Origin of the sequence: Eubacterium sp. An3, from assembly GCF_002159465.1 — a bacterium.
Lineage (GTDB): Bacteria > Bacillota > Clostridia > Lachnospirales > Lachnospiraceae > Anaerobutyricum > Anaerobutyricum stercoris.
Window position 1 is genome coordinate 57,332 of sequence record NZ_NFIR01000004.1, and the last position, 57,671, is coordinate 115,002.

The following is a 57,671-nucleotide window of genomic DNA, read 5'->3' on the forward strand; positions in this document are numbered from 1 at the left end:
TGAGCGAGTGTAATCTGTCTTCCAGGTACAGTCTCCTGAATAATTCGAAGTCTTCCTTCCGCGTCTTTTGGCAATAAATCTTTAATATCCATCTTTTCCGCTCCTTCACTCTATACTTGTAATGTCAAATTCGCACACCTGCCTCACTAAGACAGGGCAGCGCACTACTTTCAAAATTATAATAAGATTATAACACAATCTATTTCTTTATTCTATAAAAAAATTGGACATTTCCTGCCTTTCCTTGGTTCTTTCTTGATATATTTTACAAAAAAGAGTACACTATTAACAAGAAAAAACAGCAACCTGCAATATTAGAACAGGAGACAGACATCATGAAACTTTCCTCTATTTTTAAATCTGATTCCCGCATATCCTTTGAGGTTTTTCCTCCGAAGAAATGGGAAGGATTCCCGAATCTTTATGAAACGCTGAACGCACTGAAAGAGCTGAATCCATCTTTCATAAGCTGTACATATGGCGCCGGCGGCAGCAACAGCAAAAAAACAGCAGAGATTGTATCCTACATTCAAAACAAGCTGGGAATCGAGGGCATCGCTCATCTTACATGCGCGGCACTGACCGAAGACAGCTTTTTATCCACCATACGTACATTTCAGCAGATGGGTATCCACAATGTACTGGCTCTCCGTGGGGATAAACCGGCAGATATGACAGAAGATTCTTTTCGTTCACGGACTTACAAGCACCCATCCGATCTGATACCGGCTTTGAAAGACGCCGGATTTACCGTGGCGGCAGCTTGTTATCCGGAGAAACATTTCGAAGCGGCGACCATGGAAGAAGATTTACATTACCTGAAATATAAAGTGGAACAGGGAGCAGATTTTCTCATCAGTCAGCTTTTCTTTGACAATGATATTTTTTATCGTTTTCTGGACATGTGCAGAAAAATGGAAATCTATGTTCCTGTTGAAGCAGGCATCATGCCTATTACCAGTGCAAAAATGATCGGCACCACCATCAATCTCTCCGGCGCCAGCATACCAAAAGCCATGGCTGACCTGCTGGCACGATTCCAGGATTCTCCGGAAGATATGAGAAAGGCCGGTATTGATTATGCTGTCCGGCAGATTCAGGATCTGCAGGCTCACGGAGTGGACAGCGTCCACATTTACACCATGAATCATGCCGACACAGCGCGGGATATCTGCAAAGCGCTGTAAGCTTCGCCCCTGCTTCTCGGCGCCATACGTCACATATTTCCTGTGAAATAACAAACAGCAGGCATCTGCAAAACAATTCATTTTGCGATGCCTGCTGTTTTTCTCTCAGCTGACAAATACCCGGGATCTGTTTATTTTTCCTCTGTCACTTCTTCTTTCCGAATCTCCTTGGTGCGAATCTCCTCACAGATGGCTGTAATAAATTCAGACAACGGCATCTGTCCTTCATCGCCGGCAAAACGGCTTCTCACGGAGACAGATCCTTCTTCCTGCTCCTTCGCTCCCACCACCAGCATATATGGCAGTTTGGCAAGACGAGCTTCGCGAATCTTGTAACCGATCTTCTCGGAACGGTTGTCCACGGTACTTAAGATACCATTTCTCTTTAATACACGGTTGACTTCTTCTGCGTAGTCGGCGTATTTCTCAGAAATCGGCAGCACGCGCACCTGCTCCGGGCAGAGCCAGGTCGGGAATTTGCCGGCATATTTCTCGATGAGCCATGCCAGTGTTCTCTCATAGCATCCCATGGAAGTTCTGTGAATAACATACGGGCGCTGTTTGTCGCCGTTCTGGTCGATGTAATACATATCGAAGTTCTCGGCGATAGCGCAGTCCAGCTGAATGGTGATCATAGTGTCTTCCTTACCGTATACGTTCCTGGCCTGAATATCAATTTTCGGACCGTAGAAAGCAGCTTCACCTTCTGCCTCTACAAAAGGCACGCCGGATTCCACCAGAATATGGCGAATCTGATCCTGTGCGCTCTCCCAGTATTCATCGTCTCCGAGATATTTCTCTTTGTTGTTCGGATCCCATTTGGACAGGCGATAGGTTACGTCGTCCTGCACTCCGAGAACAGTCAGACAATACTGTGCCAGTTTTAGACAGTTCTTCAGCTCTTCATTGGCCTGATCCGGACGTACGATCAGATGCCCTTCGGAGATGGTGAACTGACGTACACGGGTCAGACCGTGCATCTCACCGGAGTCCTCGTTACGGAACAGAGTGGATGTCTCACTCATGCGGTATGGCAGATCACGGTAAGATTTCTGTGTGTTTTTGTAGCAGTAATACTGGAACGGGCATGTCATCGGACGCAGTGCCAGTACCTCTTTATCCTTCTCCTCGTCTCCAAGGACAAACATACCTTCTTTATAATGATCCCAGTGTCCGGAAATCTTATAGAGATCACTCTTTGCCATCAGGGGAGTCTTAGTGCGGACATAGCCCCACTCATTATCCTCCAGATCCTCGATCCATCTCTGAAGAGTCTGGATAATCTTCGCGCCCTTCGGCAAAAGCAGCGGCAGTCCCTGTCCTACCACATCCACGGTGGTAAACAACTCCATCTCCCGTCCAAGACGATTGTGATCGCGCAGCTTGATCTCCTCTAAATATTTCAGACGTTCTTCCAGATCCGCCTTCTTTGTGTAGGCAGTTCCGTAAATACGGGTCAGCATTTTATTTTTCTCATCGCCTCTCCAGTAAGCACCTGAGGATGAAGTAAGCTTAAATGCTTTGATATTTTTCAGGTTCATCAGATGCGGGCCTGCACAGAGGTCAGTGAAATCTCCCTGGCGGTAGAAGCTGATGACAGCGTCTTCCGGCAGATCTTCGATGAGCTCCACTTTATAAGGTTCATCCTTTTCTTTCATAAATGCGATGGCTTCCTCTCTCGGCAGCTCAAAACGCTCGATGGAAGGATTTTCCTTGATAACCTTCTTCATTTCTTTTTCGATAGCATCCAGATCTTCCCGGGAGAGCGGAGCCATATCAAAATCATAGTAGAAACCTTCCTCGATGGCCGGGCCGATCGCAAGCTTTGCTTCCGGATAGAGACGCTTCACCGCCTGCGCCAGCACATGGGAAGCGGTGTGGCGGAACGCCAGCTTTCCTTTATCGTCCTGGAAAGTTAAAATATTCAGATCACAGTCTTCGTCAATGACTGTGCGCAGATCAACGGTCTCGCCGTTTACTTCTCCTGCACAGGCGTTTCTCGCCAGACCTTCACTGATATCTTTTGCAATGTCCAGAACGGACATCGGCTGTCCATACTCTTTCTCAGAACCGTCTTTTAATCGAATAATCATTGCTTTCTCCTTCTATTATATAAATACATTTGAAACAATTTTTTGCTAAAGCCTATTTTATCAAATAAACGTCCTGCGTTCAACCGGATTTTTCACCAAAACTTTCCCTGTACATGCGCATTCCGCCGGGAGGGCTTTTTATTTCATAAAAATTTTAACGGAATTTTCCAAGAAAAAATGCTGTCCTCCGCCGGACAGCATTTTTCCACTTATATTATTTTCTGCGATTCTTTGGCTGTTCTTATTCCACAGTAACACTCTTGGCAAGATTTCTTGGTTTATCCACATCAAGACCTCTGGCAACACTCACATAATAACCCATGAGCTGCAGCGGCACGATGGCCACGCTGGTAGTAAAATGCGGGTCGGTCTTTGGTATGTAAACCACAAAATCCACCATATCTTCCAAATAGTAATTTCCGTTCTCCGTTACCCCCATCAGATAGGCGCCGCGGCTTTTTACTTCCTGCATGTTGCTGAGCGTTTTTTCGCACAGGTTACTCTGTGTGAGTAGCCCGACTACCAGTGTTCCGTCCTCGATCAGGCTGATGGTACCGTGCTTGAGTTCGCCCGCAGCATAGGCTTCGGAGTGTACATAACTGATCTCTTTCATTTTCAGACTGCCTTCCTGGCAGATGGCGTAGTCTAGTCCGCGCCCAATAAAGAAAATATCCTTTGCTGACGCGAACTTGTTGGCAAACCACTGAATTCTCTCTTTATCAGATAATACATTTGCTATCTTTTCCGGAAGCTGCACCAGTTCATTCATCATACTGTCAAAGGTGATACTGTCCATTTCATCTCTCACTTTTGCCATATACATGGACAGCAGATACATACAGATCAACTGAGTGCTGTACGCCTTGGTAGTGGCCACAGCAATTTCCGGTCCCGCAAGAGTGTACATAACATAATCCGCTTCCCTCGCTATGCTGGAACCTACCACATTGACAATACTTAATGTCTTAATTCCTCTCTCTCTGGTCAGGCGAAGAGCTGCCAGACTGTCAGCCGTCTCGCCTGACTGAGAAATAATGACAACCAAGGTGTCCTCCGTCAGCTTCGGATTACGATACCGGAACTCCGACGCCAGATCTACCTCCACCAGAACATCAGTCAGATCCTCCAGAATATATTTTGCCGCCATGCCCACATGGTAGGCCGATCCGCAGGCCACGATAAAGATTCTGCGAAATTCTCTGAACTGCTCATCGGTGATTCCCAGCGCACTCAAATCAATATCCCCGTCTTTGACATAAGCGCCTATGGTATCTTTCACCGCTTTCGGCTGTTCATGAATCTCCTTCATCATGAAATGCTCAAATCCGCCTTTTTCCGCTGCTTCCGCATCCCATTTGATGGTGACCATTTCTTTCTGAATCTCATCTCTGTCAATGGTGTAGAACCGGATGCCCTCGCCGCTGAGTTCCGCCATCTCCATGTTATCCAGATAATAAACGTTTCTTGTATAAGAAAGAATTGCCGGCACGTCGGAAGCAATAAATGCACCTTCTTCATTTTGCCCGATGATCAACGGACTGTCCTTTCTCGCTGCGTAGATCACGCCCGGACGGTCCATAAACATGATTCCCAGTGCATAGGAGCCCCGAACTCTTAAAAGCGCGCTTGACATGCTTTTAAGAGGATCATGCTCTGTCTCCGTGTAATAATAATCGATCAGTTTTGTTACGACTTCCGTATCCGTTTCAGAGTAAAAAGTATAGCCCTTCTGAAGTAAATGTTCTTTTAATTCCTGATAATTCTCTATAATACCGTTGTGAACAACGACGACCATCCTGTCATCACTGCAGTGCGGATGCGCATTTGCCTTGGACGGCACGCCATGAGTTGCCCAACGGGTGTGGCCGATGCCGCACCCCCCTGGCATGCCCTTTCCCCCGTCGGTTTTCTCCACCAGGTTCTTCAGTCTGCCCTTCGTCTTCACAATTTCAATTCCGTTTGTCTGTTCGTTAAAGGTTGCCATGCCAGCCGAATCATATCCCCTGTATTCAAGCTTCGACAAACCGTTCAGTATAATCGGCGCTGCTGCTTCTTTTCCTGTATATCCAACAATTCCACACATAGCAATGTCTCCTTTTCTTAAATAATGTCACATAATATTGTGTTCCGGCACTGTCCGGACACAGATCCATATCTTCCCGCCCGGACTTTACATTTGTTGAGTGTAGCATGATGGATTAAAAAAGGCAAGAATGAAACCAGCGTCGATTTTCTGTCATTTTCGATTTTCTTTTATTTTAAAGAAAATCTATGCGTTTAATTTATTATATTCATCTACGATAGCATCCAGAAGTTTCTCATCCGTAAGTCCTGTCACTTCTGCCGCTGCTTCCCGCACGCCTTTAGCTGCGATCTTCTCCTGCAGTTCCACACTCTGTTTGTCATCCGGATTGTTGTAATGCAGCGCTGCTCCCACTCCAACCAGCAGATGATCCACAGGCAGCCCATATCCGTAAGCTGTGGTCAGCGGGCTGATCAGACGGTCTGTCGGGCTTAATTTACGCAGAGGCTCACGTCCCACGCGGGTAACATCATCCTGCAGGTATGGATTTTTGAAACGTCCGATGATCTTCTTGATATAAGCCGCATGTTTCTCAGGATCAAATCCATGTTTCTTGATGAGACCGTCTCCACTCTCTTTCATAGCTGCGGAAACAATACCATAAATCTTCTCGTCAGCGATAGCCGCGTCGATAGTCGGGAATCCCCACAGAGTTCCGAGGTAAGCAGTGATGCAGTGTCCGGTATTTAAAGTAAACAGTTTACGTTCGATGTATGCCATCAGGTTGTCCACAAGAGTCATCCCTTTAATCTCCGGAATATCACCTTTGAAACCGGAACGTTCCACATCCCACTCGTAATATGTCTCTACCACAACATCGATAAAATTGTCGCTTTTTACAGGAGGTACGATTCTGTCAACGGCACAGTCCGGGAATCCGACATATTCGTCAGCAAATGCTTTTCCGGCGTCGCTTAAGTTCTCATATACCGCTTTCTTAAGCTGGGATGTTCCACGAATGGCATTTTCGCATGCAATAATATTCATTGGCTCTTTTACGCCCTCTGCCATACGTTTTTCAATAGCCTGCGCGATTGTCGGCGCAATACGCGGAAGGATTACAAGACCTACGGCTGTCGTTACAAGATCAGCGCCCGCAATCTCATCAACCGCCTCCGGTTTAGTGGAATTTACGCCGCTGATATTTTCAATTTTCTGATCTTCGCACTCCACATCCATCACATGAACTGTGTAAGTTTTGTCCTCATTGATTTTGTCAATAATAGCGTCAACTACATCGGCAAATACTACGTGATAACCAGACTGGCTGAGCAGCGCTCCGATAAATCCACGTCCGATGTTACCTGCTCCAAACTGAACTGCTTTTTTCATGATATATCTCCTCTTTTCCTGAAAAAATCAATTTCTCTCCGTCAGAAAGACGGGAGATGTTTCCTGGCTGCCAGACAATCATTCTGTCTGTATAATCTGAAAAGAAGGAGATGTACAAAAAAGAACCTCCGGTTTCTCCGGTCATTCTTCACTGCAACATCCCCTCCTTCTCCATTACTATGAGTACAAGCCGGCCGGTTTTTCCGTCCGGCAGTGCTTACGTCGTCCCGCCGGATATCCTCCGGCGGAACATTTTTCAAAAGAATACACTACAAAATATTTTAATTATCGGTTTAACCAAAAGTTTTCATGATCGTATCAACGTCTGCTTCTTTTTTGAGTTTTTCCAGCAATTCCTCATCTTCCAGACTTTCTACGATTCTTCCAAGTATCTCCAGATGCTCATCACCGACGCCGGCGATACCGATTACCAGGTAAGCTTTCTCATCGCCGAAATCAACGCCATCCGGATACTGCATAACTACGATACCAGATTTCTTTACAGTTCCCTTCGCAGTGGATGTGCCATGCGGGATGGCAACGCCCATGCCCATATATGTAGATACAAGCTTTTCTCTCTCAAGCATTGCGTCAATATAGTTTTCATTTACAAATCCCAGTTTGTTCAAAAGCTCGCCGGCTGCACGGATAGCTTCTTCTTTGCTCACGCTCGGAAGTCCTGTGCGGATTCCTTCTTTCATGAGTACCGCTTTACCGGAAGACTTCTTTGGTTCTTCTGCTGTCACCGCAGTTTCTGCCGCTGCAGCAGCTCCCCCGTTCGCTCTTTCTTCCAGCTCTGCATACAGAGCGTCAAGGTTTGGATCCTGCAGGAAGTTACCCAGGGTAACAAGTCTTGCCTGCGGCGCGCTCTTTGCGGCTCTGTCCTGTAAAATGTACTGGCATACCACCACGTCCGCGTCTCCAGGGACGTTATCTACGGATGTATTGGTTACGGTAATTCCAAGATTCAGCGGTTTGATCCGGTTTCTGAATTTGGTCGCGCCCATGGCGGAAGATCCCATACCTGCATCGCAGGCGAAAATGATCTTCTGGATGGCATCCGTTGCAACCTCCGCGCCGGTACGTGCAGGGGCTGCGCCTTTGGACTCCGCCTTCATGCTGTCTTTCTGTGCCTGTGCGTCTTCAAGACTCCTGGCTCCTGCCATTCTGATGATCGGTGAAGATACCAGGAAGGATACTGCCGCAGCAATGGCAACACCAATTACAGAAATCAGGATGGAATCTCTCGGCGACATGGCAAGGAACGCGATGATGGAACCTGGCGCTGCCGGTCCTACCAGACCTGCGTCCATAATACTGAAGAAGAAGATGGCACAGATGTTACCAAGGATAGGTCCGATGATAACAAATGGGTTCATCAATATGTACGGGAAATAAATCTCGTGAATACCACCCAGGAACTGGATAATGATCGCGCCCGGAGCGGAATCCTTTGTCGCACGGTCTTTGGAGAATACCCAGTACGCCAGAAGAAGTCCGAAACCAGGACCAGGATTTGTCTCCAGCATGTACATGATGGATTTTCCTGCTTCTGCCGCCTGTGTAATACCAATTGGTGTGAAGATTCCCTGATTGATGGCGTTGTTCAGGAACAATACCTTCGCCGGCTCGATGAAGATGGCTGCCAGCGGAAGGAGTCCGTTGTTAATAAGAATCTCAACGCCGCCCCGCAGGATAACGAGAATCGCACTCATCAGAGGTCCGATGGCGTAAAATCCGATGATCGCCAGGATCATACCGAAGATACCAACGGAGAAGTTGTTGATCAGCATCTCAAAACCAGCAGGCATTCTTCCGTCCATTGCCTGGTCAAACTTCTTGATGACGAAACCTGCCAGAGGACCCATTACCATGGAACCCATAAGCATAGGATAATCAGGAGCTCCGACGATCACGCCGACAGTAGCGATGGCGCCCATAACGGCTCCTCTGTCTCCTCCTACCAGTCTTCCGCCCTGCACACCAATGAGGATTGGAAGCAGATAATTAAGCATTGGTCCGTTCAGGGAAGCCAGCTTTTCATTTGGAAGCCAGCCTGCTTCGATGAACAAAGCAGTGATAAAGCCCCATGCGATAAATGCGCCGATGTTTGGCATTACCATCGCGGAAAGGAACTTTCCAAAACGTTGTACTGCATTTTTCATGTTACATTTCTCCTCTCTTAAAACTTATATACTTTGAGCTTCCCGGATCATCCGTCCGTCCCCGCCTCTTTCAGAACCTTCCTCCTCATAAGCGTTCTTCTTTGTCCGGTCCCGGTCTGCTCTCTGTTTTTGATAATTCTATTCTATAAGACTTTCTTTCAATTTACAAATCAATGATATTACAACTTTGTCACCAATCATTTATGCCAAAACCTTTCATTATTAACAAATTAACTAATATCAGTCTTCACTTTTTGTGCAATATCACCAGTGCATTTTATTTTTTGCCGTTTGTCAATCTAAAAAAAGTCCTGTATAATATATGCATATATATTCGTGATACCCACTTGCATTTTACATACGCATCACCGAATCGTCACATACTCTGTACATTTCCTGTAAAAATACAAATAAAGGAGAATACTATGCAGCTTACTCAACGTGCAGAAAATATCATAAAAATTCTCGCCCGTTTTCCACAGGACAATCCTGTCACCATCGGCATTATTTCAGAAGAACTGGGCATCAGCAACCGTTCCATACAGCGCGAGCTGCCCACGGTGGAAAAATGGCTGGGAGCGCAGGGATACCGTTTTGTGCGCAAACGAAGTGTGGGACTGATTCTGGATGAACCGGAAGAACGAAGGGCAGAACTGATCGCTCTTCTGAATGAAAATAATAATCAGCATCAGTCCGGAGAAAATCGAAAAGAACGTCAGACGCTGTTATGCAGAGATCTGCTTTTCTCAGATGAACCGCTGAAATCTTTTTATTTCACAGATAAGTTCGGCATCTCCGAGGGTACTCTCGCATCCACTCTCAATCAGCTGATTCCATGGTTTGAAAAATATCACCTCCGGCTGGTCAGAAGACAGGGGCTCGGAATCTTCATTGAAGGCTCCGAAATTGCCAGACGACAGGCCATCACTTCCTGGCTGTGTCAGCAGATCAATGAAAATCAGGCTCTCGGTCAGCTGCGTAAAAATGATCTCTCCATGAATGACACCCTGTTTGGGAGTGAACTTCCGACAGAGATCGTACTTCAGGTAAATCATATTCTGACAGAGTGCGAGGAGCAGTTAAATCTTCACCTTTCCGATAATGGATATCTGCACCTTCTGGTCTATATCTCTCTGTCTATCCACCGGATGCAGCAAAATCATTTTATCGCAGAAGGGGCGCAGTCCTTTTCTGAACTTTCCATCCAGCCGGAATATGCGGTTTCCGAATATATCATGAGGCAAATCCGACAGCTTTTTCATCTGTCCATTTCCGTGGACGAAACGCTTTATCTGGCTGCTTATCTGTCCGGACAGCGCATCTGGCCTTCCGGACAGCAGGATCTGACAGAAATCCGGAATCTGGACGTACACCAGATTACTCTCATGATTATCAAAAAGGTCAGTGAGATACTGCACATAAATTTCATGAACGACGAACGGCTTGTGAGGGAGCTGAGCGCCCACATTCAGCCGACAATAGCCCGGCTGCGGGCAGGAATCCCTATTGAGAATCCTCTGCTGGGAGATTTTCAGGAGAATTATCCGGACATCTATCACGCCTGCGAGGAAGGAATGTCTCTGCTTTGTCCGATGCTCGGCATCCGCGCTGTCCCTGGCAGCGAAACGGGTTTCATCACCATTTATTTTGTGATGGCGAAAGAACGAATTGAAAAGCTCGGTCAGCAGATTTCAGTCATCCTGGTCTGTCCCACCGGTATCGGCAGCTCACGGCTTCTGGCTTCCAGCCTGAAAAAAGAATATCCGGATCTGGCGGTGAGGGGTATTACCTCCGCCTTTGAGATTGACTGTGACAAACTGCGGGCTGAGGGGATCGATCTGATCATCTCTACTGTAAAACTTCATATTTCCTATCGATATCTGCATGTAAACCCGATATTGACCAGACAGGATAAAATGCTGCTGGACTCCAAAATAAAGGTGTTACAGCAGCAAAAAGCGCAGCAGGAGACGCCTGACGCCTTTATTCCGGAATCTCCAATCCATAAGGAAGATGTGGAATACATTTCCGCTCTGGGCACAGAGATTTATCAGCTTCTTGACAACATACGTATCGGGCAGGCCCCGGTCCTTCAAAACCGTGATGAAGTCATCTCCTACGCATCCGCTCTTTTCGCAGACACACCGGAGATGGAAAAACACCTGTACCAGGTACTCAAAGCCAGAGACGATCTGGCCAACACTTACATCAAACCATTTCACGCGCTTTTACTGCACGGACGCAGCCCGCAGGTCACACGTTCCTGTTTTGGCTATATCCGTCTGGAACCGCCTATTTACGAAAATACCCGGATGATTCTCGGTGCCATCGTCTCCCTGATTCCTTCCGGCGACAGCAGCCAGACAGCCGCTCCGGTAGCCAGCGAGATCATCGGCGCACTTCTGGAGGAACCGGATTTGTTAAAATCCCTGCAGCGCATGGACGATGACACTTTCGGAAAACTTCTGGAAGTTGTTCTGCTCCGTTTTTACCGGAACACGGTGCAGAGTCGCCTGCAGTAAGTTTTCAGAAATTTTATACATACTAAAAGAACCGGGGGCAGCCGCAATCATGCGGCTGCCCCCGGTTTGGGAATACAACTCTATAAAATTACACTTAATAACGATTTTATTCTTCGGTTTCACCGTTTTATCATTCGTTTTATTCTCCCAGTCCGCTCTCCACAGCCTGAACCAGCGCCGAAAGCGCCTTTTCTTCATCCGCCCCGATACACTGCACCGTAATTTCCATACCGCACACAATAGAAGCATCCATCAGCGCCAGAACATTTTTGGCATCCACCTTCCGCGTACCCGCCATGACATAAATCTCCGACTCAAATTGTTTTGCTTCCCGGACAAGAACTGCCGCCGGCCTGGCATGCAAGCCTGTAGGATTAATAACTGTTACCTTCTGTGATACCATTTTACCCTCCCCCTATACGAACCGGTCACCCGGCACTTTGATTCTGCAGATAGAAAAACGACGTCTGCTGCTCTTCTTTTCCAAATAAATTATTGTATTCCAGCAGATTATACTGATGGATCAAATCATAATATGGAGAACTCTCATCCTCAATCTCGTAGAACTTTCCGTCGTCTCCCCAATATCCAATGGCGTTAATACATGGAATCTTCTCCCGAAGATCTGTCAAAAATTCCATATATCCTGTCTTCTCAATTCCTGCCACATCGGCAAGATAAGTACTCAGATAATTATTGCTGGTGCGTTCAATGGTCTGTTCCTCTATATCATAGTTGGCCCAGATCAGGAAAGGCACCTTATACAGCTGTTCCAGATCTTCTCCTTCCAGATCTTCCACACTCTGTCCCAGCAGCGCATCGTAAAAATCATCTTCCAGATCCGGCTGATGGTCTCCGAAAAATACAATGACTGTCGGTTCGTCTACTTCTTTAAAATAATTGATCAGGCGTTTTAACGCTTTGTCTGACATTTTAACCATATTCAGATATTGTTCCGCTTTGGAATATCCTGCCAGATTGCCTTCCAAGCGGACGGAATCACCGGTCTCCAGAAGACTTCCATCATAGCTTCCGTGATTCTGCATAGTTACATTAAACAGATAAAACGGCGAATCTGTATTCTGTGATTCTTCATAGAGACTAATGATCTTATCATAGTCTTCCTGATCTGTGATGTGATAATTAACCGTATCTGTGAACACGGAAAAATCATCCGATGTATAGAAACGGTCAAATCCCATCAGCGGATATATCTTATACCGGCTGTATCCGGTCTGATAGTACGGATGCAAAGCGTACAGAGGACCATATCCCTGGTCTCCGAGCGTATGGGTGAGACCCGCCGTCTTGCTTCTCAGGAATAACTGATACGGTACGGAGTTGTCCGGCAGAAAAGCCATACTGTTGCCTGTGAGGAACTCAAACTCCGAGTTAGCTGTATTTCCTCCAAATACGGAAGAATAGGTGTAGCCTTTGATGGTATTTTCTTTTAGTTTGCGGAAAAACGGCATGTAATCTTTGGTGGTTTCCATATCTCCCACCGCCTTTAAGTCCGAAAAAGACTCATTCATGATCACGATAATATTCGGTTTCTGCGACGGATTATTTTTCTTCTTTCCATCCGCATCGCCGGATGCGCCGTCCGCTTTCTGCTCTTCGGCCTCAGCCTCCGTGGAATCTTCGGTTGCTGCCTCAGCCGTGCTGCCTGACACATCGGCGCCCTCGCTGTTCGCGGTATCTCCACCCGCTGCGTCTGTGCTGTTCTTATCCTTTATCTCCGCCGCGTTTACCTCGGCGCTGTCCAGCCGTTTTATGGTGTCCAGTTTATTTACTGTGCTGTCGGAAGATACATCAGCTGTACCGCCGGAGCTTTCCTCAGCTGTCACATAATCATCGGTGATCTCCTGCACTGCATCCACCGAATATCCCTCCGGTTCTGTCACATGCAGATACCCGAAGGTACGGATGGTCGTCAGCAGAGTCCCATAATAGCGGTATTTATACTGCGGACGGTACACGCGGAAATCCACGCCGATATTTTCCAGATAATCGCTGAACACATATACCTGACAAAATCCCATAAACAGGAAGACATACGCCGCAGCAAATGCGGTTCTCGCCTTCCAGCGGAACAGCTTAAACTTCTTCAGCTTAAACAACAGCGCGACGAGCACCAGCGCCAGCATGAAAAACTCTGCCGTATCCACATCAATCTCAACCTGATATGTATTTGCCACGGAAAGCGCCGTGAGGAATGAATAGATATCTGAAGCAATAAAGGACATGCTCCGGAATACCGTTAGCTCATAGTTGAGGATTCCAAAAAATGCCGTTGCAACAATCATGGCGACGGAAGCTCCCCGGACGCTGTTGAAAATCAGCAGCAGAAACAGATAGATCACATAATAGATAACCAGATCCAGCACCAGATAAAGAGCCGGTATCTGGCTCAGCGGTCCCCAGAACTGCATATGGTTGTAATATTCCAGCCATAAAAACGCAGCCAACGGCGTCAGCGCCGCCACGGCCCAGCTGATACGTTTATTCAGCTTATCGCTCAAATGTACTTCTTTAACTGTAAGGAATACGAGAATAATCCATAATCCCCCGCAGATCGTAATGGAATCTGCGTAAAATCTTTTGAAAAAGTTAGAGGCTGTTCCATCATAGTACAGGTGCGGCTGCATAAGAAAGGCTGCCACGAGCAGTACTTCCAGAAAAACCAGAAACTTCTTTCCGGACTTTCCCTTGAAAAACTTCCGTATTCCCAATGTTTTTCTTTTTCCTTTGCTCATAAACCTCCACTCCATCTTGATTTACCTTATTTTTACAAATCTTTTTTAATATAACACATTTCTTTACAAAGTCAATAAACATATTCTGACGAAATTCTTGCGGGCAAACCGCAGTTTTACGGGCTTTTTATTGAAACTCCCGCAGTTTTTCGTACATTTTCAGTGAAACAGGCACAGGTATTCCGTGTCGCTCCGCCTCCCGCACAATGTAACCGCCGAACACATCCACCTCAGACCGGCGCCCGGCACGGATGTCCCTCTGCAGAGAACTGGTGGCGTCATCGGCCAGTTCATAATAGAAACGATGAATAATTGCGTCAATGTGTTCCTGCCGGATGGCAACGCCTTTCGCAAGCCCCACCTGGTACGCCTCGTTCACAAGCGCTTCGTATTCTTTCGCCGTCTTCTCATCCCGGCGCAGCTGCCCGATGGTATTATCATAGAACGCCGTCTCCACGTTGTACGCACAGTTTAAAATGTATTTGCGCCAGATCTCCACCTCAATGTCCGCGGCGACTTCGCAGTCTATATCTGCAGCCGTCAGGAGAGCGGCGGTCTCCGCTGCTTTTTCCTGCGGTGCGGCTTTCTTCTGGTATACGGCAGCCTCGTTCTCTTGCTGCACGGCGGCATCTTTTATGCCGATGCACAGCCGGGCGAAGTCCCCCTGCTGGGTGATGGAGTAGTCTTCATTGGCGAAGGCCACAATATAAATGAGGGAATCCACCACCGTTCCTCTTCCAAGATAGCTGCGCACCCGCTCGCCGGGATTGACGCCGTTCATCACCGGAATGATCACCGTCTCATCGGTGACTGCCGGCGCCAGTTCCCGGCACACTTCTTCCAGCGAGTAGTTTTTCACACAGATAAAAATGAAATCCTGCTTCTTTAAGTCTTTAGTTTCCACCACCTGCTCCGGCACGGCCGTAAGCTCTCCTTTATAATCACTGTGGAGAATCAACCCGTTCCTCTGCAGGGATTCCTTCCGTCCGCCCCTTGCCGCCAGCGTAAGATGCGGGCAGACCTGCCCGAGCATCCCGGCCAGATAACCGCCCACACCGCCGACTCCCACGACGGCAACTCTTTTATCCGTTAATGTATTAGCATATAATTGTGTTTTTTTCATTTCCTTCTCCCTCTTTTTTCACAAATGTCCCTCCGAAAGCTTACCGGTATTCATCGGAAAACCTGCGGCAAAAAAGTACGCTGCCATCTGGGCTCTTCCCGAAAAGCGCTCTTCTCTGAGCAGCTTTGCCACTTCTTCACGGCTGTACAGACCCGGATGTATCCACTCGTCAGCCTCTGTATGCTCGGAGACGCCGCCGGGCAGCTCCCCGTCCACCTCGGCAAAGACCACCCAGGCGGAGGAATCGCTCAAATCCGGGGATGCATAGGATGGCGGCAGCACCTGATACACCTTCTTCAAAGCCAGTCCGGTTTCCTCAAAAAGCTCTCTCCCGGCACATTCCTCCACATTTTCTCCCTGGTCGATGTGCCCTGCCGGCATGTTGTAAACAAAATGATTGACGCCCATGCGGAATTCCCGGCAAAGAAGCAGTCTGCCGTCCTTCCAGCCCACAATGACCACGCCGGAGGCACGCTCTCCCAGCTCTTCCGGGCTGTCGTAGTCAAAGTTGCTGACCGTCTCATAAATCTTCTCGCCGCCCTCGGCGTTGGTATAATTTAACGTATAATTTTTTAAAAACCGGGTGTCCCGGGTCTTTTCCATGGAATTTAAAACTGGAATCTTTTTCATATTTCCCTCTTTCCTGACGCACTTGCTGCGTCAATAATGGCAGATCTGGAAGTTCACTTCCAAACTTTTTCTCTTCACATTTAATGCAAGAAACGGAAGGCGCGGTGTCCTTCCGTTGTGTTTTCTGTATATACATGTGAAATATGCCGCCTCGCGCAGCTGCGCCACAGCATTTGCCGGGCAATCAGTGCGTCCGTCCGCGCTAATCCAGAATCTCCCGGAGAATCTGGTTCACCATGGCCGGATCCGCCTTGCCTTTCATGGCGCGCATGGTCTGGCCCACAAAGAAGCCCATGGCTTTTTTCTTGCCGGCCTTGTAGTCCTCGACGGACTTCGGATTGTTCTCCACAATCTCCTCGATGACTTTCCGCAGTGCGCCTTCGTCGCTGACGGTTTTCAGACCATTTTCTTCCACATAGGCTTCCGGTTCCACATTGTCCTTGAAGATGGCCTCGAAGACCTTTCTTGCCACCTTGCGGTTGATGGCTCCGGATTCAATCATGGCAATCATCTTTACCAGATGCTCCGGGCTGAAATGCAGGTCGGCGGCTTCCATCTCCTGTTCTTTTAAGAGACGCATTGTGTCGCCCATGAGCCAGTTGGAAATCTCTTTCGGCGCAGCGCCCAGCGCGATGCAGCGCTCAAATATATCGGTCAGCGTCTTGTCCGAAGTGATGATGTCAATGTCGTATTCCGGCAGGCCGTACTCTTCTTTATAGCGTGCCTGTTTCTCATCACGGAACTCCGGCTGTCTCCTGCGGATCTCCTCCAGCCACTCATCGGAAATAATGATCGGCGGCAGGTCCGGTTCCGGAAAGTATCGGTAATCCTGGGCGTCCTCCTTGGAACGCATCGGATAGGAGTATTCTTTCTCATCATCCCAGCGGCGGGTCTCCTGCACTACGGCTTTGCCCTCTTCCAGCAGGTCGATCTGCCGTTCTGTCTCTCCTTCGATGGCTCTTGCGATGGCGCTGAAGGAGTTTAAGTTCTTCATCTCCGTCCTGGTACCGAACTCTTCCGCGCCCATCTCGCGGACCGACAGATTCACATCGGCGCGCATGGAGCCCTCCTGCAGCTTGCAGTCGGAAGCCCCCAGATACTGGATGAGCATCCTCAGCTTCTCCAGATAGGCGATGACCTCATCCGCCGAACGCATATCCGGCTCCGATACGATCTCAATGAGCGGCACGCCGCTTCGGTTAAAGTCCACCAGAGAATTGCCCGTGACCGGGTCGTGGATGAGCTTGCCGGCGTCCTCCTCCATGTGGATCTCGTGGATGCCGATGGACTTTTTGCGGCCGTCCACCTCAATATCCACATGACCGTTTCGGCATATCGGGTAGTATAACTGAGAAATTTGATAATTCTGTGGATTATCCGGATAAAAATAATTTTTCCGGTCAAATTTACAATTCTGCGTGATGGTGCAGTTGGTCGCCAGCCCCACGGCGGCGGCATATTCCACCACCTGTTTATTTAATACCGGAAGAGAACCCGGCATTCCGGTACAGACCGGACAGGTGTGGGTATTCGGCGCGCCGCCAAACTCCGTGCTGCACCCGCAGAAAATCTTCGTCTTGGTGGCAAGCTCCACATGCACTTCCAGACCGATGACAGTCTCGTATTGTCTGCTCATCTGTTTTCCCCTCCTTCTTTCGCCGCTGCCGGCGCGTTCATGGCAAATCCCCGGTTCTGCTCGTACGTGTACGCCGCCCGGATGATATTTTTCTCTTTGAAACAGTCGCCGATGAGCTGCAGGCCGACCGGCAGACCGTTTCTGTCCGTTCCGCACGGAACCGTGATACCCGGCAGACCGGCAAGGTTCACGGAAATAGTATAAATGTCTCCCAGGTACATCTTTATCGGATCACTCAGGCTGTCGCCCAGCTTCGGAGCTGTGGTCGGCGCCGCCGGCCCGAGAATCACATCGTACTTTGCAAATGCCTTGTCAAATTCCTGTTTGATCAGGGCTTTTGTACGAAGAGCTTTCAGATAGTAGGCGTCGTAATAGCCGGAGCTTAACACGAAGGAGCCCAGCATGATCCGGCGCTTCACCTCTTCGCCGAATCCCTCGGAGCGGGTCTTTTTATACATATTATGAAGTCCCTCGTATTCCGGCGTGCGGTATCCGTACTTGACGCCGTCAAACCGCGCCAGATTGGAACTGGCCTCGGCGCAGGCGATGACATAATAGGCCGGAATGGCATATTTTACAAGGCCGAGGTCAAACTCTTCCACCACGGCGCCCTGCGCTTCCAGCACCTTCGCCGCTTTCAGAACGGCTTCCCGCACATCTTCATCAAGCCCCTCTCCAAAGTAGTCCTTCGGGATACCAATCTTCATGCCTTCCACATCATTGATCAAAGCGGAGATAAAATCGCCGTCCTCCCTCTTCACGGAAGTGCTGTCTTTCTCGTCGTGGGAAGCGATGGCGTCGAGAATCACCGCGCAGTCCCGCACATCCTTTGCCATAGGCCCGATCTGATCCAGAGAGGAACCGTAGGCGATCAGTCCGTACCGGGATACGGTTCCATAGGTCGGTTTCATGCCTACGATACCGCAGTAGGACGCCGGCTGCCGGATGGAACCTCCGGTGTCAGAACCCAGCGCAAAAATACATTCCTCCGCTGCCACCGCCGCTGCGGAACCGCCGGAAGAACCGCCCGGCACATGGGCTTCGTTCCATGGATTTTTCGTTGCGCCGAAATATGAGGTCTCCGTAGTGCTTCCCATGGCAAATTCATCCATATTGGTCTTTCCGATGATGACCACGCCGGCTTTCTCCAGATTCTCCACTGCCTCCGCCGTGTAAGGCGGCACAAAATCTTCAAGAATCCTTGAGCTGCAGGTGGTGCGCACACCCCGGGTGCACATATTGTCCTTGATGGCCGCCGGCACGCCCGCCAGCGGCCCGTTAAGCTTTCCTTCTTCAATGAGCTTCTGTACTTCCTGCGCTCTCTTTAATACTGCTTCTCTATCAAGAACTGTCACATAGCAGTGATAGGCAGACTCTTTTTCCCTGATGGCGTCCATGGCCGCCATAGCCGCATCCATGACGGTGATCTCGCCCGCCCTGATTTTCTCACTGAGCGTCACAGCCGTATCTTTCATCAAATCCATTGCCGTCCTCCTGTTCTAATCAAATGTTTTCGGAACCACAAAAGCTCCCTCTTTTGCTTCCGGTGCATTGGCAAGAATTTCTTCTCTCTCGTCTCCGTTTGTCACCACGTCCTCCCGGAACACATTATGAACCGGAAAAACATGACTCATCGGCTCCACGCCGCTGGTGTCCAGTTCATTCAATGTATCAATATAGTCAAGCATTTTTGCCATATCTTCCTTCGCCCTCTCCTTCTCCTCAGAAGAAAGTTCCAGCTTTGCCAGTATTCCGACATATTCCATCGTCTCGTCTGAAATCACATTTGCCATGCTTCTCACTCCTTTTTTGTAATAATTTCGTCTCCATAAACTAAAAAAACGGGGCAGGGGCGCACATTGCTTGCGCAAACGTAAAAAACGCTTCTGCGCAGGCTGTAAAAGGCACACCCTCGTACCCCGGTAATCTCATCATTTGCAGGTCTGATCCGTCTGCGGATCTTCCTCCCAGAGAAAAACAATATTTCCCGCAAAAAACATATCACATTTAGTTTTGTTTATCAAGCGCAAAACATACATTTCTCCTGTACATTTCATCGTTCAGGATGGAATGATATAAAACTTCCATGGCTTCCTGTGCTTTCTCTCTCATCCGTTCCCGTCCAAAGCTGAGAATCCGATACGGCACGCCGAACACCCTTGCCTTCAGTTCTGTATACCGGGCGCCATTCCTCAAATAAAACTGAATCCGGCGTTTCTGCAGGTCAAGTTCTCTTTCATCCTCTGCCAAAGGTTCCTCCACTTCCAGCAGCACGCTTTCTCTATCCGTCAGATGCCCTTTTAATATATCAAGAATCCGGCTTCCGGTTCCTTTTCCTCTTCCCTGTTCCATAACAGCAAAATGGTCCAGCAAAAAGAAATCTCCGGTTTTTATCAGACAGGTATACGCTTTCAGTTCCCCGTCCTCATAGTATCCATATGGAAAATATTTACCTTCTTTCACCGCTCTCTCCATAATATAAAATGGCTTGAGCTCATCCGGTGGAAAATGATTGCCCATATGTGCGTCGTAAAGTTTTCTGAAATCGCCAAGCTGCATCAATTCCTGTTCCATTATTATCTCTCCTATCCTCACATGATATCCTTTAATGACGGCCTCCGCCGCCTCCGTGTCCTCCGGTTCCTCCGATGGAGCCCCCTCCGCCGTTTCCTCCGGAATCGTGATCGGTTTCTATCTTCGTCCGCGTCACATGGGAGCGGAGAAAGATATCCTGATGCCGGTTAATCTTTACACCACCGTCCGGCACGTACGTGGATCGGCTCGTGGTGACCTTTCCTTTGTTGCCGATGAGGTTGCAGGCCGCAAAAACTGCCGCAACGATCAGTGCGATCAACAGCAGCCAGAAATTGCCGATACGGAAATGGAACAGATTCAGATTCTGCATTTCCGATGACACTGTATCGATCATAGTCCTGTATGCTCCGTACGGATCTTCGTTGATAGTTTCATTAGTCCGGTTTATGATGAACTGTATCGTTCCGTCGTCAAGCTTCTCCGATGCTTTTCCCGTGGTACAAAGCCAGCAGTAGCCGGTCGCCCAGTTGTCCACGTAGATGACGCCGTCGCCGTTTGGCTGATCCCAGCCGAATTTATTCTCCTCATAATAGGACTGGGCGTAGTCCCGAATCTCATAATAATCATTGATATCGGGTTCCCGGATAGTCAGGAGCACAATATCCATGCCTGTCATCTGTTCTTTTTCTGACAGCAGCTCAAACAGGCTCTCCTCCTGGGCGTCTGTCAATACATTTGCCTCGTCAAAAATGCGTTCCTGGGTCAGGCACTGGGTATTGGTCCGCGCCTGTTTCGAGGTCATCATCCCCTGGAACACGCCGTATTTGAGGAAAAGCCCCAGCCCGCCAAGAATCAGACCGGCTACAAGAACTCCCACTATAATATTCCGATATGTCTTGTTCATTTACAGTACCTCCAGAAGATAGCATAACATTTTCAGAAAGAAGAAAATCACGGCAAACAGAGCGGCGCTCATGCCGAACACACGCGCCAGGCTGACCGGCGGCGCGCCAATGACTTTACCGGTCTGTCCATTTACATAGAAAGGATATTCTTTTCCGTTATAACGGTATATGTATTTCCAGACCGGAAGAAATGCAAAAAAGCTGTCCTCCACCCGGTTTTCTTTCCTGTCTGTGAAGGGCCGCACCATGGCGTAGCCTGCGTTTTCTTCTGCAAGGTATCCCTCCGAAAAACCGTCTGCCTTTTCTTCTGCTCTCGGCCGCAATGTCTCACTGTTCTGTTCATAGATGTCTGCCTGAAAGCCGGAGAGATATTCCGGTGAAAAATCATCAAGTTCCCCATACTGGTAAGGTTCCAGCAGATCCATCATTCCGTCTTCCATAGCCACCGACGCATCCACCGGAATCTTGTCATAATCCACCTCAAAATCCCGTATCAGCCGGTACACCCTTGTCTCCGTCACCTCATAATCGCCTTCCCGCCAGGTTCTCACCCGGTCACCCTCGCCTTCAAAATAAATGTGACTGTGAAAATCATACATCCAAAAAGGAACGTAAATGCCTTCCATGGACTCCAGACTGGACACCGCACAAAAGTTAGACGGCAGAAACATTTTTCCGGCAAAAGTTTCTCTCAGCTTTTCCGCCGCATGATGTCTGTCCAGACAAAAGGGAAGCAGCAGCCGCGGCCGGTATTCTCCCTCCATCCGGTCCTCCAGTATATGGAATGTCTGACAGTACGGGCAGCGGCAGGCGAGAGTATATTCTGTCGTCTCAATCTGCCCTCCGCAGTTGCTGCAGATGTGGATTTTTTTCTGAGGAATCTCCTGCTGACTTTCCTCGCTGCCGCAGCTTTCACAAATCATCTTTTTCTTTTCCGGATGATAGGTTACATTTCCTCCGCAATTTTTACAACGATAAAACATCATTTCCTCCCCGGATATCATATATCCTTTTCTCCGGCATAAAATGTAATACATTTTTGCGAATCCGCATTTCCAGAAAGGAGTACTCCTTTGAAAAAATATATTTCTTTTTTATGCCTGTTTCTTTTGTTCATTCTTTCTCCTTATCATACCATAAAAACACGCGCAGCGGAAATACCTTCGGAACTTTATGCAAAAGCCGCCATTTTAATGGACGGAACAAATCAGCGGGTGCTTTTTGGAAAAGAGGAAAAAACAGAGCTGCCCATGGCCAGCACCACCAAAATCATGACCTGCCTTTATACTCTGGAACACGGTAATCTTTCGGACGTGGTTACATTTTCCGAGCGGGCGGCCTCAGCCCCGAAAGTACATCTGGGTGCAAAAGCGGGCAGCCAGTTTCTTCTGTCCGACCTGCTTTACGCCCTCATGCTGGAATCTTACAACGACGCCGCCATCGCCATCGCGGAACATCTTGGCGGTTCCGTGGAGGCTTTCTGCCAGGCCATGACAGAAGAAGCCCGCTCCTACGGCTGCTATCAGACCTCTTTTGAGACTCCCAATGGTCTGGACAGCGACAATCATTACACAACCTGCTACGATCTGGCCATCCTCACCTGCCACGCCTTAAACAATAAGGATTTCAGGAGTATCATTCAGGAATCCTCCTATACCATCAAAGAAATCACCGGCGGGCAGATCTACTCTCTCAGCAACAAAGACGCCTTCCTCACTTCCTATCCCGGCGCCATCGGCGTAAAAACTGGTTTCACCAACGGCGCCGGCTACTGCTTCGTGGGCGCCGTGGAAACTGGCGACCGCCTGCTGATCTCCGTAGTTCTCGGCAGCGGCTGGCCGCCCAACCGCAGTTACAAATGGAAAGACACCCGCAAACTCATGGACTACGGCATAGAGAACTTTGAAAATGTGACCATCTCCCTGGGTGACGACATCCCCGGCCAGCTTCCCGTCGATCACGGGCAGGCACAGGTCTGCGACATCAGTCAGCCGGGCACGGTCACCCTTCTTCTGAATCCAGAAGAAGAAAAAGCGGTCTGCACCGCCGATCTTCTCCCCTCCCTGAACGCCCCCGTTCGCGAAGGAGATTCCGTGGGCACCGTGACGCTGTCCATCAACGGGGAAATATATCGGAAATATCCGGTGAAAGCAGCGGCAGATACCGAACGGATCAACTATCGCTGGTGCCTTGACAGGCTGTTGGAGAAATATTTCTATGGGTAAGGAGCGGATTAAAGGGAAGACTTCACAAAGCCGCACATAAAAACACCCCCGCAGGAAGAGCATATCAATCATCTCTCTCCTGCGGGGGATATATTTCTTTATTGTTTATGGCAAAAAAGACTTTAATTAAAAATTTTCAGTAAAATTATATTAAAACCACAGTCGTATTCAGCTCAACTCTATCTTCCGATCAGCGTATTATAGATCTCTTCGTAACGTTTCTTGGAAACACCCCAGGAGAGATCCTTCTTCATACCTCTCTTGACCATGTTATTCCAGATCTTTCTCTGCTCAAAGAAAATGTACTTGCTGTAATTGATGACATTGACCATATCGTCACCGTTATAGTTCGTGAAGGAGAAACCATCTCCGGTATCCTCAAATTCATTGAGTGGTTCTACGGTATCCTTCAGTCCGCCGGTCTCTCTTACAATCGGAACCGTTCCATAACGGAAGGCGATAATCTGTGTCAGTCCGCACGGTTCAAACAGAGACGGCATCAGGAATGCATCTGCAGCAGCATATAATTTATGTGCCAGATCGTCAGAATAAAGAATGTTCGCAGATACCTTGTTCGGATAACGATATGCATAGTAACGGAACATATCTTCATATCTCTGCTCGCCGGTACCGATGACAACCAGCTGTGTATTGTCGTCCACAATACGTTCCATACCATACTGAATCAGATCAAGACCTTTCTGATCTGTCAGTCTGGAAATAAGGCCGATCAGATACTTATCCGGATTGACTTCCAGACCCAGCTCTTTCTGAATAGCTTCCTTATTGGCAGCTTTTCCCTTTTTATAATTTCTCACATCATATTTCGAATAGATAGACTCATCTGTCTTCGGATTATATGCAGTGTAATCGATACCATTTACGATACCGAACAGGCTCTGATTTCTCGCGCTTAAAAGTCCATCCAGCCCTTCGCCGTAATATGGCGTCTGGATCTCCTGAGCATACGTATTGCTCACAGTAGTGATAAAGTCGGAATAAACGATGCCGCCCTTTAACATGTTGGCATCTTTTTTATACTCCAGCTTATCCGGTGTGAACAGATAATCCGGCAGTCCGGAAAGGCCCTTGATGGTCTTGATATCCCAGATACCCTGGAACCGGAGATTGTGGATGGTCATAATCGTCTTGATGCCCCAGAAGAACGGGTTCGCCGCGAACTCCGTCTTCAGATATACCGGAATCAGACCGGTCTGCCAGTCGTGACAGTGAATAATGTCCGGTTTGAAATCCACGATCGGAAGAATGGATAATACTGCTTTACAGAAGAAAATATACTTCTCCACGTCTGTCCTGGTGTCCGCATACGGTTTCTCCGCGCCAAAATAGTCCAGATTGTCAATGAAATAATACGTAATACCATTATACTCATATTTCATGATTCCCACATGGGTATGCGGAACCATCGGACCAGTGCCCATGTAAAAATGTGTGACATACTCAAAAGTATTGCGGAACTTATCCGGAATCCCCCGATAGTTCGGCATAACAACTCTGACATCCCATTCATTTTTGTCAAACTCTTTTGGCAATGCCCCCACAACGTCTGCAAGTCCACCCGTTTTCATAAACGGTACACATTCAGAAGCAGCAAATAAAATCTTCTTCATGGTAATCCTCCTCGAATAAAAAGTTTTCCCTTTGTTAAAGTATATTACAGGATACTGCGTACGGTCACGTTCATTCTGAAATGTACGCGGCAGTGCGTGCGTTCCTTCTTTTCATTGTACAACAATTTTGGAGTAATTACTATGATAAATTAAGAAAAAATGGGGATTTATAGAGATGAAAAGGGATGATACACAGACGATGGCGTAAGGCCACAGACAGGTTCTCCCGACTCGACCCTCACTCGGTCTGACCTATAGAATATATTTTCCCAGGAAATACAACAGCCCTCGTTCACAGCTCGCGGTCGAAAACTGTCTGTGTCCAAAACGTCATCTGTGTTGTGAAAAACCACTCTTTCCATCCCTATAAAAATCCTGTACCACGTTGCAAAACAGCAGATATGATCAATCATGGGGGGATCAGGTTGCATATAAATGACCTGTTTTCGCATTGTCATTGAACAATCGCAATACAAGCAGGCAACCAGACTGAAGAGCACGCTCCTCTGATACAGATGCCGTCGAGATGGAACGGGAGTTTTGTCACAATCTTAGTGATGCAATAAGACAGAGATTTGCGGCATCATATCTCAATAGAAAAACACAGCGGGAAAGGTCGGCGACGACTGTGAGCGCAGGCGTCATGGGGATAGTATCGTTTATGTTCCCATAATTAGCCTGCCGAGGTGGAGGAGAAGAGCTTCCCGCCTGCGTTTTTCTATAGTGTATACAGCGTTGCAAATCTCGTCTGCTCCTACATCCTCAGATTTTATCAAAACCGCAGTTCCACCTCGACAAATCCCTATTTATGCAGATATCTTTTCAAAAATTCCACAAACTTCCGCATCTCCTCGTCTGTGCCGATAGTGATACGCAGATAGTTGTCGATGCGCTCTTTCGGGAAGTAGCGTACGTAGATGTTCTCGGCGCGGGCGGCTTCGAAGATTTCTTTTGCCGGCACGGACTCGTGAGCTGCAAAGAGGAAGTTGGCTTTGGAGTCCGGAAATGTAAAGCCGAGCTTCCGCATCTCGTCTTTGAACCACTCTCTCGTGGCGATGATCTTTGCGGTGGTTTCCCGGAAATAGTCGTCGTCTTCCACGGAGGCCGCTCCCAGTAAAATGGACGGCTGGTTCATGGTGTAGGAATTAAAAGAATATTTCACATTGTGGAGTGCGCTGATCAGCTCCGGCGATCCCATGGCGTAGCCGATACGCAGTCCGGCCAGAGACCGGGACTTGGAGAAGGTCTGCACCACCAGCAGGTTCTCATATTCTTTCAGAAGTTCCTGGGCCGTCTGTCCGCCGAAGTCAATGTACGCCTCGTCGACGATGACGATCACATCCTGGTTGTGATCGAGGATATCCCGGATGTCAGCAAGCGGCATCAGAATGCCTGTCGGTGCATTGGGATTCGGGAAGATCACGCCGCCGTTTTCTCCGTAGTAATCTTCTTTGCGAATCCGGAACGCCTCATCCAGCGCCTTTGTCTCGTAAGGGATCCTGAACAGATCCGCCCACACATCATAAAAAGAGTAGGTGATATCCGGAAACAGGATCGGTTTCCCGCTGTTAAAAAATGTGAGGAAGGACAGCGCCAGCACATCGTCGGAGCCCACGCCCACAAAGACCTGGCTGCTGTCAAGACCCTTGTAATCGGCAATGGCATTGACAAGACGGGCCGCTGCCGGATCCGGATACAGCCGAAGATTATCAATCTGACGACACATTTCCTGCACCTTCGGAGAAGGCGGATACGGATTCTCATTGGTATTTAATTTAATCACATCCGTCTGTTTCGGCTGTTCACCCGGCACATAAGGCACCACCCGACGGATATTTTTTTTCCATTCTTTCATTACGCCTGCATCTCCTGTAACTTGCTCAGCTTCGCTGCCTGGTCGGCTGCGGTGAGGCTGTCGATGATCTCGTCCAGATCTCCGCTCAAAATGTTTTCCAGTTTATGCAGGGTAAGCTTAATACGATGGTCTGTGACACGTCCCTGCGGGAAATTATAAGTACGGATCTTTTCCGCACGGTCGCCGGTACCGATCTGGCTCTTGCGCAGCTCCGCCTCGGCGTCGTGGGCTTTGGCAGATTCCATCTCATAAAGTCTTGCCCGAAGTACCTTGATGGCTTTCTCTTTATTTTTCAGCTGAGATTTCTCGTCCTGACAGGACACAACGATACCTGTCGGGATGTGAGTCAGACGAACCGCAGAGTCCGTGGTGTTGACGCACTGTCCGCCGTTACCGGACGCACGGAACACGTCGAACCGGCAGTCATTCATATCAAGATGCACGTCCACCTCTTCGGCTTCCGGCATGATGGCCACGGTAATAGTGGACGTGTGAATACGTCCGCCGGACTCGGTGGCAGGGATTCTCTGTACACGATGCACACCGCTCTCGTACTTGAGACGGGAGTAAGCGCCCTGACCGTTGATCATGAAGGAAACTTCCTTAAAACCTCCAATACCGTTTTCATTGACATCGATAAATTCGGTTTTCCACCGTTTGGACTCGGCGTAAGACTTATACATACGATAGATTTCCGCCGCGAAAAGTGCCGCTTCATCTCCGCCTGCGCCGGCACGGATCTCCACGATAACGTTCTTGTCATCGTTAGGGTCTTTCGGCAGAAGGAGAATCTTCAGCTCCTCCTCACATCTTGCCTCTGCCGCCTTGGCGTCAGACAGCTCTTCCTTTAACATCTCACGCATTTCCTCATCGTTCTCTGCCTCCAGCATCTCCACGCTGTCCTCGATGGTCTGCTTGGCGTCTTTATATTCATTGTATTTTTCCACGATAGGCGTCAGCTCGTTCTGTTCCTTCATCAGATTGCGGAATCTCGCCTGATCGTTGACCACATCCGGCTCGCTGAGTTCTTCCATGACCTCTTCCAGACGCTTCACCAAATCTTCCAATCTATCAAACATGATGTACCTCCTATTTATTTTATCTATGAATCTTTGTTTCCTGCTCTTTTAAGGCTAAGGCTCTTTCTTACCCGGCCATCGTCCCATGGCGATTCGGTCAAGGCCCGCCAGATCTTTCCGTATCTCTGTCTCCTCAAATCCCTGTTCCTTCATTATAGAAAGAAGATCGTCTCCCTGCTCCTGACCGATTTCAAAAAGCAGGCAGCCGCCGGAATTCAGATAATACACGGCCTCCTCGGTGATCCTCCGGTAAAAATAAAGACCGTCTCCGGTTCCATCCAGCGCCAGTCTCGGCTCATAGTCCCGGACTTCCGGCATCAGCTCCTCGATCACCTGAGAAGGAATGTAGGGCGGATTGGATAAAATATAATCATAGGTTCCCTGTACATTTTCAAACAGGTCGCCCTGCACGAGCCGGACGGAAGCTCCCAGATTCCAGGCGTTCTTCTTTGCCACGTCAAGCGCTCCCTCCGACACATCCGCCAGAGTAACTTCCGCCTCCGGGCACAGCAGCTTCACGCTGATGCCGATGCAGCCGCTGCCGGTACACAGATCCAGCACCCGGCAGGTATGCTCTTCTTCCCTCTCCCGTATCTTCTCCACGGCAAGCTCCACCAGACACTCTGTGTCCTGCCGGGGGATGAGCACCCGTTCATCTACATCAAAAGAATAACCCATGAATTCACAGCTTCCCATGAGGTACTGGAGCGGAACGCGCTGTTCTCTCTCTCTGAGCACCGCGTTCAGATCTTCCCACGCTTCGTCGGGAATCACCCTGTCCGGATCCATAAAATACTCCGCCCTGCCGATGCCAAGCTTCCATTCCAGCAGCGCCCAGGCTTCATATTCAAAATCTTCAATTCCAGACTTTTTCAGCCGTTTCTGTATTTTTTCCCTGACTTCTTTTATTGTCATGCCGCTCAGTCCTCCAGCTCTCCGTTCCGCATGGCCTTCACGTATTCTCTCCAGTCAAAAACACCTTCCACCGATGCAATGGCAACTTCCAGCATCTTATCGTCCGGCTCTTTGGTGGTAAAATACTGCAAAGACATACCCGGACGGCTTAAAATATCCATGATCTTAGAATCGCTTCTGCCGGCCAGCCGGATAAACTCATAGGAAATGCCCGCTATCAGCGGCACCAAAAGCACCCGCAGCAGCATTTTAAGCAACGCCTGATCTACGCGGATAAATAAAAAAACAATTATGCTGACAATCATCACGATCAGCAGAAAACTGGTGCCACAGCGCTTATGGAACCGGGAATATTTCCGGATATTTTCCGGCGTCAGATCTTCACCGTGTTCCAGACAATTGATAGTCTTATGCTCCGCCCCATGGTACATGAATACCCGGCGGATGTCTTCCATCTTGGAAATAAGCCAGATGTACAAAAGGAAAATCCCCACCCGGATGACGCCCTCAATGAGGGTGCGCACCGTGTAGGATGCGATCACTCCTTCCAGCAGGCTGGAAAGATAAAACGGCAGCAGCATAAAGATGCCCACCGCCAGTATAACGGAAACCATGATGGTGAGTCCCATGATCACACTCTCCAGCTTATCTCCGAATATCCGTGTGAGCGCCTTCTCAAACCGTCCCGGTTCCCGTTCTTCTTCCTCTTCTTCATAAAAAGAAGAAGAAAACGCCAGAGTCTTCATACCGATGTAGAGCGACTCAACGAAGGTGACCACGCCCCGGATGATCGGTACCCGGCAGATGGCGTAGCGGTTTCCCAGACTCTCATACTCGCCCTTCATCACTTCTATCTCATTGTTTGGCTTTCGGACAGCCACAGCGTACTGTTCCATGTTCTTCATCATGACGCCCTCCATGACCGCCTGTCCGCCGATACTCGTTCTCTTCAAATGGATTCCTCCTTTCATCGTTGGAAAATCCCCGTGTAAAGAGAAAGCGACGACGCTTAAATCACGATATGTTACATCATGATACCAGCGCCGCCGCCTCTATAAAACCATATGGTTATTATTCCTGAGTCATGCCATACTTACGATTGAACTTGTCAATACGTCCACGAGCCTTAGCAGCCTTCTGCTGTCCTGTGTAAAATGAATGACATTTAGAACAAATCTCTACATGGATATCTTCCTTTGTAGAACCTGTAACAAACTCGTTGCCGCAGTTGCAGACAACCTTTGCCTGATAATATTTTGGATGGATTCCTTCACGCATCTTCTTCACCTCTTCTAAAACTATATCTTTCATCTATTATTGATGCAAGCATCAATTATCATCGTTACAAACAGCTTTCTCATTATAGCATAGCTCTTATGTAAGCGCAAGGATAAAATTTATAAAATATCAGCGCTAATTTTCAGAATACATTTGTTCCTATATGAAAAAGCCAATACATTTACCATCTTTTCTCGCCTTCTTTCAGCCGAATCATAAGATTCGCGATGAGCGCCTGGTCTTTTTTCTCCATGGCGGCGTAAATGCCCTCCGGAAATGAAGTTTCCTCGTTCTTCTCCTTTTCTTCATGAAGATGAAAAATCATATTCTCGCTGACTCCCAGCGCCTTGGCGATGTAGGGGATGGCGTCACAGGGCGGCTTCCTTGTTCCCCTCTCCCATTTGTAATAGGTATCCGCCGACAATTCATAGCCATAATCATTAATCTTATCCACAATCCTGGCAACACTGATCCTGCCCTTTTTCTTTCGTATTTCCCTGAGATTCTCTCCGATATTCTCACGAAACACTTGCCTTGCCTCCTTTTTTTCTGACAGCTTGTCCAAAAATCCCTTCCCCTTTGGACAGATTAAACCTACTCAAAAATTATAACATAATGTATCATTTTTAAATAGAAACTGTCGTGCACACTTTTCTGACAGGATAATAAAAAATCAGACATATTTAGAAAGGGGCCAAGACAAATGTACTCTGATTTACTATTACCGCATCTCAAACGTGAGATGATTGAAAATTACTTTGAAATATGCTGCTATTTCATCATGACAAAACGTTTCGAACAACAGGAAGACCTACTCCGGCTGAATTATTACAAATCCCTTCTTCTCACAGAGCCTTTTCCTCAGCTCTCCAATAAAAGCAAACTGGATCTGGAGATCATCTCCTGTACGAAGGATGTAAAAAATCAGCTTCTCCATACATATCCATCTGAATTCATTATCCGGATTATCGACTCGGGCATCCATGTATTTTTTGATAAAATGGAACGCTACGCCGCCATCGACGTCCGGCTCCGAAGTCTGCCGGAACTGTATACATATTTCACTGCCATGTCGCCGGTCATCATTGAAAAGCTGAAAAGAACCATCCGCCGGGAATTCCAGAGCGATGCAGACTGATTCAGCTCCGCTGAAAATAAATATCCCCCGCCCATTTCATATCGACCTTCATAAACTCGTCTGTGGAATGGGCTTTGATCTGCCTTTCGTACTTGCTGGCTGTAGTGCGGTACAGATCCAGGTCAAACGGCATTCTGCCAATTCCTTTTTTCTCAAAGAACACAAGGAAATACATATCATTTCCGTGATAATCAAAGAGGATATTCATGAGCGTGTCCTCTTTCATCTCCTCCTCCAGACGGCGCAGGTAAGCGATCTTCACAATCTCCACCACCCGGTCGTCCAAAAGATTCTCCGCGATCATGATTTTCTCCTTTAAATCATTGATATTGTCAACAACCCTGAGAGTCATCCCCCTTTTCTTTTTCCAGTTTTTCAGCTGCTCCAGATCCGTTTCCTCAGTAGACAGACAGACTGCCAGCTTCTTCTTGCTGTCAAGATACATACTCTCATAGGTCAGCGGCGCTACCAGATCGCAATTCTCGCAGTCAAAATTAAAAATCCGGTTCTTTAAAATATCTTCCTTCATCCCCGGTTTCTCCGTCACGTTGATGACGGAATACTTCCTCATCTGGTGAGGATGCCCGCATTTCGGACATTTCAATTCTTCCACGCTGTATTTTGTCATGGTATCGGTGTTCATGGTACTCTGCCTCCCTTTTATGATATATATTATAAATTTACTATAAGATAAAGATACATTTACCCGCTAAATGTACCATTTGTCACATTTCACGTTCTTAATTGTCAACCATTTTAAATATTTTGGTTGACAATAATCCAATCTGCCTCTATGATAACAATATAATTTGGCAGCTTACCCTATCATACAACTATCCTGCCAAATTAGCAAATGCTTTCCCTGCGGGAAAATTCCGTATAGAAACGAAAAGCTGAATCAGAAAGGACAACATTATGACATCATCAGAAAAAAACACAAACATATCCCAGAATAACAAATGTACCGGCTCACCGCAGAGCCGCATGAATACCAGCGAACGCGCACCGTACCGCGCTTTCACCACCGCGCAGATGACGCTCACCGCCATCATGGCCGCCGTTCTCTGCATCCTCGGGCCGCTGTCCATTCCCATCCCGGTCAGTCCGGTTCCCATCACTCTCACCAACCTTGCCATCTATTTTTCTGTATGTATCCTGGGATGGAAGCTTGGCACGGTGAGTTATCTCATTTATCTGGCCATCGGTCTGATGGGTCTCCCGGTCTTTTCCTCTTTCGGTTCCGGCTTCGGAAAACTGCTGGGACCAACAGGCGGTTATCTCATCGGATTTATCTTCATGGCACTTATCTGCGGCCTGTTTTTTGAGAAATGCAGCAGCAAGGCTCTTTTGTTTCTGGGGCTGGTGCTTGGCTCCCTCGTCAATTACGCCTTCGGCACGGCGTGGCTCGCGGCACAGGCCAACCTTACTTTCTCCCAGGCGCTCTGGGCAGGAGTCATCCCATACCTGCCGGCAGATCTGATCAAAATACTTCTGGCGGTCTGGCTTGCTCCGGGACTGCGGCGAAAGGTTTTCCGTGGAACCGGGACACTTGTTGCCTGAAAACACTGCAATTCTGATAATGGTCGAAAAAATACCATAACTTCACGGACTTTTCCCCCTCTTTATTTATGCACATATGATATAATAAAGTTGTTATTGATTAGATAAACCTGTGATTTCGGGAAAGGCAGGGCACAAGGAAAAGATTATATCTGTTTCCTTTGTTCCGCCTGCGGCAAAGGCGCTGTATTTCGAAATATTTTTTCGATGCTTTCTGATATCACACCATGTACTTACAACAGAGATTTTGAACACTTCTTCATGATCTCTGTTTTCTGCATCTATTTTAAATAACAACGTTTTTACTAAGCTTAAGGAGGGAAACATGAGCAGACTTGAAGTGATTACCAAAACCAAAGCACAGTCTGTCGTAGATGATCTGTACAAGGATCTGGAGCGCCGGATCGTGGCTGCTCCGCCCGGACTGTGCCCGGTGGATATGACCGCATCTTTTCTGAAACTTTTCCATACACAGACCTGCGGCAAATGTGTACCGTGCCGTATCGGCCTCGGCCTTCTCGTTGAGATGCTGGAAGACGTACTGGACGGTAAGGCCACGCTGGAGACGCTGGATCTCATCGAGCGGACCGCCCGGGTCATTTACAACAGTTCCGACTGCGCCATCGGTTACGAGGCCGGCCTGATGGTATTAAAAGGACTGGAAGGATTCCGTGACGATTTTATCGAACACATAAAAGAAGGTCACTGCTCTTTCCATCTGGAACAGCCGGTGCCATGTGTGACCTTATGTCCTGCCGGCGTGGATATTCCGGGATACATCTCTCTCGTGGCAGAAGGCAGATACGCCGACGCCGTGCGGCTGATCCGGAAGGATAACCCTTTTGTCACCGCCTGCGCTCTGGTCTGCGAGCACCCGTGCGAGACCAAATGCCGGCGTAATATCGTGGACGACTCCATCAACATCCGCGGCCTGAAGCGCTATGCAGCAGACCACTGCGGCCTTGTTCCTCCTCCGGCCTGTTCCGAACCGACGGGCAAGCAGGTTGCCATTATCGGCGGCGGTCCGTCAGGACTGAGCGCCGCTTACTATCTGCAGCAGATGGGGCATCAGTGTACCGTTTTTGAGCAGCGCAGCCAGCTGGGCGGCATGCTCTACTACGGTATCCCGAATTACCGGCTGCCGAAGGACCGTCTCATGGAAGATATCTCCAATATCCTGGCGACCGGCGTGGAAGTACGGCTCAATACCTCCATCGGTGACGGCGACGGACAGCTTTCCTTTAAAATGCTCCGGGAAAATTATGACGCCGTCTATGTTTCCATAGGCGCTCATACGGATAAGAAGCTGGGGATTCCGGGGGAAGACGCCAAGGGCGTCGTCTCCGCTGTTCAGATGCTCCGGGACATCGGAGAGGGCAATAATCCGGACTTCACCGGCAAAAATGTCATCGTCGTGGGCGGAGGCAACGTTGCTATGGACGCCACACGTTCCGCCATCCGTCTCGGCGCCAAGAACGTCAGCGTTCTCTACCGCCGCCGGAAGGCCGACATGACCGCCCTGGAAGAAGAGATCGAGGCAGCGATTGCTGAAGGTGCAGAGATTCTTGAACTTCACGCTCCAAAAGAAATCGAAACAGACAAAGACGGTAATGTCATCGCTATGGTCGCCGACCCGAAGATCATCGGTCTCATCAGCGGCGGACGCCCGATGCCTGCCGATTCCGACCATGAACCGATACACATTCCGTGTGATATTATCATCATTGCCATCGGGCAGGATATTGTCTCCGAGTCATTCGCCCGCGCCGGACTTCCGGTCAGACGAGGCAGAATTCTCGCTTCGGACGACAGCTCCATCCCTCATGTGGACGGCGTTTTCTCCGGAGGCGACTGCGTTTCCGGTCCGGCAACAGTCATCCGCGCCATCGCAGCCGGCAAAGTAGCTGCCGCCAATATAGACAATTATCTGGGTTATAATCATATTATAGAAAGCGAAGTGAAGGTTCCGGACCCGAGAATCGAGAACAAATCCCCTTGCGGCCGCGTCACCATGATGCAGAGAAATACCACCGAACGAAAACAGGATTTTGAGCTGGTGGAAAAGGGAATGTCAGAAAAAGAAGCCACACAGGAAGCACGCCGGTGTCTCCGCTGCGACCACTTTGGCTACGGAGTATTTAAAGGAGGTCGAGTAGAGGAATGGTAAATATCACGATCAACAATATACCTGTCACTGTGGAAGATGGAATCACCATCATGGAAGCCTGCAAAGAGGCGAAAATGCCGGTGCCGAGCCTCTGCTATTTAAAAGGCATCAACGAAATCGGCGCCTGCCGCGTCTGCGTGGTTGAGGTAAAGGGCATCGAGCGTCTTGTCACCTCCTGCAACAACGTGGTAAAAGAAGGCATGGAAATCCTCACCAATTCCCCGAAAGTACGGGAAGCGAGACGGATCAACATCAAAATGATTCTGTCCCAGCACAACTGCTTCTGCCCGACCTGTGTGCGCACAGGCAACTGTCAGCTGCAGAAAATCGCCAGCGAACTGGAATTCGGAACCGGATCCTACCCGCAGCATATTACTTATAACAGCTGGCCGTCAGATTTCCCGCTGATCCGGGACGAGAGCAAATGTATCAAATGTATGCGCTGTATCCAGATCTGCGATAAGGTGCAGTCACTGCGTGTCTGGGATCTTGCCAAAACCGGTTCCCGCACCACCGTGGACGTCTCCCTTCGCCGGAATATCAAAGAAGCCGACTGCTCTCTCTGCGGTCAGTGCATCACCCATTGTCCGGTGGGTGCTCTCACGGGCCGGGATGACAAACGTCCGGTATTCTCCCAGAACGGTTTCTTAAATGCCAAAGGCAAAACCACCGTTGTGCAGGTGGCTCCCGCAGTCCGTACTGCCTGGGCAGAAAGTTTCCGTCTCTCGCGAAAGTTTGCTTCTCCGAGACGTCTGGCCGGAGCCCTTCGTATGATGGGCTTTGACTATGTGTTCGACACCACATTTGCTGCCGATCTGACCATCATGGAGGAAGCCAGCGAGTTTCTGGAGCGTCTTCATCACAAAGAAGACTACCAGTGGCCGATGTTTACCTCCTGCTGCCCGGGCTGGGTACGTTTCCTAAAATCCCAGTATCCGGATATGACAGGATGCCTTTCCACGGCCAAATCTCCACAGCAAATGCACGGCGCCATCATCAAAAACTATTTTGCCGACAAAATCCACGAGGATCCGGAGAACATTTTCAGCGTGTCTATCATGCCTTGTATCGCAAAAAAAGCCGAGTGCGCTCTGCCGACCATGGACAGCACCGGCACCGGCCCGGACGTGGATGTAGTCTTAAATACAAGGGAATTTGTCAATTATCTTCGTTCCCTGAACATCGATATCTACAGCCTGCCGGAGGATGATTTTGACTCCCCTTGCGGCGAAGGCTCCGGAGCCGGAGTGATCTTCGGCGCCACCGGCGGCGTCATGGAAGCGGCGCTCCGCACCTGCTACAACATGGCCACCGGAGAGAATCCGGAACCGGACGCATTCTACGGCATCCGCGGCATGGACGGCTGGCGGGAAGCATCCATCGACATCGCTGGCACCACCGTCAAAGTCGCCGTAGTCAGCGGTCTCGGAAACGCCCGCCGGCTGATCGAGGCAGTACGCAAAGGCAAGGTCTTCTATCACTTTGTGGAAGTCATGGCCTGTCCGGGCGGCTGCGTAGGCGGCGGCGGACAGCCGATTCACGAAGGCCGCGAGATGGCTGCAATCCGCTCCAAGAATCTCTATTTTCTGGATTCCAAGAGCAAACTGCGTTTCTCCCACGAGAATCCGGAAATACAGAAAGTCTACGATGAGTATCTGGAGAAACCGCTATCCCGCATGGCACATAAGCTGCTGCACACCGACCACGACGCCTGGGAAATGCCTCTGGCGCCGGAGCGGGTGAAATAAGACAAAATAATACGCCGGGGACGCTTTCACATCCCCGGCGTATACTTTGCAATTTAAATTTCTGTTGTCCAAAGAGAAGCCATTGCCGGGCCTGTTCCCACGCAAAGTGCAGCTCCTCCAATCTTATAGTCGTTTCTCTTCATCTCATAGTACATGGATACAATGATTCTCAGAGCGGTACATCCGATTGGATGTCCAAGAGCAATACCGGAACCGTTCACATTGGTTCTGTCCATATTGATCTTGATGCCGTAGTTCTTCTCAAGCTGACGTCCGCATCCGATAAACTGTGGTGCGAATGCTTCGTTGATCTCCCAGTAATCTACGTCTTCGTATTTCAGTCCGGCTAATTTGAGAGCTTTTGGAATCGCTTCCGCCGGGCCAACGCCCATGATCTCCGGTTTTACGCCTGCCGCGCAGATGTTGATCATCTTTAACAGAGGTGTTACGCCCAGTTCTTTTGCTTTATCCAGGCTCATAACAACAACAGCTGCAGCTGCGTCGTTGATTCCGGAAGCGTTGGCAGCTGTAACCACGCCATCTTTGATAAAAGCCGGACGAAGTTTGGAAAGAGTTTCCATATTGCAGTCTCTGATCGGATGTTCATCCTCTGTGGCGAGGATTGTTTTCTTTTTCATCTTTACTTCAACTGGAACGATCTCTTCTTTAAACTTACCTTCATCAATGGCCTTGCATGCCAGACGATGACTTCTTAAAGCCAGCTCGTCACACTCTTCTCTTGTGATACCGTAAAGCTTTGCTACATTTTCTGCAGTCACACCCATATGTCCGCCGGACAGCTCATCGATCAGAGCGTCATGAAGCATGGAATCCACTACTTCCGCGTTGCCCATCCGGTATCCGCCTCTTGCCTTCGGCAGCATATATGGCGCCTGTGTCATATTTTCCACACCGATTACAAGACCGATCTCGGATTTGCCCATGGCAATGTTGTCGCAGGCGATCTCCAGAGCCCGCATACCAGAAGCACAGTTCTGATTAACCACGCAGGCATTACTTTCTGCCGGGCATCCGAGACGATAGCTGATCTGTTTTGCCGGAAGACTTCCCTGCATTCCGGCATACACCTGTCCCACAACAACGTTATCAATCATTGCAGGCTCGATGCCAGCTCTGTTTATCGCTTCCTTTCCCGCTGTCATCGCCAGCTCCCTTGCGCTGACATCCTTAAACATTCCGAGAAACTTACCAATTGGCGTTCTGCACGCGCTAACTATTACTACGTCCTTCATTGATATTCCTCCTTATATTATTCTACTAAAAGAATATCGTTAAAAGGGAAGAAAGTCAACGAAAAAGACGAAATTTGTTATAAATTTATCATAAATTCTTTTGGAATTTTATGTAAAGTGCCGTAAAAATAAGCCGCCACTCCCCACAGTGACGGCTTAGTTACTCTGTAACTATGACATTACGGGGCAGGCCGTTCTGGCTTTCCCTTTTCATAGTTAATATATCACAGAAAAACTTTAATTACAAGAACTATTATTCAGCTTTTCCGATGGATCCGAAGATCTCCATTTTTTCTTTTACAGTAGCTTTGATTGCTTCTGCGCCAGGAGCTAATAATTTACGTGGGTCGAAGCCTTTGCCTTCCAGGTCTTTGCCAGCTTCGATGTATTTACGTGTAGCTTCTGCGAATGCGATCTGGCACTCTGTGTTTACGTTGATCTTGGAAACACCGAGGGAGATGGCTTTCTTGATCATGTCTTCCGGGATACCTGTGCCGCCGTGTAATACGAGAGGCATGTCTCCGGTTAATTTCTGAATATCATCCAGTACATCGAACTGTAATCCAGCCCAGTTTTCCGGATATTTGCCGTGGATGTTGCCGATGCCGGCTGCCAGCATGGAAACGCCCAGGTCAGCGATTGCTTTACATTCCTGAGGATCTGCACATTCGCCCATTCCAACTACGCCGTCTTCTTCGCCGCCGATGGAACCAACTTCTGCCTCGATGGACATACCTTTTTCTTCACAGATTGCTACTAATTCTTTTGTTTTCTCTACGTTCTCTTCGAATGGAAGATGAGAACCGTCAAACATGATGCTGGAGAAACCTGCTGCGATACAAGCCTTAGCTCCTTCGTAGGAACCGTGGTCAAGATGCAGAGCTACAGGAACTGTGATGTTCAGCTCTTCCAGCATACCGTTTACCATACCGACAACGGTTTTGTATCCGGCCATGTATTTGCCCGCGCCTTCGGATACACCCAGGATAACAGGAGATTTGCACTCTTCTGCTGTTAACAGGATTGATTTGGTCCACTCCAGATTGTTGATGTTGAACTGACCAACTGCATAGTGTCCTGCTTTCGCTTTCTGTAACATTTCTTTTGCTGATACTAAAGCCATAATAAATAACCTCCATTAAATATATTCTTCTGTTTTCACAGTTGTCGATGTATATACCATCGCCCTAAGTTATACGGATTTATTATACCCCGTACAAAATAAAAAAGGAAGTGTTTTCCTGATAAATTTTGCATTTTTTATGAATATTTTCTTACTTTTCTGCCTATTTAAATTCCAGTCCGTATTTCTCAATAAGTTCCTGCCGGACTTCCATATATACTTTGTTCTGTTTCTCCGCTGTGATCTGCTGGGTGATCTGAGGAGCCACCTCTTCAAAAGCAGCTACTCCTTCTCCTGTCAGTGCGTCCACGCGGATCAGATGATAGCCGAAGTTTGTCTTCACCGGGCCCAGAAGCTTGCCGACTTCTGCGGTGAACACCGCCTCGTCAAATTCTTTCACCATCTGTCCTCTGCCGAAGGTACCGAGATCTCCGCCTTTGGCTGCGGAAGGACAGGTGGAATATTCTTTGGCAGCTTCCTCAAATGTCTTTTCACCGTTCTGAATCTCCGCGAGAATCTTATTGGCGTCCTCTTCTGTGGCGGTCAGGATATGTTTAGCTGACGCCTGAGCTCCTTTCTTAAAAGCATCCTTGTGTTCCTCGTAGTAAGCCCGGCACTCCTCCTCTGTGGCACGGATATTTTTTACCGTCTGTGTGAGGGCGTACTGACTTAACAGCTCTCTTCTGACGCCGTCCAGCATGGTGAGAAATTCCTCGCTCTTATCGTATTCTTTCTCCTGCCCCAGTTTCTCAAACAGGAAATAGTTGGCATACTGGGTGAGCGCCTGTTTCCTTCCCTCCGGCGTCTTGATGTATGCCTGCTGCTCCTGTGGAATCCGTGCTTCAAACTGCGCGAATTCTTCCTCGGTGATCTCTCTTCCTGCCACAACGGCAATGACTTTATTTTCCATGTCTGTTTCCTTTCTTTCTTTTTTATGAAATGTACACCTCTTCAAGGCAACATTTCTGTCATGTGTCAGTGTTGTACAAATTTTCTGATACATTCTTGTTAATCATACACTATTTTTTTATTTTTATAAAGGGAATCCTTTCAATTTTCCACAAAATAAGGTATACTATGCACATAACCTGGATAATGTCCGGAAGCAGGTGCATTTGCCGGCAAGGGAAATGCATCGGATGAACTGCGGGCGTTATCTGTCAATTTAATTTATGGGAGGTATACAAAGAAATGGGCTATATGGATGTTTATAACGAATGGTTATCCAATCCTTATTTTGACGAGGAGACAAAGGCAGAGCTCCGCGCCATCAAAGATGATGAGAACGAGATCAAAGAGCGTTTCTACACCAATCTGGCTTTCGGAACTGCCGGTCTTCGGGGGGTACTTGGCGCAGGTATCAATCGTATGAATATTTACGTTGTACGCCGTGCCACTCAGGGTCTGGCCAACTACATTTTAAAACAGGGCAAAAAAGACAATCGCGTAGCTATCGCATACGACTCCAGACGTATGTCACCGGAATTTGCCGATGAATCCGCAAGAGTTCTTGCAGCCAACGGCATCACCGCATATAAATTCGAGTCATTAAGACCGACACCGGAGCTTTCCTTCGCTGTCCGCGAGCTGGGCTGCATCGCCGGTATCAATATCACCGCCAGCCACAACCCGCCGGAATACAACGGATACAAGGTATACTGGGAAGACGGCGCTCAGTTTACTCCTCCTCATGACGCAGGCGTTACCGCTGAGGTTCTCGCCATCGAGGATTTATCCACAGTGAAGACCATGACCGCTTCCGACGCCATGGCTGCCGGCCTTTACAAAGTAATCGGCGCAGACATCGACGACAAGTACATCGCCGCTCTTAAAAAACAGATCAAGAATCAGGACGCCATCGACAAGATGCAGAAAGATATCACCATCATCTACACACCGCTGCACGGCACAGGAAATGTACCGGCAAGACGGGTGCTTCATGAGCTCGGCTTTGAAAATGTATATGTTGTTCCGGAACAGGAGCTGCCGGACGGCAACTTCCCGACCGTAGGATACCCGAATCCGGAATCCAGCGAAGCATTTGAGCTTGGTATGAAGATGGCAAAAGAAAAAGACGCTGACCTGGTTCTCGCCACAGACCCGGACGCTGACCGTCTCGGCTGCTACGTAAAAGACAACAACGGAGAATATCATGTACTGACCGGTAACATGAGCGGATGTCTCCTTCTTGAGTACACATTAAGCCAGATTGCTGCCAAAGAAGGCATCCCGGCTGACGGCGAGGTTATCTCCTCCATCGTTACCACCAACATGGTTGCCGCCATCGCAAAGGCTTACGGCGCTAAGTTCGTGGAAGTTCTCACCGGTTTCAAATGGATCGGAAGAGAGATTCTCCGTATGGAAACAGAAGGAAAAGGAACCTACCTCTTCGGTCTGGAAGAGAGCTACGGCTGCCTGATCGGAACTCACGCAAGAGATAAAGACGCCATCGTTGCCACCATGGCTCTCTGCGAGGCTGCCTGCTACTACAAGACCCAGGGCAAGACCATGTGGGACGCTATGATCGACATGTACGAGAAATACGGCTACTACTTAGACAGTGTGAAGTCTGTTACACTGGCCGGTATCGAAGGACAGGCACAGATTCAGAAGATTCTGGAAACACTTCGTGCAGAAGCTCCTACAAGCATCGGTTCCTATCAGGTACTCTCCGCAAGAGATTACAAGACCGGTGTTGTAAAGAATCTTGCCACCGGCGAAGAAACCGAAACCGGACTTCCGGCTTCCGACGTTCTGTACTATGACTTAAACGACGACGCATGGGTTTGCGTTCGTCCGTCCGGAACAGAGCCTAAGATCAAGTTCTACTACGGCGTAAAAGGCACAAGCCTTGAAAATGCACAGGAATTATCAGCCGCCATGGGCGACAATATCCAGAAGATGCTGGATGAAATGCTGTAATAAACACAACGAAGGGACTGCATGATTGCGGTCCCTTTTTTTATTTTTAACGCACGATACCGTGCGACTTTTTTTCATCTGCTTCATTTTCTAAGAAACAGACGGGTTTTTTATTATTTTTCCAGCAGTATCCTACGCCGTGCCCGGCTCAGGAAAGGCATAGCCAGAAGTACCGCTTTACAGACATTATCAGCGATCATGCAGTACCAGACGGCGCGAAGGTCCATCCCCCAGACTCTCACCACAAGAAATGTAAAGAAAATCCGCACGCCCCACATGCCGATGCTTTCCACCACGAAGGCATATCGAGTGCGGCCGAGGCCGTAAAATACTCCTTCCAGCACGACCATCAGGCCAAAAAACGGCTCGGACAGTGCCACCAGGCGGAGCATCTGCGCGCCCAGGTTTACCACCGCCTGGCTGGGCGAGAAGATTCCCATCAGCGGCCGCGCGCCGAGATAGAGCAATATGCCGCTCATGCACATCATGGCGACAGTCAAAGCAATGCTCACCTTCGCCACGGTTTTTAACTTCTGTACATTTCCTTCGCCGCGGGCGTTGCTGATGAGGGTGGAGGCGGCGGAACGCAGTCCATACCCCGGCACATAAAAGATAGTCTCCGCCGTCACGGCAATGGAATGGGCCGCGAATACAGTGGTCCCCATACCGGAAATCAGACTGGCGAACACCACATAGCCGAAACAGGAAACCATGCTGGTGCCAAGCACCGGCGTCCCTATGGCGGCGCATTGCCGCAGCAATCCGGCATCCGGCGCGAAATGTTTCCATTCCCAGCGCAGCAGCTCATTTTTTCGGCACGACAGAAACATAAAAACGCCGGCAAGCACATAAGATATAGCCGAGGCGACGGCTGCTCCCTCCACGCCATATCCCAGCACATAAATAAACAGATAATTGAACAGGATATTTGCACCGTTGGCCGCTACATTAATGAGCATGGGCGTCTTTGTATTCTGCACAGCCCGAAGCGCCGCTCCCATGATCGCGCTTGTGGAGCGGAATACCATAGGCAGGCTGATAATAAAAAAGTAGCGGGAAGCCGTGTTCTGAATAGATGCCTCCGCTCCCATCCACACGGGAATCCGACTGCTTAGCAGAACTGATACCCCTCCTAATACCAGTCCGAAAACCAAAGACAGCAAAAAAGCCTGCTGCGCAAGCTTTTTTACCTGTTCTTTCTGTCCGGCGCCTTCCGATCTTGATATAAGTACCAGCATGGCCGTGCCGATGGCTCCGGGAATACTGTTTACCAGCCAGGTCACATTGGTTGTGATACTGACCGAAGCGGTGGCCTGCTCCCCCAGCTGTCCCACCATAGCGGTGTCGACATACTGGAGCAGCGTCGCAAGAACTTCTTCTATTACAGTGGGAATGGACAGCCACAGCAGAGTACGCAGCAGCGGTAGGGAATCCCCGGAGAGTCTGTCTTTCTTTCCTTTCCTATGCACAATCGCACACACGCTTCTCCTCTTTCCTCTCCTCATTTTCGTTCTTCTTTACATTTTCCAGGACAACCTCACCCTTCGCTTCCGGGTCATCCATGATCATCTCGCCAACCTCCGGAACGACAATGCGGCCGGAATGCGGATTCTTAATACTGATGACTGGTGTTGTGATGGTTGCCTCCACATCGGACTTTTCAAAGCATAAATCGGTGTCAATCATTTCACAATTGACCATTTTCAAATTCTTACAATAACAGAACGGCTGGGTTCCGATAATTTTACAGTCAATAAGCGTCAGCCCATCAGAATACCATGCGAAATATTCTCCTTTGATAGTGCTGTTCCTCACAGTGATATTCTGACCGTGCCAGAAGGCATCCTTCGTATCAAAGACACAGTTTTCAAATACCGCATCCTTAATATACTGGAACGAATATTTCCCTTTAAACTGCACATCTTCAAAACGAATATTCTCCGAACGCATCATAAAATATTCACTCTCAGCGTGGCAGCGGCGCATCTCAATATTTTTCACTGACCATCCAAACTCCGGAGAAACGATATCGCATTCCCCTATCTTTACATTGCTGCATTCCCGAAGCGCCTTGATTCCATGCATCTTTGTGCCGGTAATCTTCACATTGTCCGAATACCAGAGCGCCGCCCGGCAAAGCTCCGTCATCTCCGAATCCTCAATTCTGAGTTCGCTGTCATGCCAGAACGGGTACCGCAGATTACAAAAGGTGTTCTGCACGGTAATGTCGCTGCTTTCCTTCAGCGCACTCTCCCCGTCCGCCGGACCGTCAAACGCACAGTGATTCAGTATAATTCCATGACTTCCATAGAGCGCCCGCTCCTCATCAAATGTTTTATTCTCTATTCTCTTCATTTTTCTTCCTCCTACTAATATATCTACTTTGCTGTTCAAATCCGAATCCTGTTCTGCCGCACCTGATAAATCAGATAGTCCAGACAGTCAATTCTTTTTTCTTCTACGTGAACTTTATCCAACAGCTCTTTCCGGTGCTTTTCCAGCAGTGAAAGCTGTTCTTCCTTTTTACTTTCCTGCGCATAACCCATAAATTTTATAATCATCTCCGGGCTGCACCCGGCGTCCTTCAGATTCCGGACGACCATCTTCTCCGAGTAACCAATCATTGCTTCACCTCTCTCTGCCGGCATTTCCTTTGTTCTGTTTTTACTATAGCACCGAAAATTTAAAATAGCCAATACTTGGTTTATATGCAGAGTCATAGGTTTTAGTTATGCTAAAAATATTCTTGGGCAAAACCCTTGGACAAAAATGGGGCATAAAAAATGCCCTCTCCCGGACGGCAAGTTTTATTATTTTACCTGCCTGCCCGAAAGAGAGCATCCTGATCATTTCAGTGCCGCTGCCCCGCGTATATCATTGTTATCCACTTGTCACTACACGTAATTACTTCCTTTCATCCATGAGTCTTCGAAACTGTTCTTCCGACATGGATAATCTGGCAGCCGCATCCGAAATCGTAAGAATTCCCTCGCAGACCAGCTGCACTAAAGTGTCCATTTTGCCTTCCATTCGTCCTTCATCGCGCTCCTCGCTGAGCAGCTTCTCCATCACTCCCATCATAGTTCTCACTCCCTCCTGGTCCTCTTTCAGATATCTTTTCTGTTCCGCATTTCAGTACAGCGTTTTCATTTGAGATATGAAAATCTGGTCAGATAATTACCTTTATTATAAATTGTCGTTTATACATAAATCAAGCATAAAATATTTTATTTCGACTTTTTGTAAACAAGAATCCTGAAGGAGTGGCATCCTCATCCGCTATCTTTTCAACAGAATGTTGTCTCAGTCATCCAGCTTCTGGTTCCCGGTGCCCCACACATGTTTTTCTTTGGCGGCTTCCGGCGTGTTTTGCGCCATGACGCCCACCAGCTTGTGTGGCACGTACATTTCCTCCAGATAAGCGATCTCGCTGTCGCTGAGCGTCAGGTCTACGGCTTTGGCCGCGCCTTCGATGTGATGAAGCCTTGTAGCGCCCACTACCGGAGCGGTCACTTTGGTGAGAAGCCATGCCAGGGAAATTTCTGTCATGGTCACACCGTGTTTGTCCGCCAGCTCTGCCACCCGGTCAATGATGATGGCGTCCTGCTCTGTGGTGGCGTCGTATTTGAAGCGGGCGTAGCTGTCTTCTTCCAGTCGCTTGGAGGTCTCGCCCGGGTGTTTGGACAGGCGTCCGCCCGCCAGGGAGCTGTAAGGCGTCATGGCGATGTTGTCCTCGGCGCAGAGTTTTGCCATCTCTCGTTCTTCTTCCCGGAATATCAGATTATAATGTCCCTGTACAGAAACGAATTTGGCAAAGCCTTCTTTTTCTGCCAGAGCATTGGCTTTGGCCAGCTGCCATGCAAAGCAGTTGGATATTCCAATGTAACGTGCTTTCCCTGCCTTTACCATTCGGTTCAGTCCGTCCATGATGTCGTAAAGGGGCGTCTGATAGTCCCACATATGATAAATGTACAGATCCACATAATCCATTCCCAGGTTGGACAGGCTCTTATTCAGCAGCCGTTCAATGTGCTGCTGTCCGGTAATTCCCGCGTTGATCTCTTCCTGGGTCCGCGGCACGAACTTTGTGGCTACGACCACATCATCCCGTCTTGCGGCGTCCCGGAGTGTTCTCCCCAGATACTGTTCGCTGGTGCCGCTCTGATAGCCGATGGCCGTATCAAAGAAATTCACTCCTAATTCCAATCCACGTCGAATGATTTCGCGGGAATGTTCCTCATCAAGAGTCCAGCTGTGCTGTCCGTTTTTTGCGTCGCCAAATCCCATACATCCCATGCAGATGCGGGAAACCATAAGTTCTGAATTGCCAAGTTTTGCATACTTCATCCTTGTTATCTCCTCTCATCAATATCCACCAGAGAATGCTCCCTGCTTCCAAGACCAGTTTGTTATGCGTGTGCCAGTATCAGAGGGCCTCTTCGCTATCGTAAAATCCTTCCTTATGCCCGTGCAGTTCTATTTTCTGCACATTGTTTTCCTGCCGCTCAATTACTTCTGCTGTCCCATAAAATCCATAAATTTTGTTTTCGCAGTACACGGTAAGAGAAACACTGCCATCGCCAGAAGGCTCATTTTGTTCGTTTTCTTCCATACTCACGGCTTTTTCCTGATTCATTTCATCAGAAGTCTGTACATCGACACTGCCGTTTATTTCCAACAGATATTCACTCCCGCCGGCTTCCGGAGCATCCACTTTCAGATTGCCCATGATCGTGTAGATTTCTCCCCCGTATGTATATACTGTTACCTCTGTTTTTCTTTCCTCCACCAGAAATCCCTCAGACTTCTTTCTTTCCGGTACGACAGACGCAAAAACTTCATGCCACATTCTGTTATGAAATCCTGCCAGCAGAAAAGACAGTAAAAAGACAACAATAATTCCATTATGCAGCCGCATTTTTCCTTCTTTTGACACATTCATCATTTTCTGTTCATTCCTCCCTGCAATCATATCCATCGTTTTTCGTACATTTTTTATTTATTCAGGTTCTTTCCCAGCTCATACGCCATCCTCATATAGGCGGAGCGTTTTGTCATGGACGGAGTACCGCATCCTCTTCCCCATATTCTTCCCATATCTGTGAGATTCAGATACCGCAGCAGCGTCTCATAGTGTGCTTCCAGCGCGTCAAATGTCCAATTGTCACTGTTCCACGCGGCAGAAAGAATGGCGGCTTTCATCCCTTTGCGCTGAAGGCTGCTGTTAAAAGCGCAGAACCGGTCAATAAGAGTTTTCAGCTGCGCCGACATACCGTAATAATATAACGGCGTCACAAATACCATCATATCCGCTGCAAGAATTTCTTTCCGGAACTTTTCCACATCATCCTTCTGCACACACGGCCCTTCATATCCGCAATGTATGCATCCTGTGCAGGGATGAACATTGGCATGAGCCGCATCTATCACCTGTACACTGTGCCCTGCCTCCTGTGCTCCCCGCATAAATTCTCCTGCCAGCATATTGGATGAACCGTTTTTATTGGGACTTCCTTCCAGTACAACAATTTTCATAAAATCATTCCTCCCGAATCACTTTATCAAAGATTTATCCTTGTATTTTGTTTAATCTTAAAAAACATTAGTTCCATTTACACCAGTCGCTTATCGTCGTTTTCTTTTCCCTTCTTCTTATGAGGGATTTGATTTTTCTCCAGCCAGCGGGCCAGCAGATCAGGAAATGTTCTTCCATCGTCCAGTGTACTATCCAGTACATAGAGCGTCTCACGCACCTCTGATTTAGGACAAAGCCGGGAAATATCTTTTTGAATATCTCCCTGCGTACCGCCGCAATGGGAAACAAATGGCAGTATGATTTTCCCATCCAGCTTGCTGTAATACAGCCAGGAATAAAGTGGAGGCGCGATAGTTCCGCACCAGTTGGGAGAACCAGCAAAAATAATATCATAGTTCGCAGAGACAACATTCACAGGCAGCAGGCGGGGACGGTATTTTGTCTTCACCTCTTCTTTCACCTGCCTGAGCAGTTCCGAAAATTCCATGGGATATGGCTGCCACGGAAAAATCGTATAGCTGTCTCCTCCGACTGCCATCCGGATTTCTTCCGCGATCCGGTGAGTGTTTCCTGAATAGGAATAGGATACGATCAAAATCTTTTTTGCATTTCCATTTTCACATACATTTGTCATTCTTCTCGTCCTTTCACCACCACATTTTAATAGCCCAGCTCGCCAAGCCAGCTCTGGATTTCATCCTGAGAGGAGGAAGCGTCTTCCTCATAACAGTCGAATACGTTGTCAGATATTTCCGCATTTGGTATCGCCTCCTCAATGATGTCCACGCTGTCGGCCAGTCCTCCTGTGCCGTGGGAGCAGAACAGATAAACCTGCTTACCGGACAGATCATTTTCTTCCAGGAAGGAAAGAAGCGCCATCGGCACACCGTACCACCAGTTCGGATACCCCAGAAATACGGTGTCATACTGGTCCAGGTTCTCCACATTTTCCACAAGCTCCGGCCGGGCATCCTCGCCTCTCTCATCATTGGCACGACTCAGACATTCATCCCAGTCGCTGGAATACGGCTCCGCCACGCGGATGGAAAACAGGTCTCCTCCCGTCTGTTCCTGCACCCAGCCTGCCAGTTCCTGTACATTTCCCGGGGCTATGACACTCGGGGAAGTCACGGCGTCCACGTCCTCTTCCAGAATGGCGTTGTCCGCCCAGGAAAAATAGGCGACCAAAATATTGGAATCGCCATTGGCAGCGGTGCCGGACGCTTCGGAGGTTGCCGCCCGCCCGGTATCCTGCGAGTTATCAGAAGCTGCGGCTCCGGTATCCTGCGCAGCTGTCGTTTCCGATTCCGGCGCATTGTCCTGCTGCGCCTGCGTGCTTTCCACCGTCTGACTCTGAGTATTTTCCGGCTGTACGTCTCCATCGCCCTGTGTTCCGGCATTGCCACAGCCGGCGGCTGTCATCAGAAGTATGCCCGTCATCAGCACGGCTGTTATCCTTTTCGGGGACAGTAATCTTTTTGTGGATACTATTCTTTTTGAAGAAATGATTTTCTTTACATTTTCTGCTTTTTTCGTCATGGGATTCCTCCTTATCTACTTTTTATTCCTTAACTTCATCTTTCTTTTTGATGGCGCCAGCGGTAATTGATTACGATTACCTTATGAATTCATTATAAAAAGGAGGTTCCATAATGTCTAATGCCTGTTCTTTATCCTTTTCCATGCATGGAAAGAATACATTGTCAGAACACAGTGTTCTGCCCAGCAGAACTCTCTGACTGTAGACAAAGTGAGGCTGTTGGAAAATAGATAATTCCAAACAGCCTCTTTCGTCTCTCTTCTCAATTCTTTATTGATTTTACAATCCATTCTCCTGATTTGCGGCTGCCAATACGCTCAATAACCCCCTTTTCTCTCAGTTCTTTTAAAACTCTTCTGATCTGTCTGTCAGAGCGATTTAGTTTTGCGGACAGCTGCGCCTGCGTTATGTGAGAATTTTCTTTTATTGCTGATAATACTTTTTCCTCTAAAGAATTATTTATTAGGACATTTAATGGGTCATTTATCAGGACATTTTGATCTTTTAAAGTGTCCTGATATCCTAAAGGCGTAAATTTCACCATAATATCTTCTAAATGAAGCGTATATTCCGGCATTGGAACACCATGTTTTTTACAGGCTTCACATATTTTTTCTATCCCGCGTCCCCATGTTTCCACATATCCTGCCCGAAAAAATCCATTGGCAATATTGGGATTATAGGGCTGTGACCGATGACGCTCCATCAATGTTTCCACAGTCCATCCAACCGGAAAAACACAATCATTACTGATATACACCGCATCCTCATGTATCCGAATCTGTATTGGAACTAGCGCCGCATAATTGGAATGGATAATCGCATTATATACCGCCTCTCTGACAGCTGCTTTAGGAAGTGGATACGTCTCGATTCTTGTAACATTGTCATACGATATCATTGCTTTCATATATTTCAGATATATCAGCTCTATAACCCTGTCTGCCTGAATAAATAAAGAACCATGAATCTCATCCTGATAACGCAGATCAGACCCTTCGCCAAAATATCCTATTTTGATATACGCCCCCGTAACCCACTTTTCCGGATTTCGATGGAATAAGAGAATTGCTGCTCGTTTCAGCCTACCATGTTCAAGAAGACCAAGATTATCTAAAAGCTGCTCATTACTCATATTCAAATCTTCTTCTGTCATACGACCACTTCGCAGGGCTTCACGCCGAAAAATATCAAAACTCTCTTTGTCCAGATCGTCAACCGTAACGCCATCCACCGGAACTGCATCCCATTTATATCCGGTTTTAGACAATAAAAACTCTGTCAAAGCAGCTCCTCTGAGAAGCTGCTTTGTACTGCCGCTGCGATAATGGTACTCACCCTTATAATTCACAGGATAACTGCTCGGATTCACACATATCTCAATGTAATCTTTACCATCTTGGGTCAGCAGATTGACATCCACGATAATGCCAAGAATATCCCTCACTTTATTGGGGATGTCTTCTAACAGCTTTTTACTATCCTGTACACCGATGATATTTCCATTATCATCGGTTCCGATATATATCTTGCCGCCCTGAGCATTTGCAAAACCACAAATCCATTTTAAATACTCATCACGCCAGGATTCTTTCCATTCTGTATTTTTTTGAATGGCATATATCAAATAATAATCCGCTTTCTTTTATCCCTGAACATATTGTAAATATATTATAACGCTTATCCTTATATTATTCCATTACTACTTACAATTAATATCAAGAAAAAAGCATGACTCCTATGAATCATGCTTTTTTATACTTTAATATTACTTTATAATCCAAGTCCTTCAATCCACATCTGGACATCCTATTCAAAATCACTTAACTGGAATCTTTCGCATCTCAGACTTTCATGTTCCTGAGACACACGGCTGATATCATCTGTCTATTCCATATCTGCATCTGTATAAGATTCTGGCGGCTCCAGTTCAACTAAACCTCTTCCTATATCTTCCACAATATAATCTATGACTGCTTCTGTATTTCCTGTTGCCAAATAATATACCACCAGAGTTTCCCCCGGATTATCATAATCCGGAGGAAAATTCCTCTAACTGACGCCGGCTTATCGGCGTCTTTAACATATTGATTTCCTGAATGAACAGTGAAGTGGCGGGTGTGAACAGATGGTTTTTCTTCCAGAGAAGCACACTCCGGGTGGTGTGTTCCGGTGAAATGGGAATAAATTTGAGATTCGGGCTGCTGTGAATGGCAAGCGCGCCGTCCAGGCAGAAGGCACAGCCCATTCCCTCCTCCACCATGAGCACAGCGTTGGAAAGGAGGGTGTAGCCCAGAGGAATCTTTAATTCCCGTTCTTTTTTTCCCAGCCAGTTTATAATGTCCGCCCGCACATTTTCCCGAAGAGGAAGAATCAGCGGGTACTTCGCCATCTCCTGCGGCGTCACCGATTCCCGTTGGGAAAGAGGGTGGTCTTTGCGCATGAGAACACCCCAGGTTTCTTTCTGGGAGAGACGGACAAAGTCATATTTCGTCGTGTCCACCGGTTCCAGCAGAAGCCCCACGTCTACCAGTCCTTTGTCCATGCGCTCTTTGATGTTGTCCGCCATCTCATTATAGAGATGAAACTGAATCAAAGGATATTTGTCAGAGAATTTCTTCATAATCCTGGCGAGCAGACGGCTGCCCACGGCCTCCGTTGCTCCTATGGATACAATGCCGCTCACAGTGTTTTCTCTTTCCACAAAGGTCTTTTCCGCCCGGTCGGCAAGCTCCACGATTTCTTCTGCCCTCTGCCGAAAAAGCATTCCGTCATCCGTCAGAGTAACACCTTTTTTGCCTCTGACGATCAGCACCGTTCCCAGTTCTCTCTCCAACTCCATAAGCTGACGGCTTAATGTCGGCTGGGTCACGTGCAGAATATGGGCGGCTCTCGTGATGTTTCCTTCATCGGCTGTGGTAAGAAAATAACGCAGTGTGCGAAGTTCCATAAACGTTCCTCCTGTTTCCCCTATATATCAGTTATCGATTATTCTGCCTGTTCTATCAGAACACTGCCGGACAGCTCGGAGATATTTTCGCTGCCGGAAGTCACTGTTCCCAGTTCATACAGCCCTGACGCCGTGCTAAAATCATCATAAAACATGACCACGTCGCCCCACGGCTCATAATACGCCAGCACGCCTGCTCCTCCGGCTGCTTCCGGCGCATCCCCGGTATCCAGTTCCTCCGGCGGATAAAAAATCTTCTCATTGGTGCTGTAATCCTCCACCTCTATGGTGCGCGGCAGCTGACTGTATAAGTCCGCAGCAGCCTGACTGTCGTTGAGGGCGTACTCGATGACGGTTCCGTCTTCTGTGGTAAGGCGGAGGGAGATTGTATTCCGGGCGCTGTCCGATGAGGTTCCGGTACTCTCTTCGGCGGTTTCCGGCGCGGCTGCTGTCGTTCCCGCCGGGGCGCTGTCCTGGCCGCCCTGGCCGGTCTGCTTGTTCTGCCCTGTCTGACCGCAGGCAGTCAGCCCTAGGGCAAGTACCAGGGCACATAAAACGATGGCTGTCCGCTTCCTTCTGCCCGCTTTCCGGCGGATATCTGATCGCTCCGCCCCGACCTTTTCCCGGCAGGCGTCTCTTTCCATCAGTTTGTCTCCTTTTCGGCAGGTGTGAGCACTGCGGTAACATCTCCTCTGCCGAGAATCATCTTCAGTTCTTTCTGAGTCACGCCTTCAATCCTGCCCAGGCGGGTAAAGTTCCAGGAATTTGACTCGTAGTAGATGACCAGGGAGTCTCCCAGATACAGAATCAAGTCGCATGGTTTCGCCTTGATGTGCTGGTCGTTGGTCGGCAGCAGCTTTCCAATGGAGCCTACCTTTTCCATGCCGGCGTAATCGTTCATGTGAATGGTCAGCGGACCTGCCTCCAGCATGGCAAAAAGCGCTTCTGCGGAAGAGTTCTCCACCAGCGTCGCTGTCAGTACATTTTCTCCAATCTGGATATTTATCTTATTTTTTCCTTCCATTATATATGTCCTCCTTCCACCAGTCACCGATGTGATCTTTGCCGGCAAATGTGCCCCGTTTCCGTCCATGGAATCGGGAACGGTTGTCTGTTTCTTCTCTCAATTACACTATATTCCTTCGGAGGACCAATAGCAAATATTTGTTCTTTATGTAAATGTATAGTTTTTGCCTATGCAAAATCTGCGATTTCAATAACCAACGGCCATGTCCAATCCCATGACCACTGATTACTATCAACGACCACGATCAATGGCCACAATCAAAGAATCACAACAAAGAAAGCAAACCAGATAAAGAAAGACAGAGAAACATATTCCCGTACATTTCTCTGTCTTTTACTCTTCATCCTCACACCAGCTCATAGGTATGAATCATTTTCCCGTTTCTCTCTTTTTTAACACGGCAGACTTTATTCTCTGCCATCAGATATTCGATGTGTGCCAGCGTCTCGCCCACCGCAAACCATTTCTGTCGGTTCGGGGCGTCTTTCCATGCTCTGCCGCGCATGGACCAGGTTAGACCGCCAGCCACTTCATATCCGGTCGCTCCCGGCTGTTTTTCCAACACTTTAAGAATCTGATTAAGGCGGACCGCATGGTGAGCGAGGATCTCCGCCACTCTGTCTTCCAGCGTTTTGTTTGAGAGATTACGATGCGCAGGGAGAGGCAGGTCAACATCAAAATCCAGCAGCCGCTCCAGATTATTCATGTATTGCCGCAGGGAATCGTCAATCCCCGACCATTTGGTAATGTTTGGCGTGATGTCAAACAGAAGGTGGTCTGCCAGGAACATGATCTTTTTGTCAGCAATATAGAAGATCATCTGTCCCGGCGTATGTCCCGGCATGAAAATCGCAGTAAGCGTCGTGCCTCCCACAGTGACGGTATCGCCTTCCTGTAGGGTCGTCACCGGAAATGTGGCGTCCGGCAGATAAATACTGGCAGGATTTGTCTTGATGGCATCCTGAAGCTCATCCTCCGGAAATCCTTCCAGACGATACTGCTGGTCAATTCGCCCCATAAGATCTCCCTCTTTCATGCGGCGGTAATACTCATACTCCACCTTTCCCATATAGATAGTGGTATCCGGATAATTAAAATATCCCGCCAGTCCGATATGATCCGAATGAAGATGCGTAACGAGCAGCTTCGTGTGCTCCGGCGACACGCCGATCTCGCTGAGGCCGCCTTTCAGCGCCTGCCAGCATTCCTCCGTGCGGAAGCCGGTATCAATGACGGCGCTTTCCCCGCCGTCCTTTATAACGTAACAATTGAGATTCTTTAACGGGTTCCCCGTCAGGGGGACATCGATCTTGTAAATGTCCGGGCTGCGATGTATTAATTCAACCATAATTTTTCTTTAACCTGCCTTTCTGTTTTCGCGCAAAAAACTCCTGATATACTCTTTTTTAACCATAGGATAACAAATTCTCTCCCTGCGGGTCAAGAATGAAATCCCTTGCCTTTTTCTTCACCCCCATGTAAAATCATTTCATACCCATTCCCACCCCGAAAGGAGGCATCCCCTTGGAACTTCGTGTATTACAATATTTTCTGGCTGTGGCCAGGGAACAGAGCATCTCCAGCGCGGCGCAGTCGCTGCACCTCTCTCAGCCCACTCTCTCCACACAGCTGAAACATCTTGAACAGGAGCTTGGCAAACAGCTGCTGATCCGCGGCACCAAAGGCTCCCGCAAGGTGCTTCTGACCGAGGAAGGAATGCTGCTTCGCAAGCGGGCGGAGGAGATTCTTGAGCTGGTTCACATGACGGAAAATGAGATTGCTCTTTCCGATGAGGTGGTGGCGGGCGATGTGTATATCGGTTCCGGCGAGACCGACATCGTGCGGCTGCTGGCCCGGGCGGCGCAGTCGCTCCGGAAAAAATACCCGGATATCCATTATCACATTTCCAGCGGAAACGCGACATTTGTCATGGAGCAGCTTGATAAGGGGCTCATTGATTTTGGGATTCTTTATGATTCTGTGGATGGGAGCAAATACGATTCCATGCGGATTCCGATTCCGGATGTGTGGGGTGTGCTGATGCGGAAAGATTCCCCTCTGGCCGAAAAGGAATCTGTCACTCCGGAAGATCTGTGGGACAAGCCTCTGATTCTCTCGGAGCAGGAAAATCAGAGCAGCGAGCTGTCTCTCTGGATGAAGCAGGACATTTCCCGGCCGCACGTGGCAGCCACCTACAACCTGATCTTCAACGCTTCCCTTCTGGTGGACGAGGGCATGGGCTACGCCATCTGCCTGGACAAGCTCATCAACACCAGCGGCGACAGCAATCTCTGCTTCCGTCCCCTCTCCCCGCGCCTGGAAGCCACCGCCTTTCTGGTCTGGAAGAAGTATCCGGTCTTTTCCCGGGCCGCCGATAAGTTTATACAGACACTGCAGGAGATGTTTCAGCAGGAAAGGTTTAAATAAAAGACCATCCCAGAGAGGAGGAAGCTGGCAATGATTGAAAAATGGATCGCAGAAGCAACGGAATGTGATTTTAAAGTAGCTCTGGAAGTAAGAAAACCAAAAAGCTGGCTTAAGAGTGTAAGTGCCTTTGCCAACGGCATAGGAGGTACGCTGATTTTTGGTATTGATAATGATAGAAATGTTATTGGATTGGCCGATTCTTGTACTCACCGTTTTCGCAGGACACAGTACACCATACTACTACAAAGCCGACGGTGTAACAGAAGCATATATCCGTATCGGCAACGAAAGTGTAATCGCTCCCAATTATATTTTAAACCAACTTGTTCTAAAGGGTATGAACCGAACTTATGATACACTTGCATCAGAATATGACTTTAAAGACTACTCATTTTCTAAGCTGCGGGAAAGATACAAAGTATGGACCGGCAACAGCATGGATGATAAACTATTTGATTCTTTCGATATAAGAGACAACCACGGAAAGCTGACCAATGCAGGCGCCTTGCTTGCCGACGATTCTCCCATCAGACATTCCAGATTATTCTGTACGCGCTGGAACGGACTGAACAAAGGTGGCGTAGTAATCGATGCTCTGGACAGTGCAGAATATTCCGGCAGTTTAATTATCTTGCTCAATGAAGGTATCAGCTTTGTAAAGCGGAATATGAAAACCCTCTGGAAGAAAACTGCCGATTCCCGGATTGAGATGCCAGACTATTGTGAGCGTAGTATTTTTGAGTCTCTCGTAAACGCTTTAATCCATCGTGATTATTTGATCCTGGGCAGCGAAGTCCATATTGATATTTACGATGATCGTCTTACCATCTATTCTCCGGGCGGCATGGCAGACGGCACAAGAATACAGGAGCGGGATATATCCACTATTTCTTCCACACGACGTAATCCTGTTTTAGCGGATATTTTTGCCCGCCTGGGATACATGGAACGACAAGGCAGCGGATTCAGAAAAATCACAGAGGCTTTCCACACCGCCCACAACTACCGTGAGGGATTAGAACCTGAATTCTATTCTGATGTTACCTCATTTCAAGTCACCTTATATAATTTAAATTATAGGCAAACAGCTGAAAAATCAGGTGTTTCGTCCCAAAATCAGGCGATTGATATATCAGAAACAGGCGATTGGCAGAAAAAACAGGCCGTTAAAGGACGGGTCAACGCACTAAATGTCAATAAGGCGACAAAAACAAAAGCGATGCTATTATTTAGTGTCGTCGGCTTTGAACAAATATTCGGACGCACAGATATATCACAGATTGTTGGAATTACGGTTTCTCCCGCAGGAGAATTAATCAAAAAGCTAAAAAAAACCGGCTTAATTGAACCTGTCAGAGGTCGTGGAAAAGGTAAATACAAATTCACAGAGCCTCCGGAGAAAAATAAAGAGTTCCACTAAAAAGAACTTTTTTGTCAGGTGTCCGCCCGTGCAAACACGGCGGCCATCCTCCGGCGTATCGCACAATACAATGCCCGCTGTCAGCACACAGCCGACAGCGGGCATTTTTATTTATTCTTATTCCTTCATCTTCATCCGTTTGATAACTTTCAGTCTCGTAAATTCCTCCCTGTCTTTTTCTTCCAGGGCATTGGTGATGGTATATACCAGAGACGTGTACATGGGGATGGTGATATTTTGCAGCGCGTTGGCGCGCTTCTGGGTCTTTTTGATATTGCTGGCCAGGCGGTAAGCGGCATTCTCCACCATGGACAGCTTTACGGTCAGGTCTTTCACCCGGCTGAAGGCCTCCCTGGCGATGTCGATGGACTCGTGGGTCGTACTGAAAGCGTAGGTCGGCTTTCCGGCGTCGGGCGTGTATTTCACATGGGGAATCTCTGTTCCCATGATGCTTCTCACCTGAATGGTGATGGAGTTTTCGATGGGCACTGTGTAGGCAAGCTGCTCCACGGTGCTGATTCCGTTTTCGATGTTGGCCCGCTGGAGACACTGATACGCATAGGTAAATGTACTGTCAATCTCCTCCTGGATGCTCCGGGCCTCGTCGATCAGATCCATCAGCTCCCGGATGAGAATGTTCCTCTTCCGGTCCATCAGATCATATCCCTGCCTGGCAAGAGCCAGCGAATTCTTCGCCAGCATCAGATTTCCTTTAGTGGGAAATGTACGTGGGTCCATAAAACACCTCCTCCCTTTTATTTTCCGGGTTGCATCTTGTGTTCATCTCGCCCGGATTCTTCCGGCTCCAAAAAATATCACTCCTCCGGAGCCGGCTTATAATATTTATCAAGCAGCCTGGTGTCCACCCGGTCCAGCTCCTCCCGCGGCAGCTTGCCGAGGAGCTCCCAGC

53 protein-coding genes (2 of these 53 running past the window's edge) are annotated in these 57,671 nt (G+C 48.4%); 11 read left to right on the plus strand and 42 right to left on the minus strand.

Annotation, left to right across the window (positions count from 1 at the left end; all coding sequences use genetic code 11):
* Positions 1–92, minus strand: the beginning of a protein-coding gene (locus B5F87_RS05825; protein WP_087278168.1) for a BMC domain-containing protein. 292 nt of this gene lie to the left of the window's left edge; 92 of the gene's 384 nt are visible here — the first part of the coding sequence; its start codon is at positions 90–92; the stop codon falls past the left edge of the window.
* Between the two features lie 243 nt (positions 93–335).
* Here B5F87_RS05825 and metF point away from each other — a divergent pair, with 243 nt between their 5' ends.
* Positions 336–1,187, plus strand: coding sequence for a methylenetetrahydrofolate reductase [NAD(P)H] (metF, locus tag B5F87_RS05830; protein WP_087278171.1), 852 nt, complete (start codon positions 336–338; stop codon positions 1,185–1,187).
* A 131-nt stretch (positions 1,188–1,318) separates the two neighbouring features.
* On the opposite strand, the gene thrS is transcribed toward metF, so the two are convergent.
* The 4 genes from thrS to B5F87_RS05850 all read right to left on the minus strand — a co-directional run bounded on the left by thrS (position 1,319) and on the right by B5F87_RS05850 (position 8,860).
* Positions 1,319–3,280, minus strand: coding sequence for a threonine--tRNA ligase (gene thrS / locus B5F87_RS05835; RefSeq protein WP_087278173.1), 1,962 nt, complete (start codon positions 3,278–3,280; stop codon positions 1,319–1,321).
* Between the two features lie 241 nt (positions 3,281–3,521).
* A complete protein-coding gene (glmS, locus tag B5F87_RS05840) occupies positions 3,522–5,363 on the minus strand; it encodes a glutamine--fructose-6-phosphate transaminase (isomerizing) (RefSeq protein ID WP_087278176.1) in 1,842 nt (613 codons plus the stop codon).
* A gap of 186 nt (positions 5,364–5,549) precedes the next feature.
* Positions 5,550–6,695, minus strand: a complete 1,146-nt coding sequence (locus B5F87_RS05845; protein WP_087278178.1) for a mannitol-1-phosphate 5-dehydrogenase — start codon at positions 6,693–6,695, stop codon at positions 5,550–5,552.
* Positions 6,696–6,988: 293 nt separating this feature from the next.
* A complete protein-coding gene (locus B5F87_RS05850) occupies positions 6,989–8,860 on the minus strand; it encodes a PTS mannitol transporter subunit IICBA (RefSeq protein ID WP_087278180.1) in 1,872 nt (623 codons plus the stop codon).
* Between the two features lie 425 nt (positions 8,861–9,285).
* Between B5F87_RS05850 and B5F87_RS05855 the strand changes: the two genes are divergently transcribed.
* Complete coding sequence (locus tag B5F87_RS05855) at positions 9,286–11,382, plus strand: BglG family transcription antiterminator (RefSeq protein WP_158096972.1); 2,097 nt, start codon at positions 9,286–9,288, stop codon at positions 11,380–11,382.
* A 139-nt stretch (positions 11,383–11,521) separates the two neighbouring features.
* Here the strand turns inward: B5F87_RS05855 and B5F87_RS05860 are convergent, their stop codons facing one another.
* The 10 genes from B5F87_RS05860 to B5F87_RS05905 all read right to left on the minus strand — a co-directional run bounded on the left by B5F87_RS05860 (position 11,522) and on the right by B5F87_RS05905 (position 21,953).
* Positions 11,522–11,785, minus strand: a complete 264-nt coding sequence (locus tag B5F87_RS05860; protein WP_087278185.1) for an HPr family phosphocarrier protein — start codon at positions 11,783–11,785, stop codon at positions 11,522–11,524.
* 25 nt (positions 11,786–11,810) lie between these two features.
* On the minus strand, positions 11,811–14,138 hold the full coding sequence (locus B5F87_RS05865; protein WP_158096973.1) for an LTA synthase family protein: 2,328 nt from the start codon (positions 14,136–14,138) through the stop codon (positions 11,811–11,813).
* A 127-nt stretch (positions 14,139–14,265) separates the two neighbouring features.
* Positions 14,266–15,261 carry a 2-dehydropantoate 2-reductase gene (locus B5F87_RS05870; RefSeq protein ID WP_087278191.1) on the minus strand — a complete coding sequence of 332 codons (996 nt, stop codon included), beginning with the start codon at positions 15,259–15,261 and terminating at the stop codon, positions 14,266–14,268.
* An 18-nt stretch (positions 15,262–15,279) separates the two neighbouring features.
* Positions 15,280–15,891: an NUDIX hydrolase gene (locus B5F87_RS05875; protein WP_087278194.1), complete on the minus strand. Its 612-nt coding sequence runs from the start codon at positions 15,889–15,891 to the stop codon at positions 15,280–15,282.
* Between the two features lie 202 nt (positions 15,892–16,093).
* Complete coding sequence (gatB, locus tag B5F87_RS05880) at positions 16,094–17,527, minus strand: Asp-tRNA(Asn)/Glu-tRNA(Gln) amidotransferase subunit GatB (RefSeq protein ID WP_087278199.1); 1,434 nt, start codon at positions 17,525–17,527, stop codon at positions 16,094–16,096.
* Positions 17,524–19,011: an Asp-tRNA(Asn)/Glu-tRNA(Gln) amidotransferase subunit GatA gene (gene gatA / locus B5F87_RS05885; RefSeq protein ID WP_087278202.1), complete on the minus strand. Its 1,488-nt coding sequence runs from the start codon at positions 19,009–19,011 to the stop codon at positions 17,524–17,526. The genes gatB and gatA overlap by 4 nt, the downstream gene beginning before the upstream one ends.
* Positions 19,012–19,026: 15 nt before the next feature.
* Positions 19,027–19,320 carry an Asp-tRNA(Asn)/Glu-tRNA(Gln) amidotransferase subunit GatC gene (gatC, locus tag B5F87_RS05890; RefSeq protein WP_087278205.1) on the minus strand — a complete coding sequence of 98 codons (294 nt, stop codon included), beginning with the start codon at positions 19,318–19,320 and terminating at the stop codon, positions 19,027–19,029.
* 214 nt (positions 19,321–19,534) lie between these two features.
* Positions 19,535–20,101 (minus strand): GNAT family N-acetyltransferase, encoded by a 567-nt coding sequence (locus B5F87_RS05895; RefSeq protein ID WP_087278208.1) that lies wholly within the window; start codon positions 20,099–20,101, stop codon positions 19,535–19,537.
* A gap of 31 nt (positions 20,102–20,132) precedes the next feature.
* Positions 20,133–20,966, minus strand: a complete 834-nt coding sequence (locus tag B5F87_RS05900; RefSeq protein WP_087278210.1) for a TPM domain-containing protein — start codon at positions 20,964–20,966, stop codon at positions 20,133–20,135.
* The gene (locus B5F87_RS05905) at positions 20,967–21,953 is read right to left on the minus strand and encodes a hypothetical protein (protein WP_242964279.1); all 987 of its coding nucleotides are present in this window, start codon (positions 21,951–21,953) and stop codon (positions 20,967–20,969) included. It abuts the gene before it with no gap.
* Positions 21,954–22,076: 123 nt separating this feature from the next.
* Here B5F87_RS05905 and B5F87_RS05910 point away from each other — a divergent pair, with 123 nt between their 5' ends.
* On the plus strand, positions 22,077–23,192 hold the full coding sequence (locus B5F87_RS05910) for a D-alanyl-D-alanine carboxypeptidase family protein (protein WP_275532332.1): 1,116 nt from the start codon (positions 22,077–22,079) through the stop codon (positions 23,190–23,192).
* Positions 23,193–23,371: 179 nt separating this feature from the next.
* Here B5F87_RS05910 and glgA read toward each other — a convergent pair whose 3' ends face one another.
* The 7 genes from glgA to B5F87_RS05945 form a co-directional block, all read right to left on the minus strand.
* Positions 23,372–24,823, minus strand: coding sequence for a glycogen synthase GlgA (glgA, locus tag B5F87_RS05915; protein WP_087278217.1), 1,452 nt, complete (start codon positions 24,821–24,823; stop codon positions 23,372–23,374).
* Positions 24,824–25,625: 802 nt separating this feature from the next.
* Positions 25,626–26,678 carry a histidinol-phosphate transaminase gene (gene hisC, locus B5F87_RS05920; protein ID WP_087278220.1) on the minus strand — a complete coding sequence of 351 codons (1,053 nt, stop codon included), beginning with the start codon at positions 26,676–26,678 and terminating at the stop codon, positions 25,626–25,628.
* The gene (gene prfA, locus B5F87_RS05925; protein WP_087278224.1) at positions 26,678–27,757 is read right to left on the minus strand and encodes a peptide chain release factor 1; all 1,080 of its coding nucleotides are present in this window, start codon (positions 27,755–27,757) and stop codon (positions 26,678–26,680) included. Before prfA ends, hisC begins: the two co-directional genes overlap by 1 nt.
* A 54-nt stretch (positions 27,758–27,811) precedes the next feature.
* Positions 27,812–28,672, minus strand: coding sequence for a peptide chain release factor N(5)-glutamine methyltransferase (gene prmC, locus B5F87_RS05930; RefSeq protein WP_087278227.1), 861 nt, complete (start codon positions 28,670–28,672; stop codon positions 27,812–27,814).
* A 5-nt stretch (positions 28,673–28,677) separates the two neighbouring features.
* Positions 28,678–29,625, minus strand: coding sequence for a DUF1385 domain-containing protein (locus B5F87_RS05935; RefSeq protein ID WP_242964280.1), 948 nt, complete (start codon positions 29,623–29,625; stop codon positions 28,678–28,680).
* Positions 29,626–29,743: 118 nt separating this feature from the next.
* Positions 29,744–29,950 carry a 50S ribosomal protein L31 gene (rpmE, locus tag B5F87_RS05940; protein WP_087278234.1) on the minus strand — a complete coding sequence of 69 codons (207 nt, stop codon included), beginning with the start codon at positions 29,948–29,950 and terminating at the stop codon, positions 29,744–29,746.
* 181 nt (positions 29,951–30,131) lie between these two features.
* A complete protein-coding gene (locus B5F87_RS05945; protein WP_087278237.1) occupies positions 30,132–30,479 on the minus strand; it encodes a helix-turn-helix transcriptional regulator in 348 nt (115 codons plus the stop codon).
* A 174-nt stretch (positions 30,480–30,653) separates the two neighbouring features.
* Here B5F87_RS05945 and B5F87_RS05950 point away from each other — a divergent pair, with 174 nt between their 5' ends.
* Positions 30,654–31,088, plus strand: coding sequence for a hypothetical protein (locus B5F87_RS05950; protein WP_087278240.1), 435 nt, complete (start codon positions 30,654–30,656; stop codon positions 31,086–31,088).
* 1 nt (position 31,089) lies between these two features.
* On the opposite strand, the gene B5F87_RS05955 is transcribed toward B5F87_RS05950, so the two are convergent.
* A complete protein-coding gene (locus B5F87_RS05955) occupies positions 31,090–31,731 on the minus strand; it encodes a CpXC domain-containing protein (RefSeq protein WP_087278243.1) in 642 nt (213 codons plus the stop codon).
* Between the two features lie 272 nt (positions 31,732–32,003).
* Between B5F87_RS05955 and B5F87_RS05960 the strand changes: the two genes are divergently transcribed.
* The 3 genes from B5F87_RS05960 (at position 32,004) to B5F87_RS05970 (ending at position 36,563) form a co-directional block, all read left to right on the plus strand.
* Positions 32,004–32,648, plus strand: coding sequence for a biotin transporter BioY (locus tag B5F87_RS05960; protein WP_343215730.1), 645 nt, complete (start codon positions 32,004–32,006; stop codon positions 32,646–32,648).
* 325 nt (positions 32,649–32,973) lie between these two features.
* Complete coding sequence (locus B5F87_RS05965; protein WP_087278245.1) at positions 32,974–34,815, plus strand: NAD(P)-binding protein; 1,842 nt, start codon at positions 32,974–32,976, stop codon at positions 34,813–34,815.
* Complete coding sequence (locus tag B5F87_RS05970; protein WP_087278248.1) at positions 34,809–36,563, plus strand: [FeFe] hydrogenase, group A; 1,755 nt, start codon at positions 34,809–34,811, stop codon at positions 36,561–36,563. Before B5F87_RS05965 ends, B5F87_RS05970 begins: the two co-directional genes overlap by 7 nt.
* A 53-nt stretch (positions 36,564–36,616) precedes the next feature.
* Here the strand turns inward: B5F87_RS05970 and B5F87_RS05975 are convergent, their stop codons facing one another.
* From B5F87_RS05975 to B5F87_RS05985, 3 genes are all read right to left on the minus strand, one after another.
* Complete coding sequence (locus B5F87_RS05975; protein WP_171900453.1) at positions 36,617–37,816, minus strand: thiolase family protein; 1,200 nt, start codon at positions 37,814–37,816, stop codon at positions 36,617–36,619.
* Between the two features lie 253 nt (positions 37,817–38,069).
* Positions 38,070–38,939, minus strand: coding sequence for a class II fructose-1,6-bisphosphate aldolase (gene fba, locus B5F87_RS05980; RefSeq protein WP_087278254.1), 870 nt, complete (start codon positions 38,937–38,939; stop codon positions 38,070–38,072).
* 163 nt (positions 38,940–39,102) lie between these two features.
* Positions 39,103–39,849 carry a peptidylprolyl isomerase gene (locus B5F87_RS05985; RefSeq protein ID WP_087278255.1) on the minus strand — a complete coding sequence of 249 codons (747 nt, stop codon included), beginning with the start codon at positions 39,847–39,849 and terminating at the stop codon, positions 39,103–39,105.
* Between the two features lie 281 nt (positions 39,850–40,130).
* Here B5F87_RS05985 and B5F87_RS05990 point away from each other — a divergent pair, with 281 nt between their 5' ends.
* Positions 40,131–41,861, plus strand: a complete 1,731-nt coding sequence (locus B5F87_RS05990) for a phospho-sugar mutase (RefSeq protein WP_087278257.1) — start codon at positions 40,131–40,133, stop codon at positions 41,859–41,861.
* Between the two features lie 113 nt (positions 41,862–41,974).
* On the opposite strand, the gene B5F87_RS05995 is transcribed toward B5F87_RS05990, so the two are convergent.
* From B5F87_RS05995 to B5F87_RS06055, 14 genes are all read right to left on the minus strand, one after another.
* Entirely contained in the window at positions 41,975–43,342 is a 1,368-nt protein-coding gene (locus B5F87_RS05995) for an MATE family efflux transporter (protein WP_158096974.1), read from the minus strand.
* The gene (locus B5F87_RS06000) at positions 43,323–44,216 is read right to left on the minus strand and encodes a DUF3737 family protein (RefSeq protein ID WP_087278262.1); all 894 of its coding nucleotides are present in this window, start codon (positions 44,214–44,216) and stop codon (positions 43,323–43,325) included. The genes B5F87_RS05995 and B5F87_RS06000 overlap by 20 nt, the downstream gene beginning before the upstream one ends.
* A gap of 35 nt (positions 44,217–44,251) precedes the next feature.
* Positions 44,252–44,485 (minus strand): hypothetical protein, encoded by a 234-nt coding sequence (locus B5F87_RS06005; protein WP_087278266.1) that lies wholly within the window; start codon positions 44,483–44,485, stop codon positions 44,252–44,254.
* Between the two features lie 280 nt (positions 44,486–44,765).
* Positions 44,766–44,942: a hypothetical protein gene (locus tag B5F87_RS20940; protein ID WP_158096975.1), complete on the minus strand. Its 177-nt coding sequence runs from the start codon at positions 44,940–44,942 to the stop codon at positions 44,766–44,768.
* A 222-nt stretch (positions 44,943–45,164) separates the two neighbouring features.
* Positions 45,165–46,208: an aldo/keto reductase gene (locus B5F87_RS06010; RefSeq protein ID WP_087278269.1), complete on the minus strand. Its 1,044-nt coding sequence runs from the start codon at positions 46,206–46,208 to the stop codon at positions 45,165–45,167.
* Between the two features lie 79 nt (positions 46,209–46,287).
* On the minus strand, positions 46,288–46,806 hold the full coding sequence (locus tag B5F87_RS06015) for a hypothetical protein (RefSeq protein WP_087278271.1): 519 nt from the start codon (positions 46,804–46,806) through the stop codon (positions 46,288–46,290).
* 50 nt (positions 46,807–46,856) lie between these two features.
* Positions 46,857–47,396: a flavodoxin family protein gene (locus tag B5F87_RS06020; RefSeq protein ID WP_087278274.1), complete on the minus strand. Its 540-nt coding sequence runs from the start codon at positions 47,394–47,396 to the stop codon at positions 46,857–46,859.
* 77 nt (positions 47,397–47,473) lie between these two features.
* Positions 47,474–48,031 carry a flavodoxin gene (locus tag B5F87_RS06025; protein ID WP_087278277.1) on the minus strand — a complete coding sequence of 186 codons (558 nt, stop codon included), beginning with the start codon at positions 48,029–48,031 and terminating at the stop codon, positions 47,474–47,476.
* 26 nt (positions 48,032–48,057) lie between these two features.
* Positions 48,058–48,936, minus strand: coding sequence for a flavodoxin (locus B5F87_RS06030; protein WP_242964281.1), 879 nt, complete (start codon positions 48,934–48,936; stop codon positions 48,058–48,060).
* A gap of 263 nt (positions 48,937–49,199) precedes the next feature.
* A complete protein-coding gene (locus tag B5F87_RS06035; RefSeq protein WP_204246049.1) occupies positions 49,200–50,564 on the minus strand; it encodes an ATP-binding protein in 1,365 nt (454 codons plus the stop codon).
* Between the two features lie 402 nt (positions 50,565–50,966).
* Complete coding sequence (locus B5F87_RS06040; protein ID WP_087278281.1) at positions 50,967–51,887, minus strand: LysR family transcriptional regulator; 921 nt, start codon at positions 51,885–51,887, stop codon at positions 50,967–50,969.
* Between the two features lie 38 nt (positions 51,888–51,925).
* Complete coding sequence (locus tag B5F87_RS06045) at positions 51,926–52,531, minus strand: cyclophilin-like fold protein (RefSeq protein ID WP_158096976.1); 606 nt, start codon at positions 52,529–52,531, stop codon at positions 51,926–51,928.
* Positions 52,531–52,911: a cyclophilin-like fold protein gene (locus B5F87_RS06050; RefSeq protein WP_087278283.1), complete on the minus strand. Its 381-nt coding sequence runs from the start codon at positions 52,909–52,911 to the stop codon at positions 52,531–52,533. Before B5F87_RS06050 ends, B5F87_RS06045 begins: the two co-directional genes overlap by 1 nt.
* A gap of 349 nt (positions 52,912–53,260) precedes the next feature.
* Positions 53,261–54,262: an MBL fold metallo-hydrolase gene (locus B5F87_RS06055; protein WP_087278286.1), complete on the minus strand. Its 1,002-nt coding sequence runs from the start codon at positions 54,260–54,262 to the stop codon at positions 53,261–53,263.
* Positions 54,263–54,438: 176 nt separating this feature from the next.
* Between B5F87_RS06055 and B5F87_RS06060 the strand changes: the two genes are divergently transcribed.
* From B5F87_RS06060 to B5F87_RS21685, 3 genes are all read left to right on the plus strand, one after another.
* A complete protein-coding gene (locus tag B5F87_RS06060; RefSeq protein ID WP_087278289.1) occupies positions 54,439–55,341 on the plus strand; it encodes a LysR family transcriptional regulator in 903 nt (300 codons plus the stop codon).
* Positions 55,342–55,371: 30 nt separating this feature from the next.
* Positions 55,372–55,695, plus strand: a complete 324-nt coding sequence (locus B5F87_RS21680; protein ID WP_343215731.1) for an ATP-binding protein — start codon at positions 55,372–55,374, stop codon at positions 55,693–55,695.
* A gap of 490 nt (positions 55,696–56,185) precedes the next feature.
* Positions 56,186–56,761 (plus strand): ATP-binding protein, encoded by a 576-nt coding sequence (locus tag B5F87_RS21685; protein ID WP_343215733.1) that lies wholly within the window; start codon positions 56,186–56,188, stop codon positions 56,759–56,761.
* Positions 56,762–56,878: 117 nt separating this feature from the next.
* Here the strand turns inward: B5F87_RS21685 and B5F87_RS06070 are convergent, their stop codons facing one another.
* Together B5F87_RS06070 and B5F87_RS06075 are read right to left on the minus strand one after the other, a co-directional pair.
* Entirely contained in the window at positions 56,879–57,499 is a 621-nt protein-coding gene (locus tag B5F87_RS06070) for a V-type ATP synthase subunit D (protein ID WP_087278292.1), read from the minus strand.
* A 77-nt stretch (positions 57,500–57,576) separates the two neighbouring features.
* Positions 57,577–57,671: the end of a V-type ATP synthase subunit B gene (locus tag B5F87_RS06075; protein WP_087278295.1), read on the minus strand. It continues 1,291 nt past the right edge of the window; the window shows 95 of its 1,386 coding nt (coding positions 1,292–1,386); its start codon lies beyond the right edge, outside the window; it ends in the stop codon at positions 57,577–57,579.

Coding starts and splice junctions, on each gene's coding strand:
- B5F87_RS05895 (WP_087278208.1), bottom strand. CDS start 20,101: ATGGAACAGGAATTGATGCAGCTTGGCGATTTCAGAAAACTTTACGAC.
- B5F87_RS06045 (WP_158096976.1), bottom strand. CDS start 52,531: ATGGAAAGAGACGCCTGCCGGGAAAAGGTCGGGGCGGAGCGATCAGAT.
- B5F87_RS05865 (WP_158096973.1), bottom strand. CDS start 14,138: ATGAGCAAAGGAAAAAGAAAAACATTGGGAATACGGAAGTTTTTCAAG.
- B5F87_RS05845 (WP_087278178.1), bottom strand. CDS start 6,695: ATGAAAAAAGCAGTTCAGTTTGGAGCAGGTAACATCGGACGTGGATTT.
- B5F87_RS05985 (WP_087278255.1), bottom strand. CDS start 39,849: ATGGAAAATAAAGTCATTGCCGTTGTGGCAGGAAGAGAGATCACCGAG.
- B5F87_RS05970 (WP_087278248.1), top strand. CDS start 34,809: ATGGTAAATATCACGATCAACAATATACCTGTCACTGTGGAAGATGGA.
- B5F87_RS06010 (WP_087278269.1), bottom strand. CDS start 46,208: ATGAAGTATGCAAAACTTGGCAATTCAGAACTTATGGTTTCCCGCATC.
- rpmE (WP_087278234.1), bottom strand. CDS start 29,950: ATGCGTGAAGGAATCCATCCAAAATATTATCAGGCAAAGGTTGTCTGC.
- B5F87_RS05855 (WP_158096972.1), top strand. CDS start 9,286: ATGCAGCTTACTCAACGTGCAGAAAATATCATAAAAATTCTCGCCCGT.
- glgA (WP_087278217.1), bottom strand. CDS start 24,823: ATGAAGAAGATTTTATTTGCTGCTTCTGAATGTGTACCGTTTATGAAA.
- B5F87_RS05965 (WP_087278245.1), top strand. CDS start 32,974: ATGAGCAGACTTGAAGTGATTACCAAAACCAAAGCACAGTCTGTCGTA.
- B5F87_RS05990 (WP_087278257.1), top strand. CDS start 40,131: ATGGGCTATATGGATGTTTATAACGAATGGTTATCCAATCCTTATTTT.
- B5F87_RS05850 (WP_087278180.1), bottom strand. CDS start 8,860: ATGAAAAATGCAGTACAACGTTTTGGAAAGTTCCTTTCCGCGATGGTA.
- B5F87_RS06015 (WP_087278271.1), bottom strand. CDS start 46,806: ATGATGAATGTGTCAAAAGAAGGAAAAATGCGGCTGCATAATGGAATT.
- B5F87_RS05950 (WP_087278240.1), top strand. CDS start 30,654: ATGTACTCTGATTTACTATTACCGCATCTCAAACGTGAGATGATTGAA.
- B5F87_RS20940 (WP_158096975.1), bottom strand. CDS start 44,942: ATGATGGGAGTGATGGAGAAGCTGCTCAGCGAGGAGCGCGATGAAGGA.
- glmS (WP_087278176.1), bottom strand. CDS start 5,363: ATGTGTGGAATTGTTGGATATACAGGAAAAGAAGCAGCAGCGCCGATT.
- B5F87_RS05870 (WP_087278191.1), bottom strand. CDS start 15,261: ATGAAAAAAACACAATTATATGCTAATACATTAACGGATAAAAGAGTT.
- thrS (WP_087278173.1), bottom strand. CDS start 3,280: ATGATTATTCGATTAAAAGACGGTTCTGAGAAAGAGTATGGACAGCCG.
- prmC (WP_087278227.1), bottom strand. CDS start 28,672: ATGACAATAAAAGAAGTCAGGGAAAAAATACAGAAACGGCTGAAAAAG.
- B5F87_RS05900 (WP_087278210.1), bottom strand. CDS start 20,966: ATGAACAAGACATATCGGAATATTATAGTGGGAGTTCTTGTAGCCGGT.
- B5F87_RS06020 (WP_087278274.1), bottom strand. CDS start 47,396: ATGAAAATTGTTGTACTGGAAGGAAGTCCCAATAAAAACGGTTCATCC.
- B5F87_RS06030 (WP_242964281.1), bottom strand. CDS start 48,936: ATGACGAAAAAAGCAGAAAATGTAAAGAAAATCATTTCTTCAAAAAGA.
- B5F87_RS05875 (WP_087278194.1), bottom strand. CDS start 15,891: ATGAAAAAGATTCCAGTTTTAAATTCCATGGAAAAGACCCGGGACACC.
- B5F87_RS05960 (WP_343215730.1), top strand. CDS start 32,004: ATGACATCATCAGAAAAAAACACAAACATATCCCAGAATAACAAATGT.
- B5F87_RS06000 (WP_087278262.1), bottom strand. CDS start 44,216: ATGAAGAGAATAGAGAATAAAACATTTGATGAGGAGCGGGCGCTCTAT.
- B5F87_RS06005 (WP_087278266.1), bottom strand. CDS start 44,485: ATGATTGGTTACTCGGAGAAGATGGTCGTCCGGAATCTGAAGGACGCC.
- B5F87_RS06050 (WP_087278283.1), bottom strand. CDS start 52,911: ATGGAAGGAAAAAATAAGATAAATATCCAGATTGGAGAAAATGTACTG.
- B5F87_RS05975 (WP_171900453.1), bottom strand. CDS start 37,816: ATGAAGGACGTAGTAATAGTTAGCGCGTGCAGAACGCCAATTGGTAAG.
- B5F87_RS21680 (WP_343215731.1), top strand. CDS start 55,372: ATGATTGAAAAATGGATCGCAGAAGCAACGGAATGTGATTTTAAAGTA.
- B5F87_RS06055 (WP_087278286.1), bottom strand. CDS start 54,262: ATGGTTGAATTAATACATCGCAGCCCGGACATTTACAAGATCGATGTC.
- prfA (WP_087278224.1), bottom strand. CDS start 27,757: ATGTTTGATAGATTGGAAGATTTGGTGAAGCGTCTGGAAGAGGTCATG.
- gatB (WP_087278199.1), bottom strand. CDS start 17,527: ATGAGCAGACAATACGAGACTGTCATCGGTCTGGAAGTGCATGTGGAG.
- hisC (WP_087278220.1), bottom strand. CDS start 26,678: ATGAAAGAATGGAAAAAAAATATCCGTCGGGTGGTGCCTTATGTGCCG.
- B5F87_RS06040 (WP_087278281.1), bottom strand. CDS start 51,887: ATGGAACTTCGCACACTGCGTTATTTTCTTACCACAGCCGATGAAGGA.
- B5F87_RS06025 (WP_087278277.1), bottom strand. CDS start 48,031: ATGACAAATGTATGTGAAAATGGAAATGCAAAAAAGATTTTGATCGTA.
- B5F87_RS05905 (WP_242964279.1), bottom strand. CDS start 21,953: ATGATGTTTTATCGTTGTAAAAATTGCGGAGGAAATGTAACCTATCAT.
- B5F87_RS05860 (WP_087278185.1), bottom strand. CDS start 11,785: ATGGTATCACAGAAGGTAACAGTTATTAATCCTACAGGCTTGCATGCC.
- B5F87_RS05955 (WP_087278243.1), bottom strand. CDS start 31,731: ATGAACACCGATACCATGACAAAATACAGCGTGGAAGAATTGAAATGT.
- metF (WP_087278171.1), top strand. CDS start 336: ATGAAACTTTCCTCTATTTTTAAATCTGATTCCCGCATATCCTTTGAG.
- B5F87_RS21685 (WP_343215733.1), top strand. CDS start 56,186: ATGGCAGACGGCACAAGAATACAGGAGCGGGATATATCCACTATTTCT.
- gatC (WP_087278205.1), bottom strand. CDS start 19,320: ATGGCAAATGTGATTTCAGACGAGACGATGGAATATGTCGGAATACTG.
- fba (WP_087278254.1), bottom strand. CDS start 38,939: ATGGCTTTAGTATCAGCAAAAGAAATGTTACAGAAAGCGAAAGCAGGA.
- B5F87_RS06070 (WP_087278292.1), bottom strand. CDS start 57,499: ATGGACCCACGTACATTTCCCACTAAAGGAAATCTGATGCTGGCGAAG.
- gatA (WP_087278202.1), bottom strand. CDS start 19,011: ATGGATTTGATGAAAGATACGGCTGTGACGCTCAGTGAGAAAATCAGG.